Annotated in this window: 76 protein-coding genes (1 of these 76 cut by a window edge); 72 read left to right on the forward strand and 4 right to left on the reverse strand. The window is 28.9% G+C overall.

The window, feature by feature from the left end:
• The first annotated feature begins 109 nt into the window (after positions 1-109).
• From mraZ to RYO54_RS00470, 28 genes are all read left to right on the forward strand, one after another.
• Positions 110-538 (forward strand): division/cell wall cluster transcriptional repressor MraZ, encoded by a 429-nt coding sequence (mraZ, locus tag RYO54_RS00335; RefSeq protein WP_315114422.1) that lies wholly within the window; start codon positions 110-112, stop codon positions 536-538.
• Between the two features lie 21 nt (positions 539-559).
• The gene (gene rsmH, locus RYO54_RS00340) at positions 560-1,492 is read left to right on the forward strand and encodes a 16S rRNA (cytosine(1402)-N(4))-methyltransferase RsmH (RefSeq protein ID WP_315114423.1); all 933 of its coding nucleotides are present in this window, start codon (positions 560-562) and stop codon (positions 1,490-1,492) included.
• 34 nt (positions 1,493-1,526) lie between these two features.
• The gene (locus RYO54_RS00345) at positions 1,527-1,973 is read left to right on the forward strand and encodes a septum formation initiator family protein (protein ID WP_315114425.1); all 447 of its coding nucleotides are present in this window, start codon (positions 1,527-1,529) and stop codon (positions 1,971-1,973) included.
• A gap of 26 nt (positions 1,974-1,999) precedes the next feature.
• Positions 2,000-4,192 (forward strand): stage V sporulation protein D, encoded by a 2,193-nt coding sequence (locus RYO54_RS00350; RefSeq protein ID WP_315114427.1) that lies wholly within the window; start codon positions 2,000-2,002, stop codon positions 4,190-4,192.
• A 72-nt stretch (positions 4,193-4,264) separates the two neighbouring features.
• Positions 4,265-5,716 carry a UDP-N-acetylmuramoyl-L-alanyl-D-glutamate--2,6-diaminopimelate ligase gene (locus tag RYO54_RS00355; RefSeq protein WP_315114429.1) on the forward strand — a complete coding sequence of 484 codons (1,452 nt, stop codon included), beginning with the start codon at positions 4,265-4,267 and terminating at the stop codon, positions 5,714-5,716.
• Positions 5,717-5,737: 21 nt separating this feature from the next.
• Positions 5,738-7,132, forward strand: a complete 1,395-nt coding sequence (murF, locus tag RYO54_RS00360) for a UDP-N-acetylmuramoyl-tripeptide--D-alanyl-D-alanine ligase (protein WP_315114431.1) — start codon at positions 5,738-5,740, stop codon at positions 7,130-7,132.
• Between the two features lie 46 nt (positions 7,133-7,178).
• Positions 7,179-8,135: a phospho-N-acetylmuramoyl-pentapeptide-transferase gene (gene mraY, locus RYO54_RS00365; RefSeq protein WP_315114433.1), complete on the forward strand. Its 957-nt coding sequence runs from the start codon at positions 7,179-7,181 to the stop codon at positions 8,133-8,135.
• Between the two features lie 19 nt (positions 8,136-8,154).
• Positions 8,155-9,258 carry a stage V sporulation protein E gene (spoVE, locus tag RYO54_RS00370; protein WP_315114435.1) on the forward strand — a complete coding sequence of 368 codons (1,104 nt, stop codon included), beginning with the start codon at positions 8,155-8,157 and terminating at the stop codon, positions 9,256-9,258.
• A gap of 132 nt (positions 9,259-9,390) precedes the next feature.
• Positions 9,391-10,173 carry an FtsQ-type POTRA domain-containing protein gene (locus tag RYO54_RS00375; protein ID WP_315114437.1) on the forward strand — a complete coding sequence of 261 codons (783 nt, stop codon included), beginning with the start codon at positions 9,391-9,393 and terminating at the stop codon, positions 10,171-10,173.
• Between the two features lie 11 nt (positions 10,174-10,184).
• A complete protein-coding gene (locus tag RYO54_RS00380) occupies positions 10,185-10,898 on the forward strand; it encodes a DUF881 domain-containing protein (protein ID WP_315114439.1) in 714 nt (237 codons plus the stop codon).
• Between the two features lie 28 nt (positions 10,899-10,926).
• A complete protein-coding gene (locus tag RYO54_RS00385; protein WP_315114440.1) occupies positions 10,927-11,268 on the forward strand; it encodes a small basic family protein in 342 nt (113 codons plus the stop codon).
• Between the two features lie 11 nt (positions 11,269-11,279).
• Positions 11,280-12,002, forward strand: coding sequence for a DUF881 domain-containing protein (locus RYO54_RS00390; RefSeq protein ID WP_315114442.1), 723 nt, complete (start codon positions 11,280-11,282; stop codon positions 12,000-12,002).
• A 71-nt stretch (positions 12,003-12,073) separates the two neighbouring features.
• The gene (locus tag RYO54_RS00395) at positions 12,074-12,739 is read left to right on the forward strand and encodes a YggS family pyridoxal phosphate-dependent enzyme (protein ID WP_399548827.1); all 666 of its coding nucleotides are present in this window, start codon (positions 12,074-12,076) and stop codon (positions 12,737-12,739) included.
• A gap of 11 nt (positions 12,740-12,750) precedes the next feature.
• Positions 12,751-13,206: a cell division protein SepF gene (locus RYO54_RS00400; protein WP_315114446.1), complete on the forward strand. Its 456-nt coding sequence runs from the start codon at positions 12,751-12,753 to the stop codon at positions 13,204-13,206.
• Positions 13,207-13,220: 14 nt separating this feature from the next.
• Entirely contained in the window at positions 13,221-13,481 is a 261-nt protein-coding gene (locus RYO54_RS00405) for a YggT family protein (protein WP_315114448.1), read from the forward strand.
• On the forward strand, positions 13,478-14,251 hold the full coding sequence (locus RYO54_RS00410) for a YlmH/Sll1252 family protein (protein ID WP_315114450.1): 774 nt from the start codon (positions 13,478-13,480) through the stop codon (positions 14,249-14,251). The genes RYO54_RS00405 and RYO54_RS00410 overlap by 4 nt, the downstream gene beginning before the upstream one ends.
• A gap of 15 nt (positions 14,252-14,266) precedes the next feature.
• Complete coding sequence (locus RYO54_RS00415; RefSeq protein ID WP_315114452.1) at positions 14,267-14,881, forward strand: DivIVA domain-containing protein; 615 nt, start codon at positions 14,267-14,269, stop codon at positions 14,879-14,881.
• 62 nt (positions 14,882-14,943) lie between these two features.
• Positions 14,944-16,026, forward strand: a complete 1,083-nt coding sequence (gene aroB / locus RYO54_RS00420) for a 3-dehydroquinate synthase (protein WP_315114454.1) — start codon at positions 14,944-14,946, stop codon at positions 16,024-16,026.
• Positions 16,027-16,028: 2 nt separating this feature from the next.
• A complete protein-coding gene (locus tag RYO54_RS00425; protein ID WP_315114456.1) occupies positions 16,029-16,721 on the forward strand; it encodes a 5'-methylthioadenosine/adenosylhomocysteine nucleosidase in 693 nt (230 codons plus the stop codon).
• 11 nt (positions 16,722-16,732) lie between these two features.
• Positions 16,733-17,533, forward strand: a complete 801-nt coding sequence (gene aroF / locus RYO54_RS00430; RefSeq protein ID WP_315114458.1) for a 3-deoxy-7-phosphoheptulonate synthase — start codon at positions 16,733-16,735, stop codon at positions 17,531-17,533.
• Positions 17,530-18,831: a 3-phosphoshikimate 1-carboxyvinyltransferase gene (gene aroA / locus RYO54_RS00435; protein ID WP_315114461.1), complete on the forward strand. Its 1,302-nt coding sequence runs from the start codon at positions 17,530-17,532 to the stop codon at positions 18,829-18,831. The genes aroF and aroA overlap by 4 nt, the downstream gene beginning before the upstream one ends.
• Before the next feature lie 64 nt (positions 18,832-18,895).
• Positions 18,896-19,504, forward strand: a complete 609-nt coding sequence (locus tag RYO54_RS00440; RefSeq protein WP_315114463.1) for a TraR/DksA C4-type zinc finger protein — start codon at positions 18,896-18,898, stop codon at positions 19,502-19,504.
• A 115-nt stretch (positions 19,505-19,619) separates the two neighbouring features.
• Positions 19,620-20,093, forward strand: coding sequence for a signal peptidase II (gene lspA, locus RYO54_RS00445; RefSeq protein ID WP_315114465.1), 474 nt, complete (start codon positions 19,620-19,622; stop codon positions 20,091-20,093).
• The gene (locus tag RYO54_RS00450) at positions 20,065-20,973 is read left to right on the forward strand and encodes an RluA family pseudouridine synthase (protein ID WP_315114467.1); all 909 of its coding nucleotides are present in this window, start codon (positions 20,065-20,067) and stop codon (positions 20,971-20,973) included. The genes lspA and RYO54_RS00450 overlap by 29 nt, the downstream gene beginning before the upstream one ends.
• Before the next feature lie 194 nt (positions 20,974-21,167).
• Positions 21,168-21,704: a bifunctional pyr operon transcriptional regulator/uracil phosphoribosyltransferase PyrR gene (gene pyrR / locus RYO54_RS00455; protein ID WP_315114469.1), complete on the forward strand. Its 537-nt coding sequence runs from the start codon at positions 21,168-21,170 to the stop codon at positions 21,702-21,704.
• Between the two features lie 65 nt (positions 21,705-21,769).
• Positions 21,770-23,089, forward strand: coding sequence for a uracil permease (gene uraA, locus RYO54_RS00460; protein WP_315114471.1), 1,320 nt, complete (start codon positions 21,770-21,772; stop codon positions 23,087-23,089).
• A gap of 78 nt (positions 23,090-23,167) precedes the next feature.
• Positions 23,168-23,299 carry a hypothetical protein gene (locus tag RYO54_RS00465; protein ID WP_315114473.1) on the forward strand — a complete coding sequence of 44 codons (132 nt, stop codon included), beginning with the start codon at positions 23,168-23,170 and terminating at the stop codon, positions 23,297-23,299.
• Between the two features lie 49 nt (positions 23,300-23,348).
• Positions 23,349-24,110: an exodeoxyribonuclease III gene (locus tag RYO54_RS00470; protein WP_315114474.1), complete on the forward strand. Its 762-nt coding sequence runs from the start codon at positions 23,349-23,351 to the stop codon at positions 24,108-24,110.
• 72 nt (positions 24,111-24,182) lie between these two features.
• Here RYO54_RS00470 and RYO54_RS00475 read toward each other — a convergent pair whose 3' ends face one another.
• Positions 24,183-25,916, reverse strand: a complete 1,734-nt coding sequence (locus RYO54_RS00475; RefSeq protein WP_315114476.1) for an NFACT RNA binding domain-containing protein — start codon at positions 25,914-25,916, stop codon at positions 24,183-24,185.
• Positions 25,917-26,047: 131 nt separating this feature from the next.
• Here RYO54_RS00475 and dapF point away from each other — a divergent pair, with 131 nt between their 5' ends.
• The 14 genes from dapF (at position 26,048) to RYO54_RS00545 (ending at position 36,586) form a co-directional block, all read left to right on the forward strand.
• Positions 26,048-26,869 carry a diaminopimelate epimerase gene (dapF, locus tag RYO54_RS00480; RefSeq protein WP_315114478.1) on the forward strand — a complete coding sequence of 274 codons (822 nt, stop codon included), beginning with the start codon at positions 26,048-26,050 and terminating at the stop codon, positions 26,867-26,869.
• A 1-nt stretch (position 26,870) separates the two neighbouring features.
• Positions 26,871-27,944, forward strand: coding sequence for a hypothetical protein (locus RYO54_RS00485; RefSeq protein ID WP_315114480.1), 1,074 nt, complete (start codon positions 26,871-26,873; stop codon positions 27,942-27,944).
• 151 nt (positions 27,945-28,095) lie between these two features.
• Entirely contained in the window at positions 28,096-29,211 is a 1,116-nt protein-coding gene (locus RYO54_RS00490) for a GspE/PulE family protein (protein ID WP_315114482.1), read from the forward strand.
• A gap of 85 nt (positions 29,212-29,296) precedes the next feature.
• Positions 29,297-30,289, forward strand: a complete 993-nt coding sequence (locus tag RYO54_RS00495; RefSeq protein ID WP_315115049.1) for a type II secretion system F family protein — start codon at positions 29,297-29,299, stop codon at positions 30,287-30,289.
• 18 nt (positions 30,290-30,307) lie between these two features.
• Positions 30,308-30,715, forward strand: coding sequence for a type II secretion system protein (locus RYO54_RS00500; protein ID WP_315114484.1), 408 nt, complete (start codon positions 30,308-30,310; stop codon positions 30,713-30,715).
• The gene (locus RYO54_RS00505) at positions 30,708-31,154 is read left to right on the forward strand and encodes a prepilin-type cleavage/methylation domain-containing protein (protein ID WP_315114485.1); all 447 of its coding nucleotides are present in this window, start codon (positions 30,708-30,710) and stop codon (positions 31,152-31,154) included. Before RYO54_RS00500 ends, RYO54_RS00505 begins: the two co-directional genes overlap by 8 nt.
• Positions 31,138-31,584: a prepilin-type N-terminal cleavage/methylation domain-containing protein gene (locus RYO54_RS00510; protein ID WP_315114487.1), complete on the forward strand. Its 447-nt coding sequence runs from the start codon at positions 31,138-31,140 to the stop codon at positions 31,582-31,584. Before RYO54_RS00505 ends, RYO54_RS00510 begins: the two co-directional genes overlap by 17 nt.
• A complete protein-coding gene (locus RYO54_RS00515) occupies positions 31,581-32,030 on the forward strand; it encodes a hypothetical protein (protein ID WP_315114489.1) in 450 nt (149 codons plus the stop codon). The genes RYO54_RS00510 and RYO54_RS00515 overlap by 4 nt, the downstream gene beginning before the upstream one ends.
• Positions 32,031-32,210: 180 nt before the next feature.
• A complete protein-coding gene (locus tag RYO54_RS00520; protein WP_315115052.1) occupies positions 32,211-32,690 on the forward strand; it encodes a shikimate kinase in 480 nt (159 codons plus the stop codon).
• Positions 32,691-32,801: 111 nt separating this feature from the next.
• Positions 32,802-33,248 (forward strand): type II 3-dehydroquinate dehydratase, encoded by a 447-nt coding sequence (aroQ, locus tag RYO54_RS00525; protein ID WP_315115054.1) that lies wholly within the window; start codon positions 32,802-32,804, stop codon positions 33,246-33,248.
• A gap of 20 nt (positions 33,249-33,268) precedes the next feature.
• Complete coding sequence (locus RYO54_RS00530) at positions 33,269-34,336, forward strand: Xaa-Pro peptidase family protein (protein ID WP_315114491.1); 1,068 nt, start codon at positions 33,269-33,271, stop codon at positions 34,334-34,336.
• A 73-nt stretch (positions 34,337-34,409) separates the two neighbouring features.
• The gene (gene efp / locus RYO54_RS00535) at positions 34,410-34,967 is read left to right on the forward strand and encodes an elongation factor P (protein WP_315114492.1); all 558 of its coding nucleotides are present in this window, start codon (positions 34,410-34,412) and stop codon (positions 34,965-34,967) included.
• A 215-nt stretch (positions 34,968-35,182) separates the two neighbouring features.
• On the forward strand, positions 35,183-36,100 hold the full coding sequence (locus RYO54_RS00540; RefSeq protein ID WP_315114493.1) for a tyrosine-type recombinase/integrase: 918 nt from the start codon (positions 35,183-35,185) through the stop codon (positions 36,098-36,100).
• Between the two features lie 3 nt (positions 36,101-36,103).
• On the forward strand, positions 36,104-36,586 hold the full coding sequence (locus RYO54_RS00545) for a helix-turn-helix domain-containing protein (RefSeq protein ID WP_315114494.1): 483 nt from the start codon (positions 36,104-36,106) through the stop codon (positions 36,584-36,586).
• A gap of 520 nt (positions 36,587-37,106) precedes the next feature.
• On the opposite strand, the gene RYO54_RS00550 is transcribed toward RYO54_RS00545, so the two are convergent.
• Positions 37,107-37,691, reverse strand: a complete 585-nt coding sequence (locus RYO54_RS00550) for a restriction endonuclease (RefSeq protein WP_315114496.1) — start codon at positions 37,689-37,691, stop codon at positions 37,107-37,109.
• Positions 37,692-37,796: 105 nt separating this feature from the next.
• Here RYO54_RS00550 and RYO54_RS00555 point away from each other — a divergent pair, with 105 nt between their 5' ends.
• The 3 genes from RYO54_RS00555 (at position 37,797) to RYO54_RS00565 (ending at position 38,645) form a co-directional block, all read left to right on the forward strand.
• Positions 37,797-38,006 (forward strand): hypothetical protein, encoded by a 210-nt coding sequence (locus tag RYO54_RS00555; RefSeq protein ID WP_315114497.1) that lies wholly within the window; start codon positions 37,797-37,799, stop codon positions 38,004-38,006.
• Positions 38,007-38,085: 79 nt separating this feature from the next.
• Positions 38,086-38,493, forward strand: a complete 408-nt coding sequence (locus RYO54_RS00560; protein WP_315114499.1) for a hypothetical protein — start codon at positions 38,086-38,088, stop codon at positions 38,491-38,493.
• A complete protein-coding gene (locus RYO54_RS00565) occupies positions 38,463-38,645 on the forward strand; it encodes a cyclic-phosphate processing receiver domain-containing protein (RefSeq protein WP_315114501.1) in 183 nt (60 codons plus the stop codon). Before RYO54_RS00560 ends, RYO54_RS00565 begins: the two co-directional genes overlap by 31 nt.
• An 81-nt stretch (positions 38,646-38,726) precedes the next feature.
• Here RYO54_RS00565 and RYO54_RS00570 read toward each other — a convergent pair whose 3' ends face one another.
• Together RYO54_RS00570 and RYO54_RS00575 are read right to left on the reverse strand one after the other, a co-directional pair.
• Complete coding sequence (locus RYO54_RS00570; RefSeq protein WP_315114503.1) at positions 38,727-40,160, reverse strand: type I restriction enzyme HsdR N-terminal domain-containing protein; 1,434 nt, start codon at positions 40,158-40,160, stop codon at positions 38,727-38,729.
• A 97-nt stretch (positions 40,161-40,257) separates the two neighbouring features.
• Positions 40,258-40,470 carry a DUF6471 domain-containing protein gene (locus RYO54_RS00575; protein WP_315114504.1) on the reverse strand — a complete coding sequence of 71 codons (213 nt, stop codon included), beginning with the start codon at positions 40,468-40,470 and terminating at the stop codon, positions 40,258-40,260.
• A 323-nt stretch (positions 40,471-40,793) separates the two neighbouring features.
• Between RYO54_RS00575 and RYO54_RS00580 the strand changes: the two genes are divergently transcribed.
• The 27 genes from RYO54_RS00580 to RYO54_RS00700 form a co-directional block, all read left to right on the forward strand.
• Complete coding sequence (locus RYO54_RS00580) at positions 40,794-41,027, forward strand: hypothetical protein (protein ID WP_315114506.1); 234 nt, start codon at positions 40,794-40,796, stop codon at positions 41,025-41,027.
• 318 nt (positions 41,028-41,345) lie between these two features.
• Positions 41,346-41,618 carry a hypothetical protein gene (locus RYO54_RS00585; RefSeq protein WP_315114508.1) on the forward strand — a complete coding sequence of 91 codons (273 nt, stop codon included), beginning with the start codon at positions 41,346-41,348 and terminating at the stop codon, positions 41,616-41,618.
• Positions 41,611-41,901 (forward strand): hypothetical protein, encoded by a 291-nt coding sequence (locus tag RYO54_RS00590; protein ID WP_315114509.1) that lies wholly within the window; start codon positions 41,611-41,613, stop codon positions 41,899-41,901. Before RYO54_RS00585 ends, RYO54_RS00590 begins: the two co-directional genes overlap by 8 nt.
• On the forward strand, positions 41,883-42,254 hold the full coding sequence (locus RYO54_RS00595; RefSeq protein ID WP_315114511.1) for a hypothetical protein: 372 nt from the start codon (positions 41,883-41,885) through the stop codon (positions 42,252-42,254). Before RYO54_RS00590 ends, RYO54_RS00595 begins: the two co-directional genes overlap by 19 nt.
• On the forward strand, positions 42,251-42,460 hold the full coding sequence (locus RYO54_RS00600; RefSeq protein ID WP_315114513.1) for a hypothetical protein: 210 nt from the start codon (positions 42,251-42,253) through the stop codon (positions 42,458-42,460). Before RYO54_RS00595 ends, RYO54_RS00600 begins: the two co-directional genes overlap by 4 nt.
• A 785-nt stretch (positions 42,461-43,245) precedes the next feature.
• Positions 43,246-43,398: a zinc finger domain-containing protein gene (locus RYO54_RS20165; RefSeq protein WP_399548898.1), complete on the forward strand. Its 153-nt coding sequence runs from the start codon at positions 43,246-43,248 to the stop codon at positions 43,396-43,398.
• Between the two features lie 291 nt (positions 43,399-43,689).
• Positions 43,690-43,836 carry a zinc finger domain-containing protein gene (locus RYO54_RS20170; protein ID WP_399548900.1) on the forward strand — a complete coding sequence of 49 codons (147 nt, stop codon included), beginning with the start codon at positions 43,690-43,692 and terminating at the stop codon, positions 43,834-43,836.
• A gap of 354 nt (positions 43,837-44,190) precedes the next feature.
• Positions 44,191-44,382: a hypothetical protein gene (locus RYO54_RS00605; protein ID WP_315114515.1), complete on the forward strand. Its 192-nt coding sequence runs from the start codon at positions 44,191-44,193 to the stop codon at positions 44,380-44,382.
• Positions 44,383-44,406: 24 nt separating this feature from the next.
• The gene (locus tag RYO54_RS00610) at positions 44,407-45,567 is read left to right on the forward strand and encodes a hypothetical protein (RefSeq protein ID WP_315114517.1); all 1,161 of its coding nucleotides are present in this window, start codon (positions 44,407-44,409) and stop codon (positions 45,565-45,567) included.
• Between the two features lie 394 nt (positions 45,568-45,961).
• Positions 45,962-46,543, forward strand: a complete 582-nt coding sequence (locus RYO54_RS00615) for a hypothetical protein (RefSeq protein ID WP_315114519.1) — start codon at positions 45,962-45,964, stop codon at positions 46,541-46,543.
• A gap of 386 nt (positions 46,544-46,929) precedes the next feature.
• The gene (locus RYO54_RS00620) at positions 46,930-47,061 is read left to right on the forward strand and encodes a hypothetical protein (protein ID WP_315114521.1); all 132 of its coding nucleotides are present in this window, start codon (positions 46,930-46,932) and stop codon (positions 47,059-47,061) included.
• Positions 47,062-47,272: 211 nt separating this feature from the next.
• A complete protein-coding gene (locus RYO54_RS00625) occupies positions 47,273-47,863 on the forward strand; it encodes a hypothetical protein (protein WP_315114523.1) in 591 nt (196 codons plus the stop codon).
• A gap of 76 nt (positions 47,864-47,939) precedes the next feature.
• Positions 47,940-48,338 (forward strand): YjcQ family protein, encoded by a 399-nt coding sequence (locus tag RYO54_RS00630; RefSeq protein ID WP_315114524.1) that lies wholly within the window; start codon positions 47,940-47,942, stop codon positions 48,336-48,338.
• Between the two features lie 54 nt (positions 48,339-48,392).
• Positions 48,393-48,800 carry a terminase small subunit gene (locus RYO54_RS00635; RefSeq protein WP_315114525.1) on the forward strand — a complete coding sequence of 136 codons (408 nt, stop codon included), beginning with the start codon at positions 48,393-48,395 and terminating at the stop codon, positions 48,798-48,800.
• 192 nt (positions 48,801-48,992) lie between these two features.
• Complete coding sequence (locus tag RYO54_RS00640) at positions 48,993-49,607, forward strand: tyrosine-type recombinase/integrase (RefSeq protein ID WP_315114527.1); 615 nt, start codon at positions 48,993-48,995, stop codon at positions 49,605-49,607.
• A gap of 222 nt (positions 49,608-49,829) precedes the next feature.
• A complete protein-coding gene (locus tag RYO54_RS00645) occupies positions 49,830-50,999 on the forward strand; it encodes a PBSX family phage terminase large subunit (RefSeq protein ID WP_315114529.1) in 1,170 nt (389 codons plus the stop codon).
• A 25-nt stretch (positions 51,000-51,024) separates the two neighbouring features.
• The gene (locus RYO54_RS00650; RefSeq protein WP_315114532.1) at positions 51,025-52,347 is read left to right on the forward strand and encodes a phage portal protein; all 1,323 of its coding nucleotides are present in this window, start codon (positions 51,025-51,027) and stop codon (positions 52,345-52,347) included.
• Positions 52,340-53,110: a minor capsid protein gene (locus tag RYO54_RS00655; protein WP_315114534.1), complete on the forward strand. Its 771-nt coding sequence runs from the start codon at positions 52,340-52,342 to the stop codon at positions 53,108-53,110. Before RYO54_RS00650 ends, RYO54_RS00655 begins: the two co-directional genes overlap by 8 nt.
• 77 nt (positions 53,111-53,187) lie before the next feature.
• Entirely contained in the window at positions 53,188-53,739 is a 552-nt protein-coding gene (locus RYO54_RS00660) for a DUF4355 domain-containing protein (protein WP_315114536.1), read from the forward strand.
• A gap of 96 nt (positions 53,740-53,835) precedes the next feature.
• A complete protein-coding gene (locus RYO54_RS00665; protein ID WP_315114538.1) occupies positions 53,836-54,729 on the forward strand; it encodes a phage major capsid protein in 894 nt (297 codons plus the stop codon).
• A 60-nt stretch (positions 54,730-54,789) separates the two neighbouring features.
• The gene (locus RYO54_RS00670) at positions 54,790-54,966 is read left to right on the forward strand and encodes a hypothetical protein (RefSeq protein ID WP_315114540.1); all 177 of its coding nucleotides are present in this window, start codon (positions 54,790-54,792) and stop codon (positions 54,964-54,966) included.
• The gene (locus tag RYO54_RS00675) at positions 54,908-55,207 is read left to right on the forward strand and encodes a phage head-tail connector protein (RefSeq protein WP_315114542.1); all 300 of its coding nucleotides are present in this window, start codon (positions 54,908-54,910) and stop codon (positions 55,205-55,207) included. Before RYO54_RS00670 ends, RYO54_RS00675 begins: the two co-directional genes overlap by 59 nt.
• On the forward strand, positions 55,208-55,558 hold the full coding sequence (locus RYO54_RS00680) for a hypothetical protein (RefSeq protein ID WP_315114544.1): 351 nt from the start codon (positions 55,208-55,210) through the stop codon (positions 55,556-55,558).
• 6 nt (positions 55,559-55,564) lie between these two features.
• A complete protein-coding gene (locus RYO54_RS00685) occupies positions 55,565-55,900 on the forward strand; it encodes a hypothetical protein (RefSeq protein WP_315114546.1) in 336 nt (111 codons plus the stop codon).
• On the forward strand, positions 55,897-56,313 hold the full coding sequence (locus RYO54_RS00690; RefSeq protein WP_315114548.1) for a hypothetical protein: 417 nt from the start codon (positions 55,897-55,899) through the stop codon (positions 56,311-56,313). The genes RYO54_RS00685 and RYO54_RS00690 overlap by 4 nt, the downstream gene beginning before the upstream one ends.
• Before the next feature lie 18 nt (positions 56,314-56,331).
• Positions 56,332-57,207, forward strand: a complete 876-nt coding sequence (locus RYO54_RS00695) for an Ig-like domain-containing protein (RefSeq protein WP_315114550.1) — start codon at positions 56,332-56,334, stop codon at positions 57,205-57,207.
• Between the two features lie 15 nt (positions 57,208-57,222).
• Positions 57,223-57,327 carry the start of an esterase gene (locus RYO54_RS00700; protein WP_315114552.1) on the forward strand. It continues 315 nt past the right edge of the window, so 105 of the gene's 420 nt are visible here — the first part of the coding sequence; its start codon is at positions 57,223-57,225; the stop codon falls past the right edge of the window.

Below are 57,327 nucleotides of genomic sequence, written 5' to 3' on the forward strand. Positions count from 1 at the left end.
TTTATTAAAATCACTTTAAAAGAAGGAATTTTTGGTTTATTATAGAATTGTACATATAGTGGTTGAAAGTGGTTTAAAGTGGAGGAAAATAGTTTGTAGGGGTGTAAAAATGTTTATAGGGGAGTACATACACGGAATTGATTCTAAAAATAGAATAATAATCCCCTCTAAGTTCAGAGAAAACCTGGGTGATAAATTTATTTTAACTAAGGGTTTGGATGGATGTCTTTACATATACCCTATGGAAGAGTGGAATATATTAGAAGAGAAGTTGAAAAAACTCCCTTTAACAAGTAAAGATGCCAGAGCTTTTTCCAGATTCTTTTTTTCAGGAGCTAATGAAATAGTAGTAGATAAGCAAGGAAGAGCACTTATACCTCAGAATCTTTTTGAGTATGCTAATATACAAAAAGAAATAGTAAGTATAGGTGTACTGAATAGAATTGAAATTTGGAGCAAAGAAAAATGGGAAGATTATAATGAATCTAATATAGATTTCGATGAGATTGCAGAGAAAATGAGTGAGCTAGGAATATAAATTAAGAATGGAGTAATATATATGGAATTTAATCACGTATCAGTATTATTAAATGAATGTTTAGAAGGATTGAATATAAAAGAAAATGGTATATATGTAGATTGCACATTAGGTGGAGGAGGACATTCATCTGAGATACTAAAAAGATTATCAAAGGAAGGTACTTTGATTGGAATTGATCAAGATGAAGATGCTTTAAGAGCTGCAAAGGAAAGACTTAAAGATTTTGATAATGTAATTTATGTGCACAATAATTTTTATAATATCGATTCTATATTAAATGAATTAAATATAGATAAAGTGGATGGTATATTAATGGATTTAGGTGTTTCTTCCTATCAATTAGATAGAGGAGAAAGAGGCTTTAGCTATATGAAGGATGCTCCATTAGATATGAGAATGAATAGAAAAGAAGAAGTAGATGCTTATTATATCGTAAATAATTACTCTGAAAAGGATTTGGAAAGAATAATTAGAGATTATGGTGAAGAAAGATTTGCAAAAAGAATAGCTAAATTTATAGTGGAAAAAAGAAATACGCAGGAAATTAAAACTACAGGAGAATTAACAGAAATAATCAAAGAAGCCATACCTGCTAAATTCAGGAGGGAAGGGCCTCATCCAGCAAAGAGAACATTTCAAGCTATAAGGATTGAAGTGAATAGAGAATTGGATATTTTAAATAAAGCCGTAGAAGACAGCGTTGAGCATTTATCTGAAAATGGAAGAATAGCCATTATAACGTTTCATTCATTAGAAGATAGAATAATAAAGAATAAGTATAAAGATTTAGAAAATCGTTGCAGCTGTCCTAGAGACTTTCCTATATGCGTATGTGGTAATATACCTAAATTAAAAATAATAAGTAGAAAACCTATAGAACCATCAAAGGAAGAAATTGAAATAAATCCAAGAAGTAGAAGTGCAAAATTGAGAGTGGGAGAAAAAATATAAATATATGTTCTAATTAAAAAAGGGAGTGAATAAAGTGATAATAACTGATAAAAATGAATACATAAATGGAAGTACCGTACTTGCTCCTAATTCGTATCCAAAGGTGAAAAAGGATACGAAAGAAAAGGTAACTATTGATAGAAAAGCTTTGATCGAAGAAAGAAACAAAAGAACTAAGAGTAAACTTAAAGTTATAAGAAATATATCGCTTGTATTCATAGTAGGAGTAACAATAGTAGGAAGATATGGCCAAATATATAATATGCAAAGACAATTAAATACCTTAAACACAAAAATAAGTGATATAAATAAAGATAATGAAAATTTAAGAATAGAGCTTGTAAAATACAGTAACTTAAGTTTAATTGAAGAAATAGCTACAACTAAGCTGAAAATGATTAAACCAACAAAAGCAGATATTATGTACGTTGATATGACAAAAGATGCAATAAAAGAAGGAGAGAATGTGAATAAGAAATAGCAAGAGATTTTAGCGGAGGTATAATTTTGAACAAAAAAGTATACAGGGATAGAGTTAAAATAAAGAAAAGAATGTTTTTAATACTGTTGGGATTATCTTTTGCATTTATTGCCCTTATAGGAAGGCTTGGATTTTTAATGGTATACAAGGGTAAGGAGTATAAGAAGTTAGCTATTAACCAATGGACTAGTGAGGTGAAAATAGCGGCTAAAAGAGGACGGATTTTAGATAGAAATGGGAATGAGCTCGCTATTAGCGCTAATGTTTATAGAGTAGACTTGGATTTAAATACTCTAAGACAAACCATGAAAAAGAACGAAATTACTGATAAAGAAGTAGCGTCACAATTAGCCCAAGCTTTAGAAATGGAACAGGATGATGTTCTAAAAATTATAAATAAGAAGTTTCCTAATGGATTACCATACGGTTCTGCTACCTTAAAGAGAAGAATAGAGAAGCCCATAGCAGATAAAGTAAGAGAGTTAAATTTAAGAGGAGTATTAGTTTCGGCAGATACAAAGAGATATTATCCTAATGATAACTTTTTAGCTCATGTATTAGGACATACTAACTCCGATGGGGATGGTTTAACTGGAATAGAAATGCAATACAATTCAATATTATCAGGAAAACCAGGAAATAGAATAGCTGAAATGGATAGCGCTAGAATTAGTGAACTGCCATATGTAATTTCTGAGTTTACTGAGCCGGAAAATGGAAAAGATGTTGTTTTAACAATAGATGAAATGATTCAACACTTTGCAGAAAAAGCTGCTGACCAAGCATTAAAGGATAACAAAGCTAAAGCGGTTACAATTATAGTTACGAATCCTAGTAATGGAGAAATATTAGCAATGGTCAATAAACCTGATTATAATTCTAATAATCCTTGGATAGAAGGTAAGACTGGAGACGAGCTTCAAGCAGCATGGAGAAATAGAGCAGTTAGTGATACTTTTGAACCTGGATCTATTTTTAAAGCTTTAACTATGTCGGCAGTCCTTGATGAAAAAATATCTCCGGCTGGTGAAACATTTAACTGTAATGGGTTTACTACCATTGGTAAAAATACAATAAAGTGTTGGAATTGGTATAATGGAGGTCATGGTTCTCAAAGCCTTGAGGATATAATAAAAAATTCCTGTAATGTTGGTTTTGCAGAATTAGGAAGAAGATTAGGAAAAGAAAAATTAGCTTCATACATAAATAAATATGGATTTGGTCAAGTAACTGGCATAGACCTTCCAGGAGAAGCTAAAGGTATAGTAAAAAAGGCAGATAAAATGGCTGAAATAGACTTGGCTACTATAGCCTTTGGACAGGCAAATACCGTTTCAGCAGTACAATACATTACTGCTTTTAATGCAGCAATTAATGGTGGAAAATGGATAAGGCCACACTTATTAAAAGAAGTTTCTCATTATGATGAGGATACTAATAAATATATTGTAGATAAAAAATTTGATAATTATGGAGAAAAGCAAATAATTAGTACTGAGACATCAAAAACTTTAAGAGGCTTTTTAGAGAAGGTTGTAACTGAAGGAGGAAGTAAGAATGCTTTTATAGAAGGATATAGAATTGGAGGAAAAACAGGTACAGCCCAAAAACCTATTGGGGGCAGATATGTACAGGGTAAGTATATATCTTCCTTTGCTGGAATGGCTCCAGTGGATGAACCAATAATTTCATTACTTGTATCTATAGATGAGCCTGATCCATCAAATTATTATGGAGGGCAAATAGCAGCGCCAGTTGGACAACAGGTATTTAATGATATTTTTAATTATTTAGCACTGAAGAGTGATGCTACTTCTGAAGAAGTTGCAGAAAGCCTTAAGAAAGATGTGATAATACCTGAAGTAAGGGGATTAAAGAAAAGTGAAGGATTAAAGGTTTTAAAAGATCAGGGTTTAGATTATAAAATTGATGCAGAAGGCGAGTATATTGTGGATATAAACCCAAAACCTGGATATACTGTAAAAGAAGGAAGTAAAATACTACTTTACACAGGAAGCACTGATAATTATAATAAAGTAGTAGTAGTTCCTAGATTAACAGGATACACAGCAGAAAGAGCTTCTCAAATTCTTGATAGTATAGGGCTTAAAGGCAGCTACTCAGGATATGGATTGATTTATGAGCAGAACATAAAAGAGGGTCAAGAGGTCAATAAAGGAACTACAGTGTACCTAAAATTAGAAGAAGTTATTGAGTAATATTACAGTGAACGGCCATTTCCGTTCACTGTTGCATTGTAAACTTACATAGTGGTTTTAAGAGGTGAAAAAATGAAGTTAAATGAAATATTAAATGGAATTGAATATGAAGTAGTAAGAGGAAATATAGATATAGATATTTCGAATTTGCACTATAATTCTAAAAACATGCAAAATAATGGTTTGTTTATTGCTATAGAAGGATACAGCACCGATGGGCATAAGTATATTAAATCTGCCATTGAAAGAGGGGCAACAGCTATACTTTGTAGCAAGGATATTAACGAAGAAATAGAAAATTGTACTATAGTTAGAGTTAAAAATGGAAGAAAGGCCATGGCTATACTTTCATCTAACTATTATGGTAACCCAAAAGATAAACTGAAAATAATAGGGATTACAGGTACAAATGGAAAAACAACATCAACTTTTATGATAAAATCTATATTAGAAGAAGGCGGCTATAAGGTTGGTTTATTAGGTACCATAGCAAACTATATAGGTGATAAAAAAATTCATGCTGAAAGAACCACACCAGAATCTTTAGAAATTCATGAGTTGTTTAGGGATATGGTAAATGAAGGGGTTGAATATTGTGTAATGGAGGTATCTTCACACTCTCTATATTTAGATAGAGTATATGGGATAGAGTTTGAGGAAGGTATATTTACTAATTTGACTCAAGATCATCTGGATTTTCATAAAACTTTTGAGAATTACTATAATTCTAAGCTTTTACTATTTAAAAATAGTAAAAAATCTATAATTAACATAGATGACGAGTATGGAACAAACATATTAAAGGACTTATCTAGTTCTTATTACACCTATTCAATTGAGGGTAAAGGAGATTTAAGGGCGGAAAATATTGAGATGCACTCCAGAGGTATAAAATTCTCCGTAGATTATAAAGGACAAAGAGAGGATATAGATATCCATATACCAGGAAGATATAATATTTCAAATGCATTAGGTGCAATACTTTCTTGTTTAAATGAAGGAATTTCCTTAGATATAATTAAAAGAGGATTAGAAAAACTACCAGGAGTGCCTGGAAGATGTGAAATAGTAACTAAAAGCTATAATTTAGGTTATGAGGTAATTGTTGACTACGCTCATACTCCAGATGGATTAGAAAATATATTGAAAAATGTAAGAGAATTTACTGAAGGAAGACTAATTAGCATTTTCGGATGTGGTGGAGATAGAGATAGAGGCAAAAGACCAATAATGGGTAAAATAGGAACGGAACTAAGTGATATATCTATAATAACCTCAGATAATCCAAGGACAGAAGAACCATCAAAAATAATTGAAGATATAGTAGCTGGAGTGGACAAAGATAATTATATAATTGTTGAAAATAGAAAAGAGGCAATTAAAAAGGCTATGGAAATAGCTGAAAAAGGTGACGTAATTGTTTTGGCTGGTAAGGGACATGAGGATTATCAAATATTAAAAGATAAAACTATACATTTTGACGAGAGAGAAGTTATAAAAGATATAATAGAGGAGCTTTATTAAAAAAGGGAAGGGGTCTTTTATTTGGAGTTTTTGAGTATAGATGAAGTAGTTAAAGCTATTAATGGAGAAATGGTTAAAGAAGGTAATTTCTTTAAGTTCAATGGTGTATCCACAGATACTCGTAAGATTGAAAAAGGAAATATATTTTTTGCATTAAAAGGAGAAAGTTTTAATGGCAATAGTTATATAAATGTTGCAAGCGATAAAGGAGCTACTCTATGTATTGTTGATGAAATTATATTTGATAAAGAAAATATAAAAGAATGTACTTCAATAATAAAAGTGGAAAATACTAGAAGAGCATTGTTAGATTTAGCGGAATATTATAGAAGCAAATTAAATATAAAAATAGTAGGAATAACAGGATCCACTGGAAAAACTTCCACTAAAGATTTGACTGCTGCTGCTCTTAGTTCAAAATATAGAGTTTTTAAAACAGAAGGTAATTTTAATAATGAAATAGGATTACCCTTGATGATATTTAAATTAAATAATGATTATGATATTGCAGTTTTGGAATTAGGTATGAATAACTTAGGAGAAATTCATAGGATGTGCAAAGCAGCGAGACCAGATATAGCGTTAATTACTAATGTTGGCATATCTCATATAGAGAATTTAAAAACTAGAGAAAATATATTAAAAGCTAAGTTAGAAATTACTGATTTCTTTAATGAAGAAAATGTACTTATTGTAAATGGAGACAATGATTTACTGAATTCTTTAAGCAGTGATGAGTTTAATATTATTAAAACTGGTTTTAATAATAGAGGCGATTATTATGCTCACCATATAATTTTAAATGAAGATAGTGTTTCATTTAAAGTGTCTGAAGAAAATAGTGGAGAGAATGAAGACATTGAAATAAACCTCCCAGGAAAACACAATGTGTGGAATGCATTATTGAGTATAGCTTGTGGAAGAGTTTTAGGCATGAGCTTAAAAGAAATTAAAGAGGGACTTAAAAATAATATAAACACCACTGGTATGAGACTTGATATAATTAGAGAAGAAAAATATACTATAATAAATGATTGCTATAATGCAAGCCCTGATTCTATGAAAGCAGGAATAGATGTTTTAATAAATATTAAAGGTGAAAGAAAAATAGCTGTTTTAGGAACAATGAAGGAACTAGGGGATGAAGCTTATAATGCACATAAAGAAGTAGGTAAATATGTGGCTGAAAAGGGAATAGAAACCTTAATTACCCTTGGAGAATTCAATAAAGCTTATGAAGAAGGATATATAAATGAAACTAAAGATATAAAAAAAGAAATTCTAAGTTTTAATGACGAAGATGAAGTAATTAAATTTTTGAAAAGTTATATTAAATATGGCGATGTTTTGTTGTTTAAGGCATCACGAGCTATGAAATTTGAAGGTATAATTGAAAAATTAAAAACTAAAGAATAAAAACGCTTGAGGAGGTGACTTTGCTCTAAAACGGAGCATTGATATAATGAACAGTAAAATAATATATTCAGTACTTGTAGCATTCTTTTTTTCAATAATTGGAGGGCCAATATTAATTCCAATACTTCATAAGCTAAAATTTGGTCAAAGTATAAGGGAAGAGGGGCCAAAAAGTCATCAAAGAAAAGCTGGAACTCCTACCATGGGAGGAATAATATTTATTATATCTTCCATAATTTCTATGATAATACTCGTAAGAAAGCCAAGTGATGAGGCTATGTTTGCCTTATATGCATTTTTGGCTTTTGGAGCAATAGGATTTATTGATGACTTTTTAAAAATAGTACATAAGAAAAATTTAGGCCTTAAAGCATATCAAAAAATGATATTACTACTGATTGTTTCCTATGGATTCGCATATTACGCTGCGAATAACCCAGATATAGGAACTTCAATAATAATGCCATTTACAGGGAAAACTTTTAATTTAGGTATCTTTTATATACCTTTTATAATTTTTTATTTTACAGCTACAACCAATGCGGTAAATTTAACGGACGGTTTGGATGGACTTGCTACTTCTGTTACGATTCTTGTAATGACTTTTTTTGTAATAGTAAGTTATAATATGGGCTACTATACCTTATCGATATTTTGTGGGGTTGTTGCTGGAGCATTACTTGGATTTTTAAGATATAATGCTTTCCCAGCTCAGGTTTTTATGGGAGATACTGGTTCCCTAGCTTTAGGTGGAGCTGTAGCAGCTGTAGCTATGATATTAAAATTACCTTTATTACTTATACTAGTAGGTGGTATATATGTAATAGAAACTTTGGCAGTTATTATTCAAATAGTATATTTTAAGCTTACAAAGAAAAGATTTTTTAAAATGGCTCCACTTCATCATCATTTTGAATTAAGTGGGTGGCATGAAACGAAAGTTGTGTCTGTATTTTCAATTGTAACAGTTATATTGTGTATGATAGCATTTTTATCTTTTTAATAATTGGTAGGAGGTTAATATGAAGAAACTCCAAAAGAAGATGGGAAGTATAGATTTTTTTCTGTTTTGTGTAATTATGCTTTTAGCTGCTATTGGCGTAGTAATGGTATATAGCGCTAGCTCTTACTTTGCTTTTTATAAGGAGTCAGATGATATGTTCTTTTTAAAAAGACAAGGTGCTTTTGCTATACTAAGTTTTATATTTATGATAATAACCATAAATATTGATTATCACTATTATAAGAGATATACAAAATTACTCATGGTAATATCTACTATATTGCTATTAGTGGTTTTTGCCTTTCCGGAAATAAATGGTGCTAGAAGATGGATTGCATTAGGACCAATAAATATACAGCCATCTGAAATCGCTAAGTATATGATAGTTGCATATTTAGCAAAAAGCATTGAGGCCAAGGGAGAAAAGATAAGAAGTTTTACAAAAGGTGTATTACCTTGCCTTATAGTGGCAGGAATTTATGCAATATTGATCTATCTTGAAAAGAACTTAAGTATTGCAACGGTGGTTATGGCGGTAACTTTCTTTGTATTATTTATAGGTGGAGCAAAATTTATACATCTTCTTATAGTAGTTGCTCCCGTAGCAGTAGCTGGTTTTGCGGCTATAATGTTGGTGCCTTTTAGGAGGGCAAGGTTTTTTTCCTATAAAAATCCTTGGGTAGATCCATTGAACACAGGCTATCAATTAATACAATCTTTTTTAGCTCTAGGATCAGGAGGTATATGGGGAGTAGGTATTGGTCAATCAAGGCAGAAATGTTACTATATACCAGAACCTCATAATGATTTTATTTTTGCAGTAATAGGTGAAGAATTGGGGTTAATAGGTTGTACCTTTATTATAGTTCTATTCATACTTCTTGTATGGAGAGGAATTGTTACGGCTGTAAAGGCAAAGGACACTTATGGAACTCTATTAGCTATGGGAATTACTTCCGTAATAGCAGTTCAGGCTCTTATAAATATAGCTGTTGTAACAGGCTCTATACCGGTTACAGGAGTACCATTACCTTTTATAAGTTATGGAGGTTCATCTTTGCTTGTAAACATGACGGCAATGGGAATATTATTGAACATATCTAGACAGAAAAGTAATATGTAATAAAATAGCATTGCAGCAGTGCAATGCTATAATTTTGTTTAAAATTAAATTTAAATATAAAATTTAATGAAATTAACTTTTAAAAATGTTATTATATATGTATATTCTATAATTACGAAGGTGGAGATGAAAATGGGAGAAGTTATACCTTTTCGGCCAAAAGAAAAAAATGAACTTATAATGAGAAGAAGAAGAAAAAAATTTCTAAAAAAAAGCATCATTTTTTTTCTTTTTCTTATTTCTACCCTTATTGCTTTATGTTTAAAACATCCATTTTTTAATGTGAAAAACATTGAAATACAAGGTAATAAAAATATTTCGCCGGATATAGTAAAAGAGCTGTCTAATATATATATAGGGAATAATATTTTTTATTTAAATATGGATGAAGCTAAAGAAGGTATTGAAAGTAACCCATATATAACTAAGGTTCAAATTTCAAGAAAACTGCCTGGCACTGTAATCATACAAATTAATGAAAGAGAGGCAGTATTCTATGGAAAAACATCGGATGAGTATGTTATAATTGATAAATATGGAGTAGTTTTAGAAAAGAAGAAAGATATTAAAGATATGAATTTAGTAAAGCTTCAAGGTTTTGAAGTGGAAAAATCTCAAATAGGAAAACATATTGTGGTGGAGGGTGAAAGAAAATTAAAAGCTGTAAATACTATAAGTAGTTTGCTTGCTCCTAAAAAAGATAATTACAATATAGCTCAAGTAGATATAAGTGATATTAATAATATACAATTTGTATATAAAAATATTGTTATTAGGATGGGAAATGAAGAGGATCTAGATGTAAAGTTAAATAAAGCTTTTAATATAATATTACAAAAAGAAGAGTTAAAAAATGCTAAGGGATATATAGATGTAAGCTTTAAAGGTAATCCCGTAGTTTATATAGAGAATTAGGAGGAAGGCCTATGCGTAAATGGAATTCACAAGTAAGCGTGGCTATGGTCTGCGCTATACTAGGTTTTATGCTAGCATATCAGTTCAGGGTATTATATAAAAGAGAGCAGTTAGGGGTAAATCCGTATAATACTACAGATATGACTGCTCAGATAGAGCAATATAAGAAGGAAAGAGAAAGCTTAAATAAAAAAATTAATGAAACACAATCAAAATTAAAAGAGTACGAAGAATCAGCAGCAGGAAATGATGATAGAACTAAAGCTCTTTTAAAAGAATTAGAGGATACAAGGATTACTACGGGAGCCACAGACGTTGAGGGAGAAGGTGTAATAATTTATTTAACTCCCAATAGTGGACTGTTTGGTAATATAGATGCAAAAATAACTGATAGGCATCTTGTTTATTTGGTTAATGAATTAAGATTTGCAGGAGCGGAGGCTATTTCAATTAATGATATCAGAATTACAGGAAGATCTGGTATTAGAATTTCAGGTAATAGTATTTCCATAAATGGGGAAGATAGAGTATCTCCATCTAAAAGAATTGTAATAAAGGCTGTAGGGCCTAAGAAGAACCTTAAGGACATGCTAGATTTTCCTGAAACTTTTGCGGATTTTAAGGGAATAACTGAAATAAAGTATGAACCATCAGACAAAATAAACATAGAAAAATATAATAGATCATTCAAATTTGAATATGCGAAGCCTGTACAAAAACAATAAATTCTTTTAATTCAGGGGTGGTTGAAAAATGATTGCATTTTTAGGATTAATAATAGGTGTAGTGGTAGGAGCAATTTGGAATATTAATATTCCAGAAAAGTTTTCTCCATACATGTCAGTTGCTATATTAGCTTGTTTAGACTCTGTGTTTGGAGCTATTAGAGCTACTTTATCAAAAAATTTCCAAGCGGATATTTTTATATCAGGTTTTTTTGGCAACTCAGTGCTGGCCGCTGCGTTAGCCTATCTTGGAGATAAGTTAGGGGTGCCCATTTATATTGCAGCAGTAATAGTATTCGGAGGAAGAATATTTGATAACTTTGCTATCATAAGAAGATTGCTTATAGAGAAAGCTAAATCCCATAATTGAGGTGATTATATATGAGAAATAGCGAAGCCAGTGTATTTGTTTTTATTGCTTCAATTATAATTGGTATACTTATATCTATGAATATAAGCCTTACAAGAGAAAGTAGCATTGTTTTTTTAAGTAGTAAGGAATATCAAGATGCTTATTCTTATAGAAACCAGTTGGTTAACAACGTAAGTAATTTACAAAAAGAGTATTTAAAGTATTTAGATAAGCTACATAGTTATGAAGAAAATATTATAAATAGAAATAAAATAATTGAAGAAATAAATAAAGAGTTAGTTGAAAATAAAGAACTAATTGGGTTTTCAGAGTTAGAAGGTGAAGGGATCAAGATCTCATTAGCGGATGCTACTACTGAGTTTGTAAATGACCCTATAGAATATGAATCAAGATTGATACACGATAGAGATATGATAAATGTAGTAAATGATTTAGTGAATGCTGGTGCAGAGGCTATTTCTATTAATGGAATAAGATTAATTCCCTCTTCAGGTATTTTTTGCAACGGAGCTTTTTTAAGGATAAATGGAATTCAGATAAGTGCTCCATTTTATATAAATGTTATAGGGAATAAGGAAGCATTAAAAAGCTATATGTTAGATGAAGCAAATTATTTAAGAATTTTAATGTTTAGAGAAATACAAATAGAGGTTAAAGAAGAAGAAAAAGTGAGAGTACCAGCTTTTCAGGGGAAATTAGAATATAAATATGGCGAATCAATAAAAAAATAATTAAAGGAATTTTATGTTTTATGAAGAATAATAAAACATAAGATAGAATAATAGTCTAAGGGGCGATGGAATTGACGATTACAGAAAATATAAAAGAAGTTTACAAAGGCATAAGAGATGATGTGACGGTAATTGCAGTATCAAAGACAAAGCCACTTGAGGATATTAAAGAGGCTTATAACTCTGGAGTAAGAAACTTTGGGGAAAATAAGGTGCAGGAACTAATTTATAAAATGGATAATTTCCCTCATACGGATGTAAACTGGCACTTGTTAGGACATCTTCAAAGAAATAAAGTTAAATACATTGCGGGCAGAGTTAATTTGATTCATTCTTTAGATAGTGTAAAGCTATTAGAAGAAATACAAAGACAATATGAAAAACAAGAAAAAATTGCTGAAGTTTTAATTCAAATAAACATAGGAAGAGAAGAGAGCAAAACTGGAATATTTATTGAAGATTTAGAAAATATGCTAGAAAATTGTGGAAAATGTAATAATGTTATGGTAAAAGGATTGATGGCTATAATACCTATTGGGGACGAAGAATCCTGTAGAAAATATTTTAAAGATATGAGAAAAATCTTCGATAAATTAAAAGAAAAAAAATATAAAAATGTAGAAATGAAATACCTATCCATGGGAATGTCGGCAGATTACAAAGCAGCTATAGAAGAGGGCGCTAATATGGTTAGAATTGGAGAAGGTATTTTTGGTAAAAGAGATTATAGTATATAGGAGGAAATAAAATGGCAAACATATTAAATAAAATGATGGGATTACTAAAGTTAGAAGATGAATACGATGAGTTTGATGAAGATATGGAAACAGAAGAAATGGAAGAAAGTGAAGACGAATTTGAACCTATATTGCAATCTTCAAGTAAAAAGCCAGGAAAAGTTGTTAGCATACATACCGCTTCTACAGCAAAAGTAGTTATTGTAAAACCTTCTACATATGACGAAGTAGTAGATATTTGTGATAATTTAAAAAGTAGAAAAATTATTGTTGTAAATTCTACAGCATTAGAACAAAAAACTGCTCAAAGATTATTAGACTTTATAAGTGGTGCAACTTATGCATTAGCTGGAAGCTTAGAAGAAGTAGAAAAGGGAATATACATAGTATCACCATCTAATGTTGAAGTTGATACCACACTAAAAAGTGAGCTTTCAAGTAAGGGATTGTTTGCTTGGACTAAATAATTAGGGGGTAAATAATGAGAGGACTATCATACAGTATTATAACTAAATTTTTCAATGTAGTAGAATGGGCAATACTTATCGATGTTATATTATCATTTATTCCTATGAACAATAGTTTCACTCAGATTATAAGAACAATTACTGAACCTCTATTGGCTCCAGGCAGAAGAATTCAGGAATTGATATTACCTGGATTAATGATTGATTTTTCACCTGTTTTTGCATTGTTTATGCTTAATATTTTAGAAAGACTAATATTATCTATAATATTATGATAGATAAGACCTCTTTTTTAAATGCTATGGAGTATGAGGATAAAAACAGGATTTCAAATATTTATGATAAAATTATTTTAGCTAATAAAACAAATAGGGGGATATATACAGAAGATTTTTATCCTCCCAATCTTTGGAGAAAATTAGAGCAACTGCAGGGAGTTTTACCGATAAATGTTTATAGCAATGGAGTTTTTAAAGAAGCTGAAAGAAGAATTTTGGTATTCTCTCCCGAGGAAATCTGGTATTACCCATTAAGTTTAATAAGAATTGTAAATTTATCTTCCTTCTCAACTCCAAGCCATAGAGATTATTTAGGAGCTTTAATGTCTTTAGGTTTAAAGAGAGAAAAGTTTGGAGATTTGATAATTAAAGATGATAGTTGTTATCTACCTGTTAAAGAAGATTTAAGTAAATATATTATTGAAAACTTAAAAGGAATAGGAAATTGCCCTTGCAAAGTTGAATTAATCGATGTTTATACAGAGGCAATACCTGATTTCGAATTCAAAGATTTATTTTTAATTATAACCTCTAGCAGAATTGATTGTATTGTTAGCGCTTTAACTAACTTATCTAGAAATAAGGCTACAGAATTAATTGAAGGTGGTAAGGTGCTAATAGACTATTCAATTATAAAAGATAAGGATAAAATTCTATCTAATAATTCCATAGTTACAATAAGGGGATATGGAAAATTTAAATACATAGGTGAAAATGGATTTACAGGTAGTGGAAGGATGAAAGTTAATTTTAAAAAATTTGTTTAATACGAGGTGTTTGGCATGAAAATAACTGCAATGGACATTACGGGTAAAGAATTTAAAAAAGGCTTCAGAGGTTATGATATGGATGAGGTGGATGAGTTTTTAGAAGAAGTGGCAGAAAGTTATGAAACTTTATATAAAGAGAACTCATCAACAAAGGAAAAAATAAGTTTGATGGAAGAGAACTTAAATCATTATAGAAAAATGGAAGAAACAATACAAAACACATTGTTGCTAGCCCAAAATGCTGCGGATCAGTCTAAAAAATCTGCACAACAAGAATCTGAATTAATTATAAGAAATGCTAATGAAAATTCAAGGAAGCTATTAGATAAGGCTCATAATGATGTAGTAAAGATAAATGATGAATATGAGAAGCTAAAAAATGAATTTATTATGTTTAAAAACAAGTTTAAGAATTTTATGCAATCTCAAATAGAAATGTTTGAAGACATGGAAAAGGATTTCATGAAAAATTATAATATTGGCAGCATAATTGATTTGGAAATGCCTAAGGAAAAAGAAATTGATGATTTAAATAAGGAAATATCCTTTGATGAAAAAGAAAATATTATAGAGGATATTAGAAATGATAGTTTTGAAGAAATAAAGAATTTTTTCGTTGAAGAATAAAGTCTCGCTCACCACAGAGTGAGATTTTTTGCATGTAAATAAGTAAGTCAAAGGAGGTTTTTATGAAGGAGTTAGAAATATTATCCCAAAAACCCTATAAAGTGTATATTGATAGTAATTTAGATAAATTATCTAAGATTTTAGAAGAACATAGAATTAAGCACAAGGCTAAATTTTATTTATTAACTGATGATAAGGTTTATGAATTATATAAAGATAAGATAGAAATGTTTAAGGACATTTTTCAAGTAGATATTTATTACTTTAATAATGGAGAGAAAAGTAAGAACTATAATACTGTAAATGATATATATTCTTTTTTGATAGAGAAAAATGCTAATAGAAACAGTATCCTAATAACATTAGGAGGAGGAGTAGTAGGAGATTTAGGAGGATTTGTTGCTTCTACCTATATGAGAGGGATTAAATATATCAATATACCTACTACCCTTTTATCACAAGTAGACAGTTGTATAGGTGGTAAGGTAGGATATAATTTTAATGGCGTAAAAAACATTATAGGAAGTTTTTATAATCCAGAGTTTGTATATATATCCACTAATTTTTTGAAAACTTTAGATAAAAAACAATTTATTGATGGATTAGGAGAGGTAAGTAAGTATTCTCTTATTAAAGAAGGGTCAATGCTTGCATATTTAAGAGAAAATTCAAAGGGTATTTTAGAGAGAGAAAATGATAAAATGCTCTATTTAGTTAAAAATTGTTTAAAGATAAAAAAAGATATTATAGAAGAGGACTATAGGGATTTAGGAAGGAGAAATATTTTAAACTTCGGTCATACAGTTGGCCATGGATTAGAGATTGCCTCCAATGGAAATTTAAGTCACGGTGAAGCTGTTGCATTAGGTAGTTTAGTGGCTTTAAAATTGTCAGAAGATATTTTAGCTTTGGATAAAGAAACTTATAAAGAGATGGAAGAGGTTTTAGATAAGCTTAATTTACCTACTAAACACAAAGTTGACAATTATAAATTATTTATGTATTCTATTAATCATGATAAAAAAAATGATGAAGATCTAAACTTTGTATTACTTAATAAAATTGGAGATCCTAAAATAAAAATAAAAGTAAGTAAAGAACAGTTATATAGTGCTTTAAAGAATAGTATAAGCAAGGGGGAGTAAAAATGACTATAGGAATAATTGGTGCAATGATTGAAGAGGTAGAACCACTGTTAAAGGATTTAAAATTAGAAAGAAAATTAGTAAAGGCAGGCATGGAGTTTAACCATGGAGAACTTTGGAATAATGAAGTAGTCATAGTTAAAAGTGGTATAGGAAAAGTGAATGCAGCAGTATGCGCTCAAATATTGATAGATGATTTTAATGTAGATGCAGTTATCAATGTAGGAGTTGCAGGAGGCGTAGGAAATGATGTCTATCCAGGTGATGTAATCATCGGAGAGAACTTAGTTCAGCATGATATGGATTCAACGGCTTTCGGGGAAAAGAGAGGGCAAATTCCAAGATTAGATACTTTTGATTTTAAGTGCGATGAAACTCTACTACTTAAGGCAAAAAGAGCTTGTGAGAAAATGAATAATTGTAAGTACTTTGTGGGAAGAATTGTAACTGGAGATCAATTTATAGCTGACTCAGATAAAATTAAATGGTTAAGTGAAGAGTTTTCTGCATTAGCTTGTGAAATGGAAGGAGGAAGTGTGGCACAGGTATGTCATTTAAATGATATTCCTTTTGTAGTTATTAGATCAGCGTCAGATAATGCTAATAACGGTGCACACATGGACTATGAAAAATTTAAGCCGATTGCAGTCAATAATTCAGTAACTATACTTAAAAACATGTTAGAAACTATGTAGGTGATAATTGAATGAAAGATTTACTAGTAGATTTAAAAAGTGGGGAAAGGATAAAGGTAAAAGTAGGGGATATTGTTATAGGTGGAACCGAAAAAGTTTTTATATCTGGTCCTTGCTCTGTTGAAGACTACGAAACTATGAGGAAGATAGGAAAAGAATTAAAAAACATCGGAGTCCATATTCTAAGAGGTGGTGCATTTAAACCTAGGACTTCTCCTTATGATTTTCAAGGGCTTAAAGATGATGGACTTAAAATTATAAAGGCAATAAGTGAAGAGTTTAATATGCCTTTTGTCACAGAAATAATGGATACAAGGGATGTAGAAAAAGCTATTGAATATATTGATATGATCCAAATAGGGTCCAGAAATATGTATAATTATAGTCTTTTAAAAGAAGTAGGAAAAACTGATAAACCTATTTTGCTTAAAAGGGGTATGAGCGCAACCTTAGCTGAATGGTTGTATGCAGCTGAATACATCATGGCAGAAGGAAATATGAATGTAGTTTTATGTGAAAGAGGTATAAGAACCTTTGAAAGTTATACTAGAAATACACTAGATTTAAATAGTGTAGCAGTAATAAAAGAAAAATACAGGTTACCTGTAATTGTAGATCCAAGCCATGGTACTGGATTAAGGGAATTAGTACCTAAAATGAGCATAGCATCAATAGCTACTGGAGCAGATGGTCTTATAATTGAAAGTCATATTAGTCCCGACAATTCTGTATCTGATGCAAGGCAAACCGTATCAATAGATACTGTAAAAAGCATAATGGATAAATCATTATTATTGGAGAGATTGGTATGATAGATGATATATTAACCCTCTGTGGATATAAAGAAAATGTCTGTGGCACTTACACTTTGCCAGGGGATAAATCTATAGCCCATAGATCACTTATAATTGGGGGACTTCCTAAGGGAGAATATAAAATTTTTAATTTTCCCAATAGTAAAGATTGTGAAGCTACTTTGAGTTGTATGACTAAACTAGGTCTAAAGGTTAAAAAAATAGATGATATACTTTATGTAGAATCTCCAGGGTACCTAAACTTTAATAAGAAAGTGGAAGAATTGAACTGTGAGAACTCAGGAACTGCTGTAAGGCTGTTATCAGGAGTATTAGCAGCGTTAAATATAGAAGGAAGATTAACAGGAGATATTTCCTTAAGCAAAAGACCAATGGATAGAATAACTATGCCATTAACAAAAATGGGGGCAAATATAGTTAGCAATAATGGCAATCTTCCTTTAATTTTTGAAAAAAGCAAAGGGTTAAAAGGAATGGAGTATAATATGCCTGTAGCTTCTGCTCAGGTTAAGTCCTGTTTGCTTATTTCAGGATTTTTATCTCCTGGAATCACTGAGGTGAAAGAAAAATTACCCACAAGAGATCACACAGAAAGGTTATTTAAATACATTGGAGCGGATATAGATGTTGTAGATGACCTTATAAAAATAAAAAATTCTTTTATAAAATCTAAGGATATTACTGTGCCAGGTGATATATCTTCAGCAGCTTTTCTAATTTCTTTAGCCTTATTAGGCAAAGATAATTTTATAAAAATAGAAAAATTACTTTTAAATGAGAGAAGAAGAAAATATTTAGATATATTAATAAAAATGGGAGCCAATATAAATTATATGGTTGAAGATATGGTAAACAATGAAGAGATTGGTACAGTTGAAGTTAAGAGTAGCAATTTAAAAGGTTTAATAATAAAAGAGGAAGAAGTACCACATATAATCGATGAAATACCAATATTATCTATTCTAGCAGCTTTTAGTCAGGGAGAAACTATAATAAAGTCTGTAGAAGAACTGAAGTACAAAGAGAGCAATAGAATAGAGGCTATAATAAGTAATTTAAATAGTTGTGGTATAGAAGCTTATTTTAATTCTGGAGATCTAATAATTAAAGGTGGAAATAGTTATTTTAATAAAGATATAAATATAGATAGCTATAATGACCATAGAATTGCTATGAGTTTTTTAAGCATAGCTATGAGAAATCACGGTAGGACAAAAATAAAAAACTGGAGCTGCAGCGAAATATCATTTCCTAATTCTATAGATTATTTTAAGGACTTTATTAGAATAATTTAATGAATTAAAGAAAAAATAATTATAGTTACAAAAATCTATGAGGAGAAAGGGGTTAACTATAATTATGGATAATAAAAGCATGGAAATGTATAAAAGGAGATTGCTGGAGGAAAAGAAAGATGTAGAAGATTTATTGTTGCTTATGAAAAATACGGAGACTATAGATTCCAACAGTGAAATGTCCAATGAGTTATCTGTATATGACAATCATCCTGCCGACGTAGCAACTGAATTATTTGACAAAGAAAGAGGATTGGCCCTTAAAGGAAATGAAATGAACATATTAAACAAGATAAATTCAGCATTGAAGATGATAGAAGAAGGAAGTTATGGAAACTGTAAAAAATGTGGTAAAGAAATTAATGAAGAGAGATTAAAATTTATACCTTACGCAGAATATTGTGCGGATTGTCAAAAAGAGGAAAACTACCTAGTAAATGGAAATTTACACACAAGGGATTTTGCACCTAAGAATAGGGCCTTAGAAGAGTTTTACACGGGCTTTAACCGTTTAGGAGAAGTAGGATTCGATGGAGAAGATAGCTATCAAGGGGTAGGTAGATATAATAACAGAGAGAAGATATATGATGAATATTATGAAGATGAGGAAGATGGAGTAGTAGAACCAATTGAAAGAATAAGTAATCAACAATATAAAAATACTTTATATTAGTGAATAATGAAGAGGTTAGGATAGAATTTTGATCTTTGAATTAAAATTTTATCCAATACCCCTTCTCTTTTCACTTTTAATTTTTCACTTGAAATAAAAAAGTGGGGGTGTTCTAATGGAAATAATAATTATAATTTTAGGCATTGTCATAGATAGGATTACTAAGTTTTGGGCTGTTAAAAACTTGTCATCGGGAACAGATATGGTGATCATTAAAGATTTTTTTCAATTTTCATATTTAGAAAATACAGGTGCTGCTTTTGGAATATTTAGAGACAAACTATTCTTTTTAACGGGAATTACATCTATAATAACAATTGCTTTAATGGTATATTTATTTAAATATAAGCCAACAAGTATTTTACTTAGAATTAGTTTAGCGTTGATAATAAGTGGAGCTATAGGCAATCTTATTGATAGAATCCAATATAAATATGTAGTGGATTTTATACTGATTCATTATAAAGATAAATATTATTTTCCAACATTTAATGTAGCGGATATCTTAGTTACATGCGGTGCGATTTTACTAATATTTTTTATATTAAAGGAAGAAAATTATGGAGATAAAGGAATTTTTGATAAATAAGGATTTTGAAAATACGAGATTGGATGTATTTTTAACAGAGCATTTAGATGGAAAATCAAGATCATTTATACAAGGACTTATTGAAAAAGAAGAAATAAAAGTAAATGATAAGGTGAAAAGAAGTAATTATAAATTAAAAGATGGAGATATAGTTACCATAAGAATTCCTAATTCGATTCCCTTAAATGTGGAGGGGGAGGAAATACCTTTAGAAATATTATATGAAGATAATGATGTTATAGTAGTTAATAAATCACAAGGCATGGTGGTGCATCCGGCTCCAGGTAATTATAAAGGTACTTTAGTTAATGCACTAATACACCATTGTAAGGACTTGTCTGGAATAAATGGGATAACTAGGCCTGGTATAGTACATAGAATTGATAAGGATACTTCAGGGGTGTTAGTAGTAGCTAAAAATGATATTGCTCACAACAAATTAGCTTATCAACTTAAAGAACATACTATGACTAGAGTTTATGTTGCATTAGTAGAAGGAGTTATAAAAGAAGATGAGGGAACTATAGATGCCCCACTTGGAAGACATCCTGTAGAGAGGATAAAAATTTCTGTAATTCCTAAAGGAAGAAGGGCAGTTACCCATTTTAAGGTCTTAGAACGTTATAATTCAAATACCCTTGTTCAGTGCAAGCTAGAGACAGGAAGAACGCATCAAATAAGAGTTCATATGGCTTACATAGGTCATCCATTGGTAGGTGATCCAGTGTATGGATATAAAAAACAAAAATTTAATTTACAAGGTCAAATGCTCCATGCTAAGAAATTAGGATTTATTCATCCCACAAAGGAGGAATATATGGAGTTCGATACAGATATACCTGAACATTTTAAGAAAATATTAGGTGTTTTAGAAAAGTAGTTGCATTACTCATTTTAATATGGTATGATTTAATAAATTAAAATTCCTTTAAATGATCCAGAGAGATTATAAGGCGTTAATTAAGAGAGATGTAATTAGGTAATTGTTTAGAATTTTACGCCTTGACTCTACAATGGGTCAAGGCTTTAATTTTATATTTAATTAAAAGCTTATGGTTAAGAGGTGAAGGGTTTATGAAACTTAAGGCATCTATATTAGACGATAAATCTATAAAAAGGGCTTTAATAAGAGTATCTCATGAGATAATTGAAAAAAATAAAGGCGTAGAGGATATAGTGCTAATCGGTGTGAAAAGAAGAGGATATCCTTTAGCAGAGAGAATATCAAAGAATATAGAAAATTTTGAAGGAACAAATATACCTGTAGGAAGTGTAGATATTACACTATACAGGGATGATTTAACAAGCATCGATGCACAACCACAGGTAAGTGATGAAAAAATAGGTGTGAATGTAAAGGACAAAAACGTAATAATAATAGACGATGTTATTTACACAGGAAGAACTGTAAGAGCTGCTATTGATGCAATATTTAAAAATGGTAGACCTAAAATGATCCAGCTTGCAGTACTTGTAGATAGAGGTCATAGAGAATTACCAATAAGGCCTGATTATGTAGGTAAGAACATACCAACATCAAAGAGCGAAATAGTTTCTGTAGAAGTAGAAGAAATTGATGGAGTGGACTCAGTAAAGATTTATGAAATATAATATATAGATAAAAATCAAAAATCTTTTAAATTAGTTCAGTGAGACTAAAAAGGGAGGAATAATATATGAAAAATTATATCGATGTTAATGAAAAATTACCCATTAGTAAAACAATACCACTAAGTTTGCAACATTTATTTGCTATGGTAGGAGCGACTATTCTAGTACCTATGCTAACAGGGATGAGTCCATCTATGGCACTTTTCTGTAGTGGTGTGGGAACGTTAATTTATACCTTATGTACTAAAGCTAAGCTTCCAGCATATGTTGGATCATCCTTTGCATTTATAGCACCCATGACCGTTGCATCTGCAAGTTTTGGACCTAATGCTATGTTGTCTGGTATAATTGCCGCAGGATTAGTTTATGTAATTGTAGCTTATATAATAAGCTTAACAGGTACAGATTGGTTAAACAAACTTTTACCACCGGTAGTTGTAGGTTCCGTTGTTTTAGTTATTGGATTAGGATTGGCAGGGGTTGCTGTTAATTGGGCAGGATTGAATTCAGGATTTATAGACCCTTCAATGGCGCATGTACCAAGATGGGCATGGATAACAGTATCAGTGATAACCTTAGGTATTGGTATATTTGGGACAATGTATTTTAAAGGGTTTTTAGGAGTTATTCCTATCCTCATATCAATGATTGCTGGATATGCAGCAGCTTTAATGTTAGGTGTAATACCACCAGAAAGTATAGCTAAAATTACAAACGCGAAGCTCTTTCAATTACCACCTTTTATGTTGCCAAAGTTTAATATAAATGCCATGATATTAATGGCACCTGTAGCTTTTGTAACATTAGCAGAACATATTGGACATGTATATGTAACTAGCAATGTTATAGGAAAAGATTTTACAAAGGAACCAGGTCTTCACAGATCCATACTTGGAGATGGATTAGCAACTGTTTTTGCAGGTTTTGCAGGAGGCCCTCCCAATACTACTTATGGTGAAAACATTGGAGTTATGGCAATAACTAAGGTTTATAGTGTATGGGTAATTGTAGGTGCTGCAATAATAGCTATAATACTGTCTTTCATAGGACCTGTATCAGCTATAATAGAAACAATGCCTATGCCAGTTATGGGCGGAGTAAGCATTCTTCTATTTGGTATAATTGCATCTTCAGGATTTAGGGTTTTTGTAGAGGACAAAGTAGATTTTAGTAAAAAAAGAAACCTTGTAATAGCTTCAGTTATAATAGTTCTTGGAATAGGTGGAGCAGGAATTAACTTTGAGTTGAATGGTTCACCAGTTGAAATAGCAGGAGTTGCTTTAGCAACTTTAGTTGGAATAATATTAAATTTAGCACTACCAAAACAAAGTAAAACTGAAGAAGATGAAAATATAGATGAAAATAACAGAAAAACAGTAGCTTAGCTACTGTTTTTTTTATTGGTTTTATATATAATTAAAGGTATAAAGGATAGTGAACCTAAGATTGGAGGAAATATTAATATGGTAGAACTATTAAGTCTATGTGGTGTAATAGATTCTGTCGTTACCATAATGGCAAAAATGGCATTTATATTTTTAGCCTATAAATCTATATATGCTATGAATGTTTATATAAATAAGAATAATAAATAAGCATATAACTTATTGCTATGAAAATTTATAATAATAGAAGGTGAGAGTAATGAAAATATATTCATGGAATGTAAATGGGTTAAGGGCAATAGCTAAGAAGAATTTTTATAGTTGGATAGAAGAAGAAAAACCGGATATATTGTGTATTCAAGAAACAAAAATTCAAGAAGAACAGTTAAAAGATGATTTAACTAATATAGAAGAGTATAAATCTTATTTCAGCTTTGCAGATAAAAAGGGATACAGTGGTGTAGCTACTTACACAAATGTACAACCACTAAAAGTTGAGAGAGGTATACATATTGAAAAATTTAATAATGAAGGAAGAATATTGGTGACAGAGTATAATGAGTTTACTTTGCTAAATATATATTTTCCAAATGGGCAGATGAATGAAGAAAGGCTTCAATACAAATTAGATTTTTATGATGCTATGCTGGAATATTGTAACTCATTAATTAGTGAAGGAAAAAAGTTAATAGTATGTGGAGATTATAATACTGCTCATACAGAGATGGATATAAAAAATGCAAAAGCAAATGAAAAGACATCAGGTTTTTTACCCATTGAGAGAGCGTGGATTGATAAATTTATTGAAAATGGATACACAGATGTTTATAGATATTTATATCCAGATAAGGTTGAGTACAGTTGGTGGAGTTATAGATTTAAAGCTAGAGAAAGAAACACAGGATGGAGAATAGATTACTTCTTTGTATCAAATAATATGTTGCCTTATATAAAGGATGCTAAAATATTAACGGACGTGATGGGATCAGATCATTGTCCTATAATGATTGAGGTTCTTTAATTGAAAATTGAGAGTTGATAATTGAGAGTTAAACTAAGGATTCTGCTTAAGCAGAATCCTCAATGATTTACCTTAATTTACTCTCTCAAGTTTTGGTTCCTCAGGAGTTATATATATAGTTTTATTAGTATAATAAATTACCATGCCTGGTTTAGCACCGTTTGGTTTGTGGACATTTCTTATTTCAGTATAGTCCACTGGAACATTAGAAGAATCTTTTGCTTTACTGTAATATGCTGCAAGATTTGCCCCTTCCTCTAAAGTTTTATCTGTAAATTTCTTTGAGGTTTTTATAACTACATGAGAACCTGGCATGTTTTTTGTATGCATCCAAATATCATTTTTATTTGCAAATTTCAATGTTAAATAATCATTTTGAATATTGTTTTTTCCAACATATATATCTATACCTTCAGAAGAAAGGAAATGTATTGGTTTGCTTATAGAATCCTTTTTCTTCATATCCCTTTTAAATTTAATATATCCTGCTTCCATAAGCTCCTTTTTTATCTCATCTATACCTTTATAGTCTTCTAGGTTAGCTATGTTTGTTAGAACTGATTGGAGATATTTTATTTCTTCTTCTGTAGCTTCAATTTGCTTTATAGAAATCTCTTCGGATTTTTTTAATTTATTATATTTTCTATAATAGTTTTGTATATTAACAGAAGGTGTTTTGTTTGGATCTAATAAGATATCTATATATTCTTCATCTTCATTATAGTAATTTAAAACTTTTATCTCACTATCTCCAGGTTTCATATTATAAATATTTGCAGTAAGTAGTTCTCCCCACACCCTGTATTTTTCTTTTTCTTTACATTCTTCTAAATTATTATTAAGCAGATTTAATTTTTTGTAGCATCTATCTAAATTATTATTTATAAGTTTTTGAAGGTTAGAAGTTCTGCTATGTAGCCTATCTCCTTTATCTTTATCTGCATAATATTTATCTATCAATTCTGAAGGAGTAGAAAATTCTTCTATAGAATATCCTTCTAAGTTATATAATTTTAAACAATAAAAATCCTTATTTCCATCTGAATTTTTGTAAGAGGCAAAATAAAAGCTAGTAGTTTTTATAAGGTCGAATATTTCTGAAAGTTTTTTATTTACTTCTTGTAAGTTATTCATATGTAATTCTATATCACTTTTTATAATCCTAAAATGAATTTCTTTGGAAAATTGACTACTTACTCCTTCAAATACCTTTGCAGAAAAATTTTTATCAAATTTAACATTTTTTTCTGATACAAAGGTACGTAAACTTTCGTAGTTATAATTTAGAGGATTCAATTTATTTGAGCTTGGTGGAAATACATAAGGTATTCCAGGGTAAAGAGACCTAAAGCTATTCATATTAGGAGTGACATGTTTAATGCTATCCATTATAATATTATCTCTTTCCCTTATTAATGTAATATTACTATGCTTACCCATAATTTCTATTACTAGAGTGTAGATGCTATTAAAGCCGAGCTCATCTTTGCTTTCAAAATCTAAAAATATTACTCTATCAGTATTTAGCTGACGTATATTTACTAATCTAGAGCTATTCAAGTGTTTCCTTAGAAGCATACAAAACATAGGAGGGGAGAGTGGGTTCTCCTTAGTAGCATTAGTAAAATGTATTCTAGGATAAACAGGACTAGCGCTTATAAGAAGTTTATAATTAGATCTATCTTTTCTAAGTAGTAATATTAGTTCGTCTTTTTCAGGCTGATTAATTTTTTCTACTTTACTATTTATAATTGAATTTTTTAATTCTTCTGATATACTATATAAAAAAATACCGTCTAATGCCAAAGTTATCATCCTTTCAAGTGTAATTATGAATAATAGTATAACACTATAAAAAATTAAAATAAAGTTGAATTTGTTATTGATATTACAGCTTTAAAATAGTAAACTATTTCTGGAGTTTAGGAGGGGATTAAATGAAATTTATAAAAATGCATGGAAATGGCAACGATTTTATTGTTATTGAAGATTTTCATAACAATTTACTGAAAAGAGGAGAAGAAATAGCTAAGAAGCTATGTGATAGGCATTATGGTATTGGAGGAGACGGTTTAATATTAGTAAGTAATAGTAAAATTGCTGATATAAAAATGGATATTTTTAATGGGGATGGCTCTTATGCTTCAATGTGCGGAAATGGAATAAGATGTTTTGCCAAATATGTATATAATGAAGGAATATGTAAAAAGGATATAATTAAGATAGAAACTGGAGATGGAATAAAGTATGCTATGATAAATGTAAGGAATGGGGAAGTTACTGATATTACTATAAATATGGGGATGCATTCTTTTGATCCAAAAGAAATACCTGTATTGTGTGATGAAGAAGTTATAAATAAGTCTATAGTGGTAAATGGAAAGACATATAATATTACATCACTTTTCATGGGAGTACCCCATACAGTTATATTTGGCAATCTAGAGGAGTTTGACGTGATAGAAGGTAGCTATATTGAAAAGCTAAACTTATTTCCAAAGGGAACAAATGTTAATTTTTGCGAAGTATTAAGTAAGGATAGGATAAAGGTAAAAACATGGGAACGGGGACCGGGTATAACTCTTGCATGTGGTACAGGAAGTTGTGCAAGTGTAATAGTTGCAAATAAGGTAGGATTAGTGGACAGCAGGGTGCAAGTTGATTTACCAGGAGGAACTCTTTTTATAGAAATTACTCCTAATGGTACAATGATGACTGGACCAGCAGAAATTGTGTATAATGGAGAAATAGATTTATAAGATGCCATCAGTATCTAAGTTTATCTCCTTATTGATGACTATGATATTAGCCCTTACCGCTTCATCCTGCAGCAAAACAAATGAAGAACATTTTGGAACTAAAGTTAAAGCAACTAATTTTAAATTTAACGATGTAATGATTACTGAGAATAAGGATGTTAAATCTAATATTTATAATATAAATAATAATTCCCTTGCTAAGGTTGATAGCTTAGAATATGTATCAGAAATTGCATATAAAAAAGACGAGGATTTATATATTCTATTATCTCACGATAAAGATGAAATAAAAAAGAATAGCATAAACATATTAAAGAATGATAAATTGACTAATATAAATGAATTTTATTATGCAAGAGATTTAAGGATTTCTCCTAAAGGGGGTAACCTTGCGTATAGGAGTTATTCTAGCCAATCATTAGATAGCGCTGAGGGTTTATCTTTATATAAAATTGATACTAGAGAAAAGATTCAATTTAATAGTAGTGTACTGGTTTCGGGAAATTTATTTCAATGGATAAATGATGATGAAATATTATATTATGGTGTTTGTGACGAAACGAGAACTACTGCAGTATATAAATATAATATTAAGGATAATAAAGAAGAAATATATACAAAATTACCTAAGGGTTATTACACTTATTTTTTACCCTATAAAAACAACCTAATGATTTTAGCAAGAGATTTAAATCAAAACACTATTTATCTCTATAAAAAAGATAGTGATGAAATTATTTCCATAAGTGAGTCCATAGAAGAAATATATGATGGAGCTTATAATAATATTAACAATACTATATATATTATAGGATTAGAAAAAGGCAGTGGATTGCCAGCATTATATTCAATAAATTTAGAAAACAATAAAGTTGAGAGAGTGACTTTCGACTTTCCAGCAGAAGTAGATCCCTATGGAGGATTGAGAATAGACCATGAAGGATTAGTTTATTATTGTGGCTATACAGGATTAGATGATCAAAATAACGAAGTGTTTAAATACAATCCTAAGGATAACTCCAATAGCTTAATATCGATAAATGCATCAAAATATAGAATAATAGGAAGCAATTAGTTGAAAAACTGTAACAAATAAGATTTGGTACAGTTTTTCTTTTAAATTCAAAAATAAGAGTATGTTCAATGGTTTATGGAAATTTTTGTTTAATATCTTTGTAAAGGGATATAATGTGAAATAAATGATAAGAAGAAAGGAGGCTTAGGGAATGCTATCTTCATCTGTAGCTTTTATAGATCATATATTAACGGAAGCTATAAAGAAAGGTGCAAGTGATATTCACATCGATCCTTGTAGTGATTATATAAGAATTAGATATAGAATTCACGGGAGTATATATGATTTTCATAAATTGCCTCTAGAAGGATACGAGAAAGTAGTAGGAAGAATTAAAGTAATGTCGGACATGGATACTATTGAAAAAAGAATGCCTCAAGAAGGAAAATTTCAATTTGAATATAAAGAAGAAATCCATGATATAAGGGTATCTATATTACCTACTATAAAAGGAGAAAAAGTATCTATTAGAATATTATATAATACATTTAAAATTATAGAATTAGGTAACCTAGGTTTTGATGAGGAAGAAATAATAAAAATAAAAAAATTATTGAGTTATTCTAAAGGGATGATATTAATAACTGGCCCTACTGGTAGTGGAAAAACAACTACTTTATATGGGATGCTAAATGAAATATATAATGAAAATAATAATATAATTACCTTAGAAGATCCAGTGGAATACTCTATTGATGGAATTAACCAAGTAAATGTAAATAATAAAATAGGATTTACTTTCTCAAAAGGATTGAAAAGCATAATACGGCAGGATCCGGATGTTATAATGGTAGGGGAAATAAGAGATGAAGAAACTGCTGAAATATCTGTAAGAGCATCCATAACAGGTCATTTAGTCATGTCAACTATTCACACTTCAGACGCTCCAACATCTTTATTAAGGCTGATAGATATGGGTATACCTAAATATTTAGTAGGGGATTCAATTGTAGCTGTTATAGCTCAAAGACTGATAAAAACACTTTGTCCATACTGCAAAGAAGAGGACAATAGTGTGAAATTAGGAGTTAAAATATTTAAAAGTAAAGGGTGTGACCTTTGCGATAATGTAGGATATTTGGGTAGAACTTTAGTATATGAATTAATGGAAGTAGATGAAATACATAAGGATATAATAATTAACAATTTTTCCATTAGTGCACTTAGAAATCATAGTATAAAATCTGGAATGAAATCTATAAAGGTTAGAGCAATGGATTTAGTTGAAAAAGGGATAACCTCATTAGAAGAAGTAAATAAGTTATAAATAGAAGGGGAGGATAATAATACTAAATAAATTAAAGTTAAAAAGAAGGGCTAATGAAAAAGATTTATATATCATATGCAGTGAAATATCCTCTTTACTAAATGCCGGATTAAGTTTACCATCAGCTATGGGTTTGATGGAAGAATATTTTCAGAGTAATATCAATATGAGCCTTAAAAACATAAAGGAAAAATTATATTTAGGAGAGAGCTTTTACTCCGCCTTAAAGGATTTTGAAACAATATATCCTAAATTTTATATAGAGATGATAGGAGTAGGAGAGGAATCAGGAATATTATCAAAAACTTTAGAAAGATTAAGCAATTATTATAAAAGACAGTTCCATATTAAAAAGGAAATTAGAAAAATGCTAATTTATCCATTATTTTTACTTATAACAGCTAATGTAATTATATCATTTCTAGTAATTTATATTTTACCTCAATACATTAATATGTTAAAAGAATTTAAAGTTGATATTCCTAAAGTTACATCAATATTCTTCTTTGTTATCACATCAATTTACAAAAATCTTTATATTATAATACCAACTATTATCATATCTTTTTATTTATTAGCTATCTCATTTAAAAAAGGAAACGAATTATTACATAAACTTATATTTAAGATTCCCTACATAGGAAAAACCTATAAAAAACTTCAAATATCTAGAGGGTTTCTAGCATTAGCATTTATGCTAAACTCCGGTATAAATATTGTAAATTCTGTAGAAAAAGCCTCTAATACATTAAATAGCATTCTATTAATTGATATGTTTGATAAATCTAAAAAATATGTTCTAAGAGGGGGAAGCTTTAGCAAATCCTTAAATGATTATAGATTGTTAGATAAGAAGCATATTATTCTAATTACTTCAGCAGAGGAAAAAGGTGAATTGCCAGAGATGTTACATAAACTCTCATCTATGGACGAAGAGGAAGTTCTATATTCATTTTCTAAATTAGCAAAATATATTGAGCCAGTAATTATTACTATGATGTCTTTGCTTGTTGGAGGGCTAGTGTTTATATTTATATTTCCAATAGTAAACTTGATGGATTCATTAATTGGAATATAAATTACGGAGGTTTTAAAATTGATTAACATTAAGATCAAGATTAATAGTAAGAAAAAGGGATTTACTTTAATAGAATTATTATTGGTAATGTCCATAATGATTATATTTATGAGCATGTTAATTCCAAAATTTAAGGGATATAGTGCAAAAGCTAATTATATAAAAGCTGATAATATTGCAAGACAAATATATTCGGCTGCGATGATTAGCTATGCTGAATCAAATGGAAAGTTTGAAAGTGATAAAATAAAGGGGAATATTGAAGAATTAATCGGTATTATTAGTGAAAAAGATGAGGATTATGATTTAGCTGTGAATACTTCTAATGACAATGCATTAATATGGTTTAAAATAAGTGACCAAAATTATTGCGTTAATATAGATAATGAGGGATACAAGTTAGAAGTAAAATCTAGATATGAATAGGAAGATGAAAAGTGGATTTACGGTAGTTGAGTTAATGTTATCTATAACCTTCTTCATTGGAATTTTAGTGATGTTTAGATTCAGTTATGTGGGATTTAATAGAGTATTTAATAAGGTAGACGTGATTAATTGTAATAATTCAATTTTAAGCTTTGTTAATACAAGTAAGCAATATTGTAGAGAAAATTATATATTAGGAAGGGTATACTTTTCTAAAAAGGAGAATACTATGATGTTTTATACAAACATGAAAAAATTAAATGAATATGAACTACCTAAAGGATTTCAGTTTACTTTTGTAAATGCTGTAAATAGTGAGATAAATATAAATAGATTTGGCAGAACTAGCAATGGGTGTACTATAAAGTATAGAGATAGGAACAATGAAGAACAGGAAATAACTATTTCAGTGGGTACTGGGCATGTTCAAATCAAATAAAAGAGCTTTTTCTTTAGTAGAAGTAACAATAAGCATATCTTTGTTTACAATTTTATTTATCTCATCAGCATTAGTAACAATGAATTATTTAAAGTTAAAAAACTATAATTCAAATTTTAAAAACTCCATATATTTTTTGGAAGGGCTAAAGAATACATTAGAATATAATGCTTGTGCAGAGGATATAGAAACTATAAATAATATTTCACCGATTTATTTTTATGGAGAAGATATGAATGTAAAAAACTTAAAATCAGGAAATTTATATTCTTTGGGTAAGTTGAAATTACCAAGGGATAAAATGCCATATATTCTATTAGATATTACAAGAGAAGATGATGAAAACCAAGTATATGAAATAGATATATTATACATATTTGGGGATAAATCTTATGAATATAAATTTATAAAGGAATTAGAGATTCTATGAAGAAGGGGTTTTCAACAATTGAAGTTATTGTATATATAAGTGTTTTTACGATGATATTTGTATTGACGGGGAAAAATTTAACTCTTCAATTGTATAACTATAGAAAGAATATGAATTACAAACAAGAAGAACTTTATGTAGATCAAGCATTTATTTATATTGAAGAGAAGCTAAAAGAAGGAGATCATGTAGAAATATTAAAAAATAAAAGTGATAGTGAAATAAAAATAGTTACAAAAGGAGTTAGTGATTATATTAAATATAATAGAGGAAAAATTATAATCTCCTATGGTAAAAGTAATTATGGGCCAACTAATAATATAATGCTAAATGTAAAAAACTTTTTAGTGGAGGATATAGAAAACACTGTATATATAAATATTATTACTATGAGTGGAAAGGAATATGAAAGATGTTTTGGTGTAAAAAAAGAGAAGGATTTATAATTACATATACATTTTTTGTAGGGCTTTTGTGCTTAATAATTTCATTTTACTTATTATCCATGGAGTATACTATATACAAAAATAACTATTCACTGTTAAAATATATTATGAAAATGAAGTAAAATATATGATATTATAATAATATCTATAGTAAATAGAGGAGAGGATGTTATTAATATTATATTAATTGGTATGCCAGGATGTGGAAAGACCACATTAGGTAAAAAACTAAGTAAATCAACAGGATATAATTTTATAGATACAGATTTATTAATAGAAAAAAAAGTTGGTCTATCCATAACAGGCATATTTAAGAAAAACGGGGAAAAGTACTTTAGAATATTGGAAAAAAACTTGCTTTGTGAAATAAAAAATTATGAAAATCATATAATTTCTACTGGAGGAGGTTTTCCCATATATAACGACAATATGGAAGTGTTAAACAGCCTAGGATTAACAGTTTTTTTGAAAGTGCCTATAGAAGAATTGATGAAGAGAAATTTAACTAAAAGACCTTTACTAGTAGGAAATATGGAAGAAAAACTAAAAGAACTATATAAAATAAGATTACCAATTTATAATAAAGCTAAACTTATAGTAGATAATTATAATATATCACTGGATGAAATTATAAAATCAATTATAGATAAAATGAAATAATTGTACAATATTATTTGCAAATAAGTAGAAGTTTTGATAAAATATCATTGTTCAAATGTATTCCAGTTTATATAAATAATTCATCGAGAGGGATTGTTAAATGTGCAACCATTGAAATTATTGATAATAAATGGACCTAATTTAAATTTACTAGGCACAAGAGAAAAGGATATATATGGTAATCTTACTTTAGAGGATATTAATAATATTATAAAAGAGAATACTAAAGATGATGATATATATATAGATTTTTTTCAAAGTAATTGTGAAGGAGAGATAGTTACTGCTATTGGTGAAAGTATAAATAAGTATTCGGGAATTGTAATAAATCCTGGAGCCTATTCACATTATAGTATAGCAATCTTAGATGCTATAAGAGGTGTTGATATACCTATTATTGAGGTTCATTTAAGCAATATATATGGTAGAGAGGAATATAGAAGAAAAAGTATTACTGCAGAAGGTTGCATTGGGGTCATAAGTGGCTTTGGATATTATGGATATATTATGGCTGTAGATGCATTAATTAATAATATTAATAAAGTTATTAAACCTTAAAGATACATAGGGGTGAAAAAATGTATAAAAATAGAATTGATAATTTAAGAAATTCAATGAAATCTAAAGAAATAGACGGAATATTATTGATTGGAGATCACAATAGAAACTATATATCAGGATTTACTGGTGACGAGAGCTATGTGATAATAGGATTAGAAAAATCGGTTTTTATAACAGACTCAAGATACACTCAACAAGCTAAAGAACAAGTTGAGGGAATGGAAATAAGAGAATACAAAGGTAAAATAGAAGACTTTTTGAGAGATACAATAGCAGAGTTAAATATAAGAAAAATAGGATTTGAAGAAAATATTATTACGTATAAAAACTATATTGCATACAAAGAAAGCTTTAATTGCGAAATGGTTCCACTTGAAGGAATTATAGAAGAATTAAGAGTTATAAAGGACAATGATGAAATAGAATGTATAAAAAAAGCGGCATCTATTGCAGATAAAGCTTTTGATAAGATACTACAATTTATAAGACCAGGGGTATCAGAAAAGGAAGTAGCTGTAGAGCTTGAATACTGGTTAAAAAGATATGGAGGCTCAGGACTTTCATTTCCTTCCATAGTTGCTTCTGGTGAAAGATCAGCATTACCACACGGCGAACCAACGGATAAAGTCATTAGAATGAATGATTTTGTTACGCTAGATTTTGGTTGTATTTATAAAGACTATTGTTCAGATATGACAAGGACATTAGTTATGGGTAATGCTTCAGAAAAGATGCTTCATGTATATAACACAGTTTTAAAAGCACAAGAAGAAGCTTTAAAAGCAATAAGACCTGGACTTACAGGAACTGATGTCGATAAAGTGGCAAGGGATATAATTACATCAGAGGGTTATGGAAAATATTTTGGTCATGGACTTGGCCATGGAGTAGGTAGAGAAGTACATGAAAATCCTAGAATAAGTCCTGCAGGATCTAATGTTTTGAAACCAGGAATGGTGATTACAGATGAGCCTGGTATTTATATTCCTAATGAGTTTGGAGTTAGAATTGAAGATTTAGTTTTGGTTACTGAGGATGGATATGAAGTTCTTTCCAAGTCACCAAAAAATTTAATAATAATATAAATTTAATAAGTATTAACTTACCTGATAAGGTTATAATATAAATGAATTAATTGTTTTGGAGGGATTCTTAGATATGATATCAGCAGGAGATTTGAGAAAAGGTACTACATTTGAATTAGATGGACAAGTTTACACAGTTGTGGACTTTTTACATGTTAAACCAGGAAAAGGAGCTGCTTTCGTTAGAGCGAAGATGAAAAATGTTATTTCTGGCGGTGTTACAGAAACAACATTCAACCCAACTCACAAACTTCAAGAAGCTGTAATTGAAAGAAAAGAAATGCAATATTTATATACAGATGGTCAGCTATACTACTTTATGGACCAAGAAACTTTTGAGCAGATTCCATTAAATTTTGAACAGGTTGAAGAGGCAATAAAATTCTTAAAAGAAAATATGTTTGCAGTAATTAAATTTTACAAAGGAGAAGCTTTTTCAGTTGAAGCTCCAAACTTTGTTGAATTACAAATTACTCACACTGAACCAGGTGCAAAGGGGAATACTACAACTAACGTTTTAAAACCAGCTACTGTTGAAACAGGAGCAGTTGTTCCAGTTCCACTATTCGTTAATGAAGGAGATGTTATAAGAATAGACACTAGAACTGGTGAATATATGGAGAGAGTTTAGTCAATAATATAATTAACGTATTTTGGTAACGGCATACGATTCGTATGGATAATGACTAAATTTTAGAAGAGTTCAAATGACACTAGTAAAATCAAGGCTTCACAGGGGAAGATAAATGATACATATGATGACATACGTATTTTAATCAATCTGTGATGGCATATGACACCTTTAAATGTATGTATAGAAATCGTACATTTGGAGGTGTTTTTTATATGGAATTAAACAGTATTATTAAGGAATTTTGTTTTGAATGTGAGGTTAGAAATTACTCACCAAAAACAATTAAAGTTTACAAAAACAATTTGGATTTATTTAGTACATATCTAAAAAATGAGTTTAACATTAGTGATTTAGAAGAAATTAAAACAATTCACATTAAAAAATATTTTAAGTTTTTAACTCAAAGAAAACTTAAACCCAGTTATATTAATATTATACTTAAGAATTTAAGGTCACTATTTAGATATTGTGTAGATGAAGAGTATATAACTGAAGACCCAGCATTGAAAGTTGGTTGGCAAAAAGAAGGCAAAACAATAATACAAACTTTCAATGATAGGGAAATATTAAGAATGCTAGATGCTTATAAATTTTCAACTTATTTAGAAGCAAGAAATAAAATGATTATTGCTTTTCTAGTAGACACTGGTGCTAGGAATAATGAAAGTTGCACTTTATTGTGGCAAGACATAAAGGACAAGGTAATATTAATAAGAGGTAAAGGAAACAAAGAAAGACAAGTAAGTGTTAGTCCTTTGTTGAGAAGGTACATGTTCAGGTACGAAAGAATTAGAGAGCATTATTTTAAAAATAAAATATTAAAATATGATAACTATTTTTTAAGTAATACAGGAAAGCCTTTAACAACAGAAACAGTAGAAAGAGTAGTAAAAGAAGCTGGAAAAAGAGCAGGTGTTAGAGAGGAAATAAGATGCTCACCACACACAATACGTCACTGGCACGCCCAAGAGCAGCTAAGAAATGGACTAGATGTATACTCGTTAAGTAGACTATTGGGGCATGATAGCATAACTATAACTAAGAGATATTTACAAAGTATTAAAGATGAAGATATTATAGATTTAGCTTTAAAGACAAGCCCTTTGATGAATATAAGAGGAGGTAGATAGATAATGACTAAGAAAAAGTGGTATCAACACGTAAAACCGTACATAAAAGACCTATTTTTAAGAAAAATACTACAAGCTAATCTATCACCTCAAGCAACAAAACTTTTATTAATATTAAAAGGACATAAAAATGGTTCTACAGGGCTTTGTTGTCCATCACAGGCACTTTTGGCTATAGAGATGAGTAAATCTATTAGAAGCATTCAACGTTACTTAAATGAGCTTATAATGAGTGGAATAGTCGCAGTAGAACGTATGGGGAAAATGATAAGTAATAAATACTACTTGCTTATAGATGATGATTTAGAAGAGTTTAAAGAGCAATATGCTGAATCGAGAGAAGTAGCTACAAATATTAAAGATAAATGTAACAAGTACATAAATAAAAACAACGGTAAGAAGCTACAAAAAGGAACTTGGGATTATACTGGTAGAGGAACAGATTATTATACTAACCTAGCAGATAAGTTATTGGGATTAACCTAAACAAAAAAAGGAAAAAGCACTTGCAGAACGGGCAATTCTGAACAAGTGCAAACAACTTAATATCACAAACTTTTACACTTACTATTATACCAAACTTTTTTTAAAATATAAACAGGGTAAGTGTATTTGTCATGTAAAAAATAATTCGAAAATCATTATTAATTAATATTTGTATTTTATTATAAGTGTTTTATGTTTTTAGATAGTGTTTTTTAGATATGAACTACTAAAACACTCATAAAAGAATACAATCTAGTGTGATTTATATCTGATTACTCATAGTGACACGACATTCATGCTATACGGATGCGACAAAGTTAACAAAAAGTGATACGACAAGGATGTAACGGAAATATATATAACTTTCTTAATATATAATATTTAATAGATTTTACAACCTAGATAAAACAACAGATAGAAGAATTGAAACTGGAAGAGGGAAAAGAGTTCTCCCCTTTAAAGGGGAAAACCTCTAATATCAAGGGCGGAAGACCTTATAAATTAAAATTTAAAATAAATACTAACTTATATTAATATATTCATTAGAAATACCAGCTATCTCATATACAGTATAGGCATTTAAATTTAAACATTCAGAAATTAAATCATCTAAATTAACTACGTCTATAGAAATTGTTGCAAGTTTACTTTTTTTTAATTTAGAACAATATTCCAAGCAGTTTTTATGAGCTCCATTCAAAGTTACTATAATACCAGAAGAAACGTTATCAGCTATCATAGCACCACATAATTTTTGTGCAATTGGTCTTCCGACTTTATCTTTTTGATGTTTGCATTCCAAATAAACAACTTCTCCATTTTTTCTTAAAATAACATCTTTGCCTTTATCATTTGTTTTGGAAGTTACTTCGTATGTATAATCTCCGGCTAAAGCAAATAATTTAGCTGAAAAAATTTCAAAATCCCACCACTGCATATCGCTTATTGCACTTTTTATTGTATATATATCACTGTTAAATAGATTTCTAGGAGTAATATTATTAGAATCATTTGTACTCCAATTTAATAAGTAAATTATAAAAATTAATATAACAATAACTATAGCTATAGTTATAATAAATTTAATAATAGAACATCCCCCCATAAAAGTAATTAATAAAATTATATTAGTTATTATTATTAAATATGATGTATAATTTATATCCATAATATGGTAAAATGATAGTTGAAGATGGGGGTGAGTGTTAAAATGAAAATAAAATTTATAGAAGAAAGTAACCAAGATAATGTTTTGATGGAAACAGTAAACACAGAAATTTTAAGTGCTGTATTTGCTAAATGTACACAAATACAAATTAGCAAGGAAAATGAAATATTGACATGTGAATATAATTATAATGTTTTAAAAGTATTGGAAAATGAAATAGATATTTATGTGACTATTACAGATAGTATTTAAATAAAGACTAGGAAATTAATCCTAGTCTTTCGTATTCAGTTAAATCTTCTATGTTACAGTTAAAACATGTACAAACATCATGCAAAGGGGTATAGGCAATGTAAATCCTATGAAAATGGCTAAATGCATTAAAGAATTAGAACGGATTTATGGAATTAAAAATGGAGGAGATAGAGGGAATCAATATAAAAAGGCAGAACCGAATAATTCGGATGTGGTACGAACACAAAGACAACTTGCCGAACAAATAGGTGTTAATCAAGATACACTACTTAACTATAAAAAACTTAACGACCTAATACCAGAATTGCAGTCACTAGTTGAGAATGGCACTTTAAAAGCAACTACAGCATATAAAATATGGGCTAAAATGCCACCAGAAGAACAAGAAACGTTTTTTAATGATATTGGTCAAGAGAAGATAAAAAAGTTAACTTATTACCAACAGGATATGACTTGGTTAAGTATATCTGTGAAAATGGATTAAGGGCAGATAAAATCTATTTACACACAGATAATCCTGTTGGCAGAGAGAATATGTATCAAACATTAATAGGGGCAAGGAGAAGAGGTTTTATAGATAGTAGTATTAAGATTTATAATTATCCGTTTGTTAAAAATAAATATTCTGAAAGGTAATAATGTAGACTTATATACTCGTTGATTTAGTATAAAGTGACTATTTTTTTATAAGGGTATTTAAAGAAACTATATTGTATTTTATTGAAAAAATTCCTTATATGGATGTTTGTTATACATTCTTGGTATAGCTTTTTCAGCTCTTTTTATAATTAAATTCTCATCTATATGTTTAATAATAGAACTAATATTCAAATCAAATAAATAACTAAGTTCTTCTAATGAAAAACCACTTTCATATAATTTTCTTATAATAGACTGCCTTATAAACTGCATATTGAGTTGCTTTTTTTTATCTTCTTCCAAATTTAAATTATCAAATTTATTATTTACTATATTATGAAATGTGGAACGAGTAAGTTTATCATATTTGCTATCATATTTTGTGCAAAAAATATAACTACATTTTATTTTAAGCTTCTTTTTTTCTTTTATGATATTGTTAACTAAACATTTCATGGGTTCGGTTAATAAATAAGTTTTTTTATTGACTTCAATTATATTCTTTTTGAAATTAATATCGGATTCTTTTAAGTTTATTATTTCATTTATTTTAAATCCAAGTAAGATAAGTATAAAAATTAATTTATTTCTGGAAGAATTGCTCTTATCATTATAATTATTTAGCATTGCTTCAATTTGAATGTTTTCCAAATATAATTCATTAGTTTTCTTTTTTCTTTTTAAATCAATTTCTGTTATATAATTTTTAATGTCAAAATTTTTGAATGAATTTAAAGAAATCTTACTCGTATCTTCAAGGTAATTTACAAATTTAAGTATATAATTATATTTAGACAAAACGGAATCTTTTTTTAGTTTATCATCTTTTTTATTGTTCAAATAATTTATGAATTTCTTGAAATTGGATATAGAAAAATAATTTAAATCATATGAATCAAATGATGATATCAAGTATTTAACGAACATATTATAAGCACTCCAATATTGAAGCTTGCTTGAATTAGACATGCCGCTTTTATCAATAACATCTAAATCAAATTCCTTCCAGTTTAAATAATAATTAGTAGTTCTTTTTATAAATAATGAATCAAGTGTGAGAAACTCATACATTAATTTGTTGTTACGTTTAGAAACATTAGTAGGAATATTAACTAAAAAATATTCAAGTACAATTTTTTGATCAGGGAGAGTATCTAATTTGTCATTTACTAAAATATAATGATTTCCGTTAGTTAATAATCCCCAGCTAATATTTTTATCATGTAAATAAGAGTTAATCTGGCGAATATCTTCTTCAAATAAATCGAGATTTTTCCCTTTTATTTCAATATAAAAAGTATCTTTTTCTTTATTCCTTATATTAATACCTATATCAACTCTTTTGTCTTTATATTTTTTATTGGGGTTAACTTCATAACTAAAATCATCAGAATTATAATTTAAAAGGTTAAGAAACTCAAGTATTATCTTAATTTTTACTGTTTCTTCATTAGCATCTGAGGGCAATCTTTTGTAAGCAAGTTTTATATCATCTAAGGTTTTTTCACGCATATGAATTCCTCCAAATAATTTATTTTATTGAGAATAGTATATGAAATAAAATAAATTTTAATACACAATTAAACAAAAAAAGACTAAACTCTCAGGCTTAGTCTTTTTTGTTCCATTTAATTTCATATCCAATTATTTCAGCAATTTGTTTACATTCACTATACTTAATAGTTCCTCTTGTTAGCTTATTAGATAAATTTTGAGTTGTTGTATCAGTACCGTATTTTTCATTCATGGCCTTTACTATATCTGTCAATGTCCAACCAGATAAAGCAATATAGCTTTTTATTTCATTTTTTATATCAATCAAATAATCACCTCCTGAATCGATTATACCATATAGTTTTGTTGTATTCAAATATGAATAAAAATATTTAAAAAAGTTTATAAATAATATTGACATTTTAAACTATGGAGTGTATTGTTAAATTATAACGAATAGCAATTAATTAAAAAGGTAATTTGGAGGGATAATCTGATATGAGTATTAAAACATTGCAGCAGTTTATGAAATTCGCAAAAGAATTTTCTATAGAGCTTACGGCAGAAAATCTAAAGAAATTTAAAAAGTGTAGTTTGCAATAGCTTATTATGAACACAAAATAATAAAATAATTAGATGGAGGAATAAAAAATGATTTACGCGAAATTAAACAAGGATTATTATGTAGAATTCGCTAGGGAGGAAAGTGTTAATCTAATAGATTTTAAGAGTCTTTTAGGATATGCATCATGGGCTGGTAATGTTCCTACAGGGATGGTACAAGTTAAAGATGGCATAGTTTTAGTAGAAGAGGGTGGTAATATAGAGTTATTGATAAACGCAAATAAGCCAAACTCAAAAAATGTATTAAAGAAATGGCAATAACCAGTTTATGAATAAAGAGGATGACCCAAATAATTTGGGTGTGGCAAAAATTCAATCAGATTTGGCTAAATAGTTAGAAAATCCAATGGAAATAATTTCGCTTGGGAACAATCAATTTAAAAATTCGGAAATAATTTCCGAATTAAATAAAACTCAAGAAGAATTGGCAGAGGAGATAGAAAATCAAATCCGAATAATTCGGATGGGGTACGAAATAATTTCGCAGTTTCCAATCAAAATAGCTTACCGAATAATTCTACAAGCAAAACACAAAAGCAATTATCAGAACAAATAGGTGTTAATCAATATGTTGGTGATTTGAATAATTCCAATGACAAAAAAACTCAAAAACTATTAGCAACTAATTTTGGTAGATTAAAAAATAATCCAGTCAAACAAGGCAAGATTTACAGTGAATATGAAAAATTATGTGGAGTGAGACAAGGAAATAATCAATATAGCTTAGGACAAAATGTCCGAACCCAAGAAGATATAGCTAAAGAATTAGGTGTAGATGCTAGAACAATAAGACGTTTAAAAAAACTTCAACAATTATCTCCAGAGTTACAACAACTCATAGAAAATGGCTAAATGCATTCAGGAATTGGAAAGAATTTATGGAATAAAGCATGGTGGTGCAGGAAGTTCCCATACAGATAATCTTAATGGAAAGACTCAAAAAGATTTAGCAAATCAATTAGATATTAGTCAACAGCAACTTCAAGATTATAAAAAACTCAACGACCTAATACCAGAATTGCAGTCACTAGTTGAGAATGGCACTTTAAAAGCAACTACAGCATATAAAATATGGGCTAAAATGCCACCAGAAGAACAAGAGGATAAAATGTCCGTTTGCCAAGAGAAGATATGATATTGGAAGATTTAATATGTACAAACATCATGCAAAGGGGTATAGGCAATGTAAATCCTATGAAAATGGCTAAATGTATAAAAGAGTTGGAGAGAATTTATGGGATAAAGCATGGTAATAATCAGAGGACTTTGAATAATTCAAACTCCTTAACGCAAAAACAATTAGCAGAGCAGATAGGAGTTGACCAATCTCAACTCATTAACTACAAAAAACTTAATGACCTTATACCAGAATTACAGTCACTAGTTGAGAATGGCACTTTAAAAGCAACTACAGCATATAAAATATGGGCTAAAATGCCACCAGAAGAACAAGAGGACAAAATGTCCGTTTGCCAAGAGAAGATATGATACTTGAAGATTTAATATGTACAAACATTATGCAACGTGGAATAGGTAACGTAAATCCTATGAAAATGGCTAAATGTATTCAGGAATTAGAGAGAATTTATGGAATAAGGCAGGGGAGTGCTGGAAAAAGAAGTTTAGACCAAAATAATTTGGGTCTAAAAAATCAACAAGATTTGGCAAAACAAACCAAAATAATTTGGGTTTGAAAAAACAACAAGATTTGGCAAAATAAATAAATATTACAGATGAGCAAGAAAAGACATGATATACTAAAGCTATTAAATGTTTTTAAATCACAAAAAACAAGCTATTTTTTTACACCCTTTTGTAAAGGGGGATAGGTTAAGCTAATAGCTATTTTACACCCCTTTGGGATGGGGGTCAATTAAGCCGTAATAAGAGTATAATAAATATAATAAGAGTATAATAAATCCCTAGTACGCACTAAAGTGCTACTAGCCGACTTGATTTTATTTTGGGCTTTTATTTTTATAAATTTACCAAATAAATTTTATATTGAGAATTATAATGAAAATGGCAAGTTTTGATTTTACATACCTCTAAAACCCAGTAATACCAATGCTTTTAGGAACTAATATCTTCCTTGTATATGGTAATATAATCGTTGATAATGCTAGGTTGCAGCGATTATAAAATAAAACCTAAATGAAAAGTATTATAAAATCAATAAAAAATCATAATGTAACGAAATATAAAATTACCATAACCATTGATATAACTGCATTTAGAGGTGTTTTTTTATCTCAACTACACCTGTGTATTATGTAATACATAAAACAAAAAAATAGAAAATATAATAAAAAGCGATAACGACCGTCAAAACTTATTTATCAGTATGAGTAAGGAAATACAATAAAATCAATAAAAATAACTAATTTAGGAAAACGTAATAAGTCTGAAAACCATTGATATGATTACGTTTAAAGGCATTTTTTTTAAAATTGTGCCGTTTCCTATAGTGTAAGAGAATATCGGCACTAAGAAATGTGAAAAATGCGGAAGCTATATTAAGTCTAAATCAAATAAGACTAAATACTGTCCCTCATGTGCTAAGGAAATAAAAAAAGAACAAGATAGAATAGCAGATAAAAAATACAAGAAAAAGCTAAAAGCGAGAAAATAGAAACACCATCTAAACCATTGGTATTGTTGGGATTAGAGATTTGTTGGTTTTTTCGGTATATGAAGAGAATTAGTATTATAAAAGATGTGCTAAAGAAGTAGATAGAGAAAAAGCAAGCAAAAGAATGAAAAAAATTAGAGATGCTCGAAAAGGTACTTATTTATCAGTATGAGTAAGGAAATACAATAAAAAACTAAAAACTTTACCATTTAGAAAAGCCAATTAAAGCATTGATATGAAAGGGTTTAAGAGTTTTCTGATATTTTCGGTATATGAAGAGATAAAAATAATATAAAAAAATGTGAGAATTGCGGAAGCTATATTAAGTCTAAATCAAATAAGACTAAATACTGTCCCTCATGTGCTAAGGAAATTGAAAAAGAAAATACAAAAATAAGAGTAAGAAAATATAGAGAATTACATAATATAACGAAATAGAAATACCATCTAAACCATTGGTATAACTAGGTTTAGACAATGTTTGTTAAGTTCCTATTAGGGAAGAAACATCTAAATATACAAAACCCAAGAGATATTTTAAACCTAAATTTTCACGTTTTTTAAAAAACATATGCCGTAAACCCAGTAATACCAATGCTTTTAAGAACTAATATCTTCCTTGTATATGGTAATATAAAATAAATAATTTTAGAATTTTATTTAGTATACTGATTACCTTCAGTGTATTTAACTGTCTGGGAACTTTTATATATCACGGAAACTATCAGTATGCTAATTTAGGTTTTTTGTTTACAGAATTAAAATTAACGATTGAAAGGTGTGGAATTTATTATGGAAATAAGAAAAAAGTACTATAACATTGAAAAAAGGACACTTGCAGAAGCATTAAATTTCATGGGCTTTAAATACTATAAATTTACTGGAGATAAAGGTATACCAATCTATGGGTTTGAAGATACAGAGCTATTTAGAAAAGCAATGAATGAATTATTTAATTTAAGAAAAGCAATTTATTGCAAATAGCAACAGAGGTGAGGTATCAATTGGATGAAAGTTATCAATTTGGAAATTGGAAAAGAATATAAATATAAGGAATTATGTGAGTTACTACAAGTAGAAGAAAAAGGTCGAGGGAAATCGAGGGAATTACAATTTGAAGATTGGAAAAGGTATTTTGATTTTTATAAACCTAATCCCAAAGGACAAAAATTTATAGTTAAAGAAGTATATTCAGAACCTAAAGAAAAAGTTGATGGTAGAGGTAAATCTGAAGGCTCTAGGGGAAATAATACAGGAGAATATTCACCATATATAATTCCTATATTAAAAAATTATTTTAATTGGGCATATGGACAAAATTCAAATGGAATATTCTACACGACAAATAATAATTTAGCGAAAAAATGCGGATTAATAACAGATAATTATTTATGTGCTAGAGATAATAAATCTATTTTTATCAATTTGATGAAAAAAGAAGGATTAATTAATAATGCAGCAGTTTATCATGTTTTTAACAAAAGCAAGGATAATTATAAAGGAATAATAAAATATAATTTAGATAAATTGGTTAAAGAGGGTAATATTGAGTATGAATATAATTGGCTAATACAATTTTGGAATGATAAAGATAAAAAAGAAGCCAGATTGGTTGATGAAGATGAACTTAAAATAATTGAACAAATTCAAGCAGAATTAAAAGAAAAAATGGGACTGGAAGATATATCTAATATTTATTATTCAGAGAAAACAATGAAAGGATTTTATTTTGAATTTGACAAACTTATTAAAGAAAGAATAAAAGATTGTGCTAGGATTTTTAAAGGATATCAAATTACAATTCATAAAAAATATGAAGAGATTGATACTAAACAAATGAATATTAAAGTAAATAAGATATTTAGAAATAAAATATATAAAAATTTAAAAAAGTCAGCTGATAAAGTTAAAGAAGAATTAGGGGATTATTGGGGGCTGCCTAACCCACAATGGAAAAGTGGAGATAAAGCTAGATTAGATTCTTCATATTTGAACGATTGTGAATTAATAATAGATAATTTATTAAAACTTAATTGGGAAAAGATTGAGCGGAAGATAAATGAAATAAAAAAAGAATATAGAGAACAACAATTACAAAATCAAATGGATGCTAAAGAATTAATTGAAATGGGTTTGTATTCTGAAGGAGAATTAGAGAGTTTAAATTAAATTTGTAAAATCTAAACCGTTCACCTCTTAAATTATCCTTATATATAAATATTACACTAATTATATATAAGGATAATTTGAAAGGTGAACGCTTTAAAAATGATTAAGGTATATATTTATAAAAATATAAGAACAAATATATACAATGGGGTTGGGTTTGGGAGGGGAAATGTAAAGGAATGTTTGAGGTACGAAAACATGACTTTCCCCTATCCCAATATAGTTTTGGCAATAAATAATATATTTTATAAAATGAAGTCTTAGAAAAATAATCTAAGGCTTTTTTATATGCAAAAAATTAAATAAGTTGTACGTAATCTTAAAACGTACTGAAAAAGAAAGGATTTGAACAATAAAAAATTTATTAAAAGAAGTAAAAGGAAATATTTATGGAATGGGGATTTACTGTTTTAAAGATATAAACGGTAAAATACTCTATGTAGGCTCTGGCATGATGAATAATAGGTTACAAACACATCTATATAATTTTAAAAGAGGATTATATGAAGACACTAATAAAAAGGTACTACAACATACATATAATTGTGGGAATTTAATATTTGAAGTGTTGCATTTTTCCGAGAATAATACTACATATTTGAACGGTACTGATGATGAGAGAAAAGCAATACAGACGGCATTGGAAGTTTTAGAGCAATTTTATGTAGATTTATATAAAGATACTATATGTAATAAAATAGAAAGAATTACTAAAACAAGTAGCAGCCCAAATAGATTAACTACACACAAACGAAGGAAAGCAAATTTAGGAAATAAAAATCCAAATGCAAAATATAGCGAAAAAATGATAGCTGAAATTTTATGGTTAAAGTTAAATGGATATAAACCTAGAGAAATAGAAGAGTTTTACAAAGATATTAATATCAAAAGTAATTATATTAGTTCGATAGGTACATACAAGTGGATACATACAGAGCCTATAAAACCAGACTTTATAAAGGAAAAAGCGTCTTAATAAACGTAAACGCATACGTAAAAAAAGACGCTGAAAGAAACACCATAGAGTAGAGGGGAATTTTTTCCCTTCTTACTATCTCTACTATCATTATATATCATTTTGAAATAAATTGATAGTGACTTATACCTAAATTGGTTATATATAGATATATTATTAAGGCGTTAAAGGGTAATATTATAGAATATAAAAGGAAATTAGAAAGGGTGTGTTAAGATGACTTGCATTAAAGATATTGAGATTGCTAAATTAGAACTAGAGTTGGCTAATAGGAAACTAAGGCGTCTTAAAGATAAGGATTTGAGCAAGTAAATAGAGGAATTTGAGAATACTTGTAGAATATTGGATATAAAGGGAAATATATTTAATGTTTAGGGGGAATGGGAGTGGGTATTGTTTTACATTTAAAAAATGGAGAAAAGATAATTCAAAATACTTTAGATAGTAGGGTATTGAATAATTTATCAGAATTTTGTAAAGAAAAGTTAATAAATGATCAACTTAATTTAGAGAAATAAGTGACAATTACTTATGATAAGGATAAGGAAAGAACAATAAAGCTAAGTGATTTAAAATCTATAGAAATTGAACTAATATAATAGCTTATTTAAAGGCATCCATGTTGGGCACTTTATATTATTTTACACAAATAGATAATTTTAGAAGGAAATTTGAAACTCCTGTCGAATATGGATAAAATTGCACAAAATAAATGGCAGGAGTGGTAGTATGAAATTTAGATTATTAGACGTTCAAAAATATAAGTTTGATAAATATTGTAAAATGTTTAGTGAATGGTTTAATGATGAAAAACCAACATTTGAAAAAATTAATTATAACAAACTAATAGATATGATTTTTGAAAAATATAATGATATGGATTTAAAACAGAGAAAAGTAGAAGAACTATTGTTGAATGATAGAATAAATGAATATAATTTTATGAAAATCAATTTCGATATTTTTATAACTATTATATTAACTCTTATTATTTCTATGGTTGCAGGGAGTTTATCAAAAATATCTGGAGAAGATGGATATGCTTATTATAAGATATTTACTAGGTTAGTATTAGTTTTTACAGGAGCTATAACATATTTTCTAATATTTGAGAGTCGCTCTAAAATTAGGGACACAATTAATAGAGGGTTTTATGCCTTATGCTTAAATATTTTGCAGGATGTTATAAAAGAAGAATTAGAGAGTAAACAGGAATATTTAAAAGAAATAGCTGCTACTAATGAAGATGATATGAAAGCAAAACTTGATGACATAACTCAAGATATAAAAAGTATTAAGAGATATATTGGTATTAAGTAATTAATAAAGACATAATTTTATTGCAAGTCTAGTGTTATAATTATATGTACGACTTTATGAGAGGATGAGAATAGAAGTGAAATTAGATGCTAAACAAAGAGTTCTTGTTGCAATCTATACTGAGTATCAAAAAGACATACCTAATATGGAAGAAACAATAACTGGGGAAAACTTAGAATTAGATGAAGAGGTATTTGTTATGGCTTTGAGAAAGCTAGAAAACGAAGGACTAATTCAAAACATAGAATTTTTATGGGGTGACGGCGAGGTTCAATATTTTGGATTTGGTGATATGTTGATTTCATCTTATGGTATAGATTATGTTGAACAGAAACTAGGTATAGATAAAACATTAAGTGGGTTAGATAAGGTAAAATATATTATAGCAAAATCAGGAGAATGGGGAATAGAACAGCTTAAAGACTTTGGTGCAAAAGCAGTAGCTGAAATGGTTAAAGCTAATATGGGAATTTAGAAACACTTACTTTTTAGTAGGTGTTTTTTATTTCGTAGAAAGTGGGTGAGAGATATGGCGAGTAGAGTTATAAAAGATGAAATTAATAGTAAATTAAATGATAAACAAAGATTATTTTGTATTGAATATTTAAAAGATTTAAATGGACTACAGGCTTATAAAAGAGCTTATGGTGAAGAATTAGATGATAATACTTGTAAGGTTAATGCTAGTAAATTACTAACAAATGCTAACGTTAAGAAGTATATAAATGATTTATTAGACGAATATAGAGATAATATAGATGTAACTGTAGGAGAAATAGTGGCAAATATAAAAACGATGGCGTTTGATAAGGATGCAAGATATTCCGATAGGATTAAAGCTTCTGAACTATTAGCTAAGTACAAACAAATGCTAATTGAGAAGAAAGAGATTACAGTTAATGATAATAATATTAATATAACATTGGAAGATGAATAGTAGATTAATCTTTATTATAATGTCAATACCAACTAATTGAAAAAGTTGGTATTGGATAAAATGACATTAAGCCTTGATATTACTAATGTTAAAGTGATTTTAAAGAAGAAAAATATAAAACCTCTTGAAATGAATACCAACTAATGATAATATCATGGTAGAAAGTTGGTATTAAAAGAGGGGGATTTTATTATGGCAAGATTAAAAAGTGATGGAATAGCAAAAGCAGAAACTGTAGAACCTATAAAAAATATTAAGGACATTAAGAAAATAAAACAATATCTACTAGGCAAAACTAATAAAAGAGATTATATGCTGTTTGTAGTAGGAATTAATGTAGGTCTTAGAGTAGGAGACTTATTACAATTAAAAATATCCGATATTATGCATATAGATAAAACATTTAAAGATAAAATTACTATCAATGAAGAAAAAACTAATAAGGTAAGAACATTTAAATTAAATAATAGTGCTAAAGAATCAATAACACTTTATTTAAGTAATATTGAATATAATCTAAATGATTACTTATTTAGTAGTAGAAAAGGTAATGAACCATTAAGGGTAGATAGTACACATAAGATTATAAAGAGCATGATGAGAGAATTAGGGATTAAAGGTAACTATGGAACACATACATTAAGAAAGACATGGGCATATCATACATACATTAATAATAGTAGTAATCCAATGATACTTCCTATGTTACAAAAAATGTTAAACCATAGTAGCCAAGCTGTTACACTTAGGTATATAGGCATAGAACAAGAAGAGATAAATGATTTATATGATGGTTTAAATTTGTAGCCAATAATGGCTACTTTTTTTATGCGATTTTATAGGGTGGGGGTACTTCAGTACTGAGTCATAGGTGGATTACACCATATAAAAATATTTATTTTTTATTTTTTATAAAAGGGGGGTGGTTAATAATGTCAGCACCATTAAATATAAAAATATCTAAGAAAATCTTTAATGAAATATATTTACCACAGTTACAAAACTACAGCACAAGGTTTAATGTTTATTATGGAGGTGCTGGTTCTTGAATCTGGTAAATCTAAGTTTGTAGTACAGAAAATGATATATAAATATCTTACATTTTCTAATAGAAAATGTTTGGTAGTTCGAAAAACTGGTAATACACTAAGAGATTCTATATTTGCAGAATTTAAAACAGTTTTAGCTGATTGGAAATTATATAATAAATGTGAAATAAGAGAAACATTATTAACTATTACACTACCCAATGGAAGTCAATTTCTATTCAAAGGGTTGGATGATAGCGAGAAAATTAAATCTATATCAGGTGTCGATGACATCGTTGTTGAAGAATGTACAGAAATAGATATGCAGGATTTTAGTCAGCTGAATTTAAGGTTAAGGTCTAAAAATCCATACAACCAAATCCATGTTATGTTTAATCCAGTTTCCAAGTCAAAGTGGGTATATAAAATGTGGTTTGAAAATGGATACAACAAAGAAAATACAATGGTTTTAAAAACTACGTATAAAGATAATAAATTTCTTCCACAAGATTATATAGAATCTCTTGAAGAGATGAAAGATAAAGACCCTGTTCATTACAGAATTTATGCACTTGGAGAATTTGCTAGTTTAGATAAATTAGTTTATACCAATTGGAGGGATAAAGAATTTGATTATAAAGAAATAATTAAAAATAATGCTAATTCTAAAGCCTTATTTGGACTTGATTTTGGTTACATTAATGACCCTTCTGCGTTTGTAGCTTTAATAGTATTAGAGGATAAAAAAGAGATTTATATTTTCGATGAATTCTATAAAAAAGGATTGCTTAATAATGAAATAGCAGAAGAAATTAAGAAAAAAGGTTATGCTAAAGAAATAATTATAGCAGATAGCGCAGAACAAAAATCTATTGAAGAAATAAGAAAAGAAGGTATTACTAGAATTAAACCAGCTAGAAAAGGCAGAGATAGTATTCTTAATGGGATACAGTTAATCCAGCAATATAACATAATAATACATCCAAAATGTGAAAATATAATAGAAGAATTAAAGAATTATAGTTGGCAGAAAGATAGAGAAACCAAAGAGTATATAAATAAGCCTATAGATACATATAACCATGCGTTGGATGCACTTAGATATGCTTGCGAGTGTTTACAAAAACGTGGCAGATTAAGGACAATGAGTGATAGTAAATTAGGATTATAGAAAGAAATAGAAAGAGGGTGATAAGATGAAAATTTGCATAGATGTAGATAGTGCACATGTGCAAAAAGAGTTGATTACTAAAATAATCAATATACATAAACAAGAATTACCTAGATTGCAAAGATTAGAAAATTATTATATAGGCAAACAAGAGATAGAAAATAGAATTTTGGAGTTGGATAAACCAAATAATAAACTAGTAACCAATTATTGTTCTTATATAACAGATACATTAATTGGTTTTTTTATGGGTTCTCCTGTAATCTATTCTAGTTCTAATAAAGAGTATTTAGAAACTTTAAAAAGGATATTTAATTTAAATGATGAGCAGGAAGTAAATATAGAATTAGCAAGAAAACAAAGTATAAAAGGCACAGGGTTCGAAATGGTCTATATTGATGAAGATAATAACATTCGCTTTGATGTATTGGATACTGATGAAGTTGTTATGATTTATGATACTACAATAGAAGCGAAACCATCTATGGCTATTAGATACTACAATGCACATAATTATATAGAAGATAAAGATATAACTAATGTAGAAGTTTATACTAAAACAAATGCATTCTATTATACAATGGATAACAATAATCTAACTTTAGTAGATAGTAAAGAACATTACTTTAAAGAAGTGCCAATAATTGAATACTATAATAATATTTATAGATTAGGCGATTTTGAAAAGATAATCTCTTTGCAAAATAATTTAAACCTTACTGGAAGTGACTTATCCAATGAATTATCTTATTTTAGAGATTGTTATTTAAAATTAATAGGATTAGAAAGAACAAAAGATGAAGATATAGCTAAAATGAAAGAAAACAGGGTATTACTATTAGATAGTGACGCAAAAGCTGAATTTATGACCAAAGAAATCAATGATTCTGTAATACAGAATCACTTGAAAAATTTAAAAGAAGATATACATAAAGTAAGCTATGTTCCAGATTTATCTCAAGAGCTACCTGCTAACCTTAGTGGTTCAGCTATTAAGCAAAAATTCTTTAATACCGAACAGCTAATCGTGTCTAAGGAAAGAAAGTTTAAGAAGGCATTACAAACTAGAATTAGACTAATAACTAGCATATTAAATCTTAAAGGTGCTAATTATAATTGGGAAGATATAGAGATTAAATTTAATAGAAATTTACCTATAAACAACGTAGAACTTGCAGATGCAGCTATAAAATTAGCAGGTGTAACGAGTAGAAAAACTCTACTTAATTATATAGCAGGATATATTGGGATTGACGATGTAGATAAAGAAATGGAACAAATAGAAGCTGAGAATAAGACGCTAGATTTAGATTTGATTCCTGAAGATAGAAGTGATCTAAATGAATAATAAAAAATATTGGGAACAAAGAATAAGTAGAGTTATGAGAGATATTTATAATGCACAGGAAAAGAAAAACATAACTTTATTGCAAGGATATAAAAAAGCACTTAAAGATGTTAAGTTAGAAATCGCAGATTTATATATTAGAATGGGGGACAATCCTTCTTTATCTGAAGGCTACAAATATAATAGACTTAAAAAAGTAGAGAAACAGATAGAAAATATAATTAAAGATTTAGGGAATATAGAACAAAAATTTTTCGATGAATCTTTAGAAAATAATTACATTGAAGCATCTAATAGAGTTATTAAAGAATTCGAAAAACACATAGGGATTAATTTTAATAAGGTTGATAGAGCTACGATAGACAAAGTATTAAGTTATCCTTGGAGTGGTGCAGATTACTCTAGTAGAATATGGAATAATAAAGATAAGTTAATAAATGAATTAAATGAAACTCTAACAAGAGGATTGGTACAGGGTGCTAGTTTAGTTACTTTAAGTAAAGAAATAAAAAGTAAAATGGATAGTGGAGCATATGAATCTTTACGTTTAATTCGTACAGAGGCAGCACATATTGTAAATACTGCTTGTATAGATAGGTATACAAAAAGTGAAATGGTAGAAACGGTAATGTGGTGGGCTAGTGAAGATGAGAGAACTTGTTCTATCTGTGGAGCATTACATGGACAAGAATTTACTTTAGGTAAAGAAACTATGAACCCAAATCACCCAAATTGTAGATGTTGTTGGATACCTATAATATAGTCTTTTACTTATTAGACTTTAAATAAATATGGACAAATAAATATTCTACATAGACTTAAAACTTAGGAGGTAATTTTATGGAAGATAATACGAATTTAAATACTAAACAACAAGAATCTAGTGCAGTAGATTCTAATAAAGAAACTACTAATTCTATTGCAACAGAGGAAGCAATAGAAAAAACATTTACACAGGAAGAATTAGACAAAATAATAGAAAAAAGATTAACTAGAGCATTGCAAAAAGCAGAAGATGAAAAAGTAGAAGCTGAAAGACTTGCAAAGATGAGTGCTGAGGAACGTACTAAAGCTGAATTTGAAAAAGAAAAACAAAAGTTTGAGGAAGAAAGAAAGCAGTATCAGAGAGAAAAGTTAGAATTACAGGTTATAAAGGAATTGGGTACTAAAAATTTACCAGTAGAATTTAGTAAATACCTACTAGGTAATGATGCTGAAACTTGTATAAATAATATTAAAGAATTTGAAGTGCAGTGGCAAAATGCTATTAAAAAAGCAGTTAATGATAAGCTAAAAGGTAATACACCAAAAGCAGGAAATGTGGGTAAAACAATTAATAATAACACAAGTGATTTTATAAATGTAATAAAAGAAAACCAAGTGGCAAGATAGACCTATATGGTCTTTTTTATTGTCTTTTTTCGAGATTTGCAGACGTTAAAGAATAAATTATCAAAATAAAATTAATAAAAAGGATGGTAGATATATATGGCAGATACAACATTTTTAAAGGATAATTTACAAGGATTTGTTCCAACAGAACAAGCACAAGGAATAATGAAAGATGTGGCAAGAGGAAGTTCTGTTTTGAGGCTTTCTAAAGTTGAACCAATGACGAGTGAAAAAAAGAAATTTAGCATAATGACAGAAGGTGCAGGTGCTTATTGGGTTGGAGAAACAGAAAGAATTAAAACCTCTAAAGCAGAATGGATTTTTCCAGAGATGGAAGCTAAGAAGTTAGCAGTAATTATACCTGTAACAAGGGAAAAACTTAATGACACAACTATAAATGTGTTCGAAGAATTAAAACCAACCATTGCAGAAGCTTTTTATAAAGCTATAGATGGAGCATGTTTATTCGGCACTAATTCTCCATTTACTAAAAATATTTTTGAAGTTGCTAATACAGCAGGAAATAAAGTAGTATTAGGTACTAATAAATCTTTAGATTTAGATGTTTCCGACACTATGGCTCTAGTTGAAGCAGAGGGTGAAGACATAAACGGATTTGTAGCACATTATGGACTTAAAAATTCTTTAAGAAAATTAAGAGATGCTAATGGAAATGCACTGTTTGTTCCAGGAGTAAACCAGAACGAATTGTATTCTAATCCTATAGAGTTTAGCAGAAATAATGCATTTGATAAAACTAAAGCTGAATTAATAGCAGGTAACTTTAATTATTCTCTAGTTGGTATTAGAGAAGGCATTCAGTATGAAATATTAAAAGAAGCTACATTACATACTGTAACAATGTCCGATGGCAAACCATTATCTTTAGCAGAAAATGATATGGTGGCAATTAAAGCAACAATGAGATTAGGATTTTTACCAATCAAGGACGAAGCATTTGCTTTATTAACTCCAAAAGTAGGGGAATAATAATATTTAATATTTAGAGGGGTAATACAAGCCCCTCTTTTATATAGGAAGGTGATTAACTTGAAAAAATATACAAATGGTAAAAGAGAAATATATGCTACAGATAAGGCATATGAAGTAATTTATAAAGAACAAGGATTTAAAGAAAGAGATAAGGTTGAAAAAGAGGTGGTGGAGAATGTTAAACCTACAGAAAGTAAAAACACTATTACAAATAGAGGACGAAAATCTAAATAATTATATAGAAACCATTATACCTAACATAGAGCATTTTGTAAGGGATTATATACATTTGAAACAAGAAGAAGAAATACCTATAGGTTTAGAATTAGCAATGACAAAAATGATTGAATATAATCTTACAGACGCAGGGAGTAAAAGAAGGAAAATAAAAGATGTTGATATAGAATTTAATACAGATTATCCAACTAACATTTATAAATCTTTAAATAAATATAGAAGGTTGCAGGTGATCTAAATGAATAAAACTAAAGTAGCAAGAGAAGTATACAATTCTTTTAAGGAACACATGCAAGAAATAAAAATATTTAGAAGTGGACTAAATGAATATAAGGAAAAAGTAGATGATTTATATGTTAGTACAATAGAAGGTTATTATAGTCTAGGTAAAAATCTAATTAGTATAAATTACAGTGATGCAGGAGCAATAAACAAGAATTATAATGAAATGCTAAGTGTAATTATTACAGAAGATAGTAAAAAAGTTAAAAAAGATGATTATTTTTGTTTAGATAATGTAAAATACAGAATAATTAATATACAAAATGTACTGGGTATTTATTTAGATTTTACTTTAGAGAGGGTGTGATGGTGTATGGATTTTAAAATAAATTTTGAAGATGTAGTGGAAGGATTATCAAAATTAGAAATAGATACTACAGGTGAAATTGATAAATATGCAGATAAAAGCGGTATGAAACTTGAAGCATATGCAAAAAAGAATGCACCTTGGCAGAATATAACTGGACGGGCTAGGCGTACCCTTAAAGGTGGCAAAGAGTGGAGTGGAAGCGATAAGGTAGATATTTATATTAGTGGAAATATGGAATATAGTACGTATTTAGAGTATAAGAATGATGGACAGTATGCTATTTTAAAGCCTACAATAGATGCTCTATCTAAAGAGATATTGCAAGGGTTTAAGTTATGAAGACAGGTAAAGAAATGGCTACTTTAAAATATAAAAATGATGGATTACCAAATAATGTAGAGCCACAAACACATTATCAAGAAATTTATTTGAACCTTAAAAGTAAAGGGTTTGACGTATATGCTCCAGAACAAAAGCGTGATAAATGTATTAAACCTTATGTAGTAATCAAAGAAAATGGACAATTTGCTATGGCTGGGAATGTAGCAGGATATAATTTAGTACAAATATTTTGTTATTATCCAAAAGACCAATGCAGTCAATTAGAATTTTTTGTGGACAACGTTAAAACTGCATTAGATAAAATAGATTTTTTAAGACCAACAGGAAACCGAAGTCCTGTTTTATTCTTTGAAGAAATACAGGCATATGGACAAAGTATGGAGTATCAAATATTCCATAAATTTAAATAATGAAAGTGAGGTAATAATATGGAAGGTAAAACTTTAGTTAACGTTGTTAAATGCTATATAGAAAATGAAAAAACCAATGAAAGATTCGATATAGCAGATACTGCATCCGAAGTTGATGTAGAGCCAATTTTGAATGAGGGTAAAAGAGATATATTAAGAGTAAAAAATAGAATATTAGCAGTTAATGAAACAGAGGATATTGTTATAGGCTACAAACTTAAATTAAAAGATAATACATTTAATATAAAAGTAATGGAAATTGTAGACGGTGGACATATGGAAGGTAATAAGTATGTAAGTATTCCAGCAGGGCAAGTTGTAGACAAACCTTTATTTACTTTAGAAGTTATAACCGAGGAAAAGGATTATTCTAGGACTACAGGGTATACAAAATTTACATGGAAGCATTGTAAAGGTAAAGTACCTAAATTTTCTATTAAAGATGGAGAATTTATTGTTCCAGAGTTTGAAGCTGAATCTATTCCATTTAGAGGTGAAACTCCTGTAGAGATAGAATTTATAAATTCTTTAGAACCTACACCAGAAACACCAGAAATACCATTGGAAGATATAGGAGTAGAAGGGGACAAAGTAGAAGATAGCAATACAGATGTAGGTGTGGCAATAACTAATAGAGTAATTTGGACTTTTAAAGAGCAAATTAACCAAGATGATGTTACTAAGGATAACTTTACTATAAAAAGAAAATCTGATAATTCTGTAGTGCAAGGTAGTATAACAATAGATACTACTAAAAAAATAGTAACATTTGTACCCACAAGTTTAACAATAGACACGGTTTATATTGCAGAAGCAAAGGCAGTTAATAAGTTAGATACTAGTGGGAAAACTACTGCATTAAGTACAGAATTTAAAACTATAAAAATTAAATAATTAGGAGGAATATAGATGGAAGTAATAAGTTTAGAACAATTAAAGCAGATGGCAGAATATGATGTGATAGAACTACCAAGATTTAAACCAGAGATACCTTTTAATGTAAAAGTTAAGAGA

Source organism: uncultured Clostridium sp. (genome assembly GCF_963515715.1).
In the GTDB taxonomy this organism is placed as follows: domain Bacteria; phylum Bacillota; class Clostridia; order Clostridiales; family Clostridiaceae; genus Clostridium_AW.

Excerpts from the sequence above, each read along its gene's own strand:
- mraZ (WP_315114422.1), top strand. The coding sequence starts at position 110 with ATGTTTATAGGGGAGTACATACACGGAATTGATTCTAAAAATAGAATA.
- rsmH (WP_315114423.1), top strand. The coding sequence starts at position 560 with ATGGAATTTAATCACGTATCAGTATTATTAAATGAATGTTTAGAAGGA.
- RYO54_RS00355 (WP_315114429.1), top strand. The coding sequence starts at position 4,265 with ATGAAGTTAAATGAAATATTAAATGGAATTGAATATGAAGTAGTAAGA.
- mraY (WP_315114433.1), top strand. The coding sequence starts at position 7,179 with ATGAACAGTAAAATAATATATTCAGTACTTGTAGCATTCTTTTTTTCA.
- spoVE (WP_315114435.1), top strand. The coding sequence starts at position 8,155 with ATGAAGAAACTCCAAAAGAAGATGGGAAGTATAGATTTTTTTCTGTTT.
- RYO54_RS00375 (WP_315114437.1), top strand. The coding sequence starts at position 9,391 with ATGGGAGAAGTTATACCTTTTCGGCCAAAAGAAAAAAATGAACTTATA.
- RYO54_RS00380 (WP_315114439.1), top strand. The coding sequence starts at position 10,185 with ATGCGTAAATGGAATTCACAAGTAAGCGTGGCTATGGTCTGCGCTATA.
- RYO54_RS00385 (WP_315114440.1), top strand. The coding sequence starts at position 10,927 with ATGATTGCATTTTTAGGATTAATAATAGGTGTAGTGGTAGGAGCAATT.
- RYO54_RS00390 (WP_315114442.1), top strand. The coding sequence starts at position 11,280 with ATGAGAAATAGCGAAGCCAGTGTATTTGTTTTTATTGCTTCAATTATA.
- RYO54_RS00400 (WP_315114446.1), top strand. The coding sequence starts at position 12,751 with ATGGCAAACATATTAAATAAAATGATGGGATTACTAAAGTTAGAAGAT.
- RYO54_RS00405 (WP_315114448.1), top strand. The coding sequence starts at position 13,221 with ATGAGAGGACTATCATACAGTATTATAACTAAATTTTTCAATGTAGTA.
- RYO54_RS00410 (WP_315114450.1), top strand. The coding sequence starts at position 13,478 with ATGATAGATAAGACCTCTTTTTTAAATGCTATGGAGTATGAGGATAAA.
- RYO54_RS00415 (WP_315114452.1), top strand. The coding sequence starts at position 14,267 with ATGAAAATAACTGCAATGGACATTACGGGTAAAGAATTTAAAAAAGGC.
- aroB (WP_315114454.1), top strand. The coding sequence starts at position 14,944 with ATGAAGGAGTTAGAAATATTATCCCAAAAACCCTATAAAGTGTATATT.
- RYO54_RS00425 (WP_315114456.1), top strand. The coding sequence starts at position 16,029 with ATGACTATAGGAATAATTGGTGCAATGATTGAAGAGGTAGAACCACTG.
- aroF (WP_315114458.1), top strand. The coding sequence starts at position 16,733 with ATGAAAGATTTACTAGTAGATTTAAAAAGTGGGGAAAGGATAAAGGTA.
- aroA (WP_315114461.1), top strand. The coding sequence starts at position 17,530 with ATGATAGATGATATATTAACCCTCTGTGGATATAAAGAAAATGTCTGT.
- RYO54_RS00440 (WP_315114463.1), top strand. The coding sequence starts at position 18,896 with ATGGATAATAAAAGCATGGAAATGTATAAAAGGAGATTGCTGGAGGAA.
- lspA (WP_315114465.1), top strand. The coding sequence starts at position 19,620 with ATGGAAATAATAATTATAATTTTAGGCATTGTCATAGATAGGATTACT.
- RYO54_RS00450 (WP_315114467.1), top strand. The coding sequence starts at position 20,065 with ATGGAGATAAAGGAATTTTTGATAAATAAGGATTTTGAAAATACGAGA.
- pyrR (WP_315114469.1), top strand. The coding sequence starts at position 21,168 with ATGAAACTTAAGGCATCTATATTAGACGATAAATCTATAAAAAGGGCT.
- uraA (WP_315114471.1), top strand. The coding sequence starts at position 21,770 with ATGAAAAATTATATCGATGTTAATGAAAAATTACCCATTAGTAAAACA.
- RYO54_RS00465 (WP_315114473.1), top strand. The coding sequence starts at position 23,168 with ATGGTAGAACTATTAAGTCTATGTGGTGTAATAGATTCTGTCGTTACC.
- RYO54_RS00470 (WP_315114474.1), top strand. The coding sequence starts at position 23,349 with ATGAAAATATATTCATGGAATGTAAATGGGTTAAGGGCAATAGCTAAG.
- dapF (WP_315114478.1), top strand. The coding sequence starts at position 26,048 with ATGAAATTTATAAAAATGCATGGAAATGGCAACGATTTTATTGTTATT.
- RYO54_RS00485 (WP_315114480.1), top strand. The coding sequence starts at position 26,871 with ATGCCATCAGTATCTAAGTTTATCTCCTTATTGATGACTATGATATTA.
- RYO54_RS00490 (WP_315114482.1), top strand. The coding sequence starts at position 28,096 with ATGCTATCTTCATCTGTAGCTTTTATAGATCATATATTAACGGAAGCT.
- RYO54_RS00505 (WP_315114485.1), top strand. The coding sequence starts at position 30,708 with ATGAATAGGAAGATGAAAAGTGGATTTACGGTAGTTGAGTTAATGTTA.
- RYO54_RS00510 (WP_315114487.1), top strand. The coding sequence starts at position 31,138 with ATGTTCAAATCAAATAAAAGAGCTTTTTCTTTAGTAGAAGTAACAATA.
- RYO54_RS00515 (WP_315114489.1), top strand. The coding sequence starts at position 31,581 with ATGAAGAAGGGGTTTTCAACAATTGAAGTTATTGTATATATAAGTGTT.
- RYO54_RS00530 (WP_315114491.1), top strand. The coding sequence starts at position 33,269 with ATGTATAAAAATAGAATTGATAATTTAAGAAATTCAATGAAATCTAAA.
- efp (WP_315114492.1), top strand. The coding sequence starts at position 34,410 with ATGATATCAGCAGGAGATTTGAGAAAAGGTACTACATTTGAATTAGAT.
- RYO54_RS00540 (WP_315114493.1), top strand. The coding sequence starts at position 35,183 with ATGGAATTAAACAGTATTATTAAGGAATTTTGTTTTGAATGTGAGGTT.
- RYO54_RS00545 (WP_315114494.1), top strand. The coding sequence starts at position 36,104 with ATGACTAAGAAAAAGTGGTATCAACACGTAAAACCGTACATAAAAGAC.
- RYO54_RS00550 (WP_315114496.1), bottom strand. The coding sequence starts at position 37,691 with ATGGGGGGATGTTCTATTATTAAATTTATTATAACTATAGCTATAGTT.
- RYO54_RS00555 (WP_315114497.1), top strand. The coding sequence starts at position 37,797 with ATGAAAATAAAATTTATAGAAGAAAGTAACCAAGATAATGTTTTGATG.
- RYO54_RS00560 (WP_315114499.1), top strand. The coding sequence starts at position 38,086 with ATGCAAAGGGGTATAGGCAATGTAAATCCTATGAAAATGGCTAAATGC.
- RYO54_RS00570 (WP_315114503.1), bottom strand. The coding sequence starts at position 40,160 with ATGCGTGAAAAAACCTTAGATGATATAAAACTTGCTTACAAAAGATTG.
- RYO54_RS00580 (WP_315114506.1), top strand. The coding sequence starts at position 40,794 with ATGATTTACGCGAAATTAAACAAGGATTATTATGTAGAATTCGCTAGG.
- RYO54_RS00590 (WP_315114509.1), top strand. The coding sequence starts at position 41,611 with ATGGCTAAATGCATTCAGGAATTGGAAAGAATTTATGGAATAAAGCAT.
- RYO54_RS00600 (WP_315114513.1), top strand. The coding sequence starts at position 42,251 with ATGATACTTGAAGATTTAATATGTACAAACATTATGCAACGTGGAATA.
- RYO54_RS00605 (WP_315114515.1), top strand. The coding sequence starts at position 44,191 with ATGGAAATAAGAAAAAAGTACTATAACATTGAAAAAAGGACACTTGCA.
- RYO54_RS00610 (WP_315114517.1), top strand. The coding sequence starts at position 44,407 with ATGAAAGTTATCAATTTGGAAATTGGAAAAGAATATAAATATAAGGAA.
- RYO54_RS00615 (WP_315114519.1), top strand. The coding sequence starts at position 45,962 with ATGGGGATTTACTGTTTTAAAGATATAAACGGTAAAATACTCTATGTA.
- RYO54_RS00625 (WP_315114523.1), top strand. The coding sequence starts at position 47,273 with ATGAAATTTAGATTATTAGACGTTCAAAAATATAAGTTTGATAAATAT.
- RYO54_RS00635 (WP_315114525.1), top strand. The coding sequence starts at position 48,393 with ATGGCGAGTAGAGTTATAAAAGATGAAATTAATAGTAAATTAAATGAT.
- RYO54_RS00640 (WP_315114527.1), top strand. The coding sequence starts at position 48,993 with ATGGCAAGATTAAAAAGTGATGGAATAGCAAAAGCAGAAACTGTAGAA.
- RYO54_RS00645 (WP_315114529.1), top strand. The coding sequence starts at position 49,830 with ATGGAGGTGCTGGTTCTTGAATCTGGTAAATCTAAGTTTGTAGTACAG.
- RYO54_RS00650 (WP_315114532.1), top strand. The coding sequence starts at position 51,025 with ATGAAAATTTGCATAGATGTAGATAGTGCACATGTGCAAAAAGAGTTG.
- RYO54_RS00655 (WP_315114534.1), top strand. The coding sequence starts at position 52,340 with ATGAATAATAAAAAATATTGGGAACAAAGAATAAGTAGAGTTATGAGA.
- RYO54_RS00660 (WP_315114536.1), top strand. The coding sequence starts at position 53,188 with ATGGAAGATAATACGAATTTAAATACTAAACAACAAGAATCTAGTGCA.
- RYO54_RS00665 (WP_315114538.1), top strand. The coding sequence starts at position 53,836 with ATGGCAGATACAACATTTTTAAAGGATAATTTACAAGGATTTGTTCCA.
- RYO54_RS00675 (WP_315114542.1), top strand. The coding sequence starts at position 54,908 with ATGTTAAACCTACAGAAAGTAAAAACACTATTACAAATAGAGGACGAA.
- RYO54_RS00680 (WP_315114544.1), top strand. The coding sequence starts at position 55,208 with ATGAATAAAACTAAAGTAGCAAGAGAAGTATACAATTCTTTTAAGGAA.
- RYO54_RS00685 (WP_315114546.1), top strand. The coding sequence starts at position 55,565 with ATGGATTTTAAAATAAATTTTGAAGATGTAGTGGAAGGATTATCAAAA.
- RYO54_RS00690 (WP_315114548.1), top strand. The coding sequence starts at position 55,897 with ATGAAGACAGGTAAAGAAATGGCTACTTTAAAATATAAAAATGATGGA.
- RYO54_RS00695 (WP_315114550.1), top strand. The coding sequence starts at position 56,332 with ATGGAAGGTAAAACTTTAGTTAACGTTGTTAAATGCTATATAGAAAAT.